57 protein-coding genes (2 of these 57 running past the window's edge) are annotated in these 57,671 nt (G+C 41.4%); 31 read left to right on the top strand and 26 right to left on the bottom strand.

From position 1 onward, the window contains the following. The 5 genes in view from GSQ84_RS17710 to GSQ84_RS17690 are tightly spaced (at most 10 nt apart) and all read left to right on the top strand, a layout consistent with a single transcriptional unit that may run on beyond the window. On the top strand, positions 1-376 hold the 3' portion of the coding sequence (locus tag GSQ84_RS17710) for an inorganic diphosphatase (protein WP_158798600.1). The gene continues 176 nt to the left of window position 1, outside the view; only the last 376 of its 552 coding nucleotides appear in the window; the start codon falls outside the window, past its left edge; it ends in the stop codon at positions 374-376. Then, positions 376-1,701, top strand: coding sequence for a hemolysin family protein (locus GSQ84_RS17705; RefSeq protein WP_158798599.1), 1,326 nt, complete (start codon positions 376-378; stop codon positions 1,699-1,701). The genes GSQ84_RS17710 and GSQ84_RS17705 overlap by 1 nt, the downstream gene beginning before the upstream one ends. Positions 1,702-1,711: 10 nt before the next feature. Then, positions 1,712-2,416: a 16S rRNA (uracil(1498)-N(3))-methyltransferase gene (locus tag GSQ84_RS17700; RefSeq protein ID WP_158798598.1), complete on the top strand. Its 705-nt coding sequence runs from the start codon at positions 1,712-1,714 to the stop codon at positions 2,414-2,416. Next, entirely contained in the window at positions 2,413-3,072 is a 660-nt protein-coding gene (locus GSQ84_RS17695; RefSeq protein ID WP_158798597.1) for a DUF4159 domain-containing protein, read from the top strand. Before GSQ84_RS17700 ends, GSQ84_RS17695 begins: the two co-directional genes overlap by 4 nt. A 3-nt stretch (positions 3,073-3,075) precedes the next feature. Further along, positions 3,076-3,576: a biotin/lipoyl-containing protein gene (locus GSQ84_RS17690; RefSeq protein WP_158798596.1), complete on the top strand. Its 501-nt coding sequence runs from the start codon at positions 3,076-3,078 to the stop codon at positions 3,574-3,576. Between the two features lie 35 nt (positions 3,577-3,611). Here the strand turns inward: GSQ84_RS17690 and GSQ84_RS17685 are convergent, their stop codons facing one another. After that, positions 3,612-5,201: an SUMF1/EgtB/PvdO family nonheme iron enzyme gene (locus GSQ84_RS17685; protein WP_158798595.1), complete on the bottom strand. Its 1,590-nt coding sequence runs from the start codon at positions 5,199-5,201 to the stop codon at positions 3,612-3,614. 194 nt (positions 5,202-5,395) lie between these two features. Between GSQ84_RS17685 and ispF the strand changes: the two genes are divergently transcribed. Beyond that, entirely contained in the window at positions 5,396-5,875 is a 480-nt protein-coding gene (gene ispF / locus GSQ84_RS17680; protein WP_158798594.1) for a 2-C-methyl-D-erythritol 2,4-cyclodiphosphate synthase, read from the top strand. A 44-nt stretch (positions 5,876-5,919) separates the two neighbouring features. After that, positions 5,920-6,138, top strand: coding sequence for a hypothetical protein (locus tag GSQ84_RS17675; protein WP_158798593.1), 219 nt, complete (start codon positions 5,920-5,922; stop codon positions 6,136-6,138). A 54-nt stretch (positions 6,139-6,192) separates the two neighbouring features. On the opposite strand, the gene GSQ84_RS17670 is transcribed toward GSQ84_RS17675, so the two are convergent. The 7 genes from GSQ84_RS17670 to GSQ84_RS17640 all read right to left on the bottom strand — a co-directional run bounded on the left by GSQ84_RS17670 (position 6,193) and on the right by GSQ84_RS17640 (position 12,401). Further along, positions 6,193-7,071, bottom strand: a complete 879-nt coding sequence (locus GSQ84_RS17670; protein WP_158798592.1) for a pirin family protein — start codon at positions 7,069-7,071, stop codon at positions 6,193-6,195. Between the two features lie 21 nt (positions 7,072-7,092). Further along, positions 7,093-7,620: a YceI family protein gene (locus GSQ84_RS17665; RefSeq protein ID WP_158798591.1), complete on the bottom strand. Its 528-nt coding sequence runs from the start codon at positions 7,618-7,620 to the stop codon at positions 7,093-7,095. 85 nt (positions 7,621-7,705) lie between these two features. Continuing rightward, positions 7,706-8,293, bottom strand: a complete 588-nt coding sequence (locus GSQ84_RS17660) for a Crp/Fnr family transcriptional regulator (RefSeq protein ID WP_158798590.1) — start codon at positions 8,291-8,293, stop codon at positions 7,706-7,708. A 214-nt stretch (positions 8,294-8,507) separates the two neighbouring features. Then, on the bottom strand, positions 8,508-9,713 hold the full coding sequence (locus tag GSQ84_RS17655) for a hypothetical protein (RefSeq protein ID WP_158798589.1): 1,206 nt from the start codon (positions 9,711-9,713) through the stop codon (positions 8,508-8,510). A 4-nt stretch (positions 9,714-9,717) separates the two neighbouring features. Further along, positions 9,718-10,614 (bottom strand): type 1 glutamine amidotransferase, encoded by an 897-nt coding sequence (locus tag GSQ84_RS17650; RefSeq protein ID WP_158798588.1) that lies wholly within the window; start codon positions 10,612-10,614, stop codon positions 9,718-9,720. 2 nt (positions 10,615-10,616) lie between these two features. Beyond that, positions 10,617-11,720 carry a carboxylate-amine ligase gene (locus GSQ84_RS17645; protein WP_158798587.1) on the bottom strand — a complete coding sequence of 368 codons (1,104 nt, stop codon included), beginning with the start codon at positions 11,718-11,720 and terminating at the stop codon, positions 10,617-10,619. A gap of 18 nt (positions 11,721-11,738) precedes the next feature. Then, positions 11,739-12,401, bottom strand: a complete 663-nt coding sequence (locus tag GSQ84_RS17640) for an oxidoreductase (RefSeq protein WP_158798586.1) — start codon at positions 12,399-12,401, stop codon at positions 11,739-11,741. 152 nt (positions 12,402-12,553) lie between these two features. Between GSQ84_RS17640 and typA the strand changes: the two genes are divergently transcribed. The 3 genes from typA (at position 12,554) to GSQ84_RS17625 (ending at position 16,638) form a co-directional block, all read left to right on the top strand. After that, a complete protein-coding gene (gene typA / locus GSQ84_RS17635) occupies positions 12,554-14,356 on the top strand; it encodes a translational GTPase TypA (RefSeq protein ID WP_158798585.1) in 1,803 nt (600 codons plus the stop codon). Between the two features lie 167 nt (positions 14,357-14,523). Further along, entirely contained in the window at positions 14,524-15,285 is a 762-nt protein-coding gene (locus tag GSQ84_RS17630) for a class I SAM-dependent methyltransferase (protein ID WP_158798584.1), read from the top strand. 165 nt (positions 15,286-15,450) lie between these two features. After that, positions 15,451-16,638 (top strand): serine hydrolase, encoded by a 1,188-nt coding sequence (locus GSQ84_RS17625; RefSeq protein ID WP_158798583.1) that lies wholly within the window; start codon positions 15,451-15,453, stop codon positions 16,636-16,638. A 71-nt stretch (positions 16,639-16,709) separates the two neighbouring features. Here the strand turns inward: GSQ84_RS17625 and GSQ84_RS17620 are convergent, their stop codons facing one another. From GSQ84_RS17620 to GSQ84_RS17610, 3 genes are all read right to left on the bottom strand, one after another. Continuing rightward, a complete protein-coding gene (locus GSQ84_RS17620) occupies positions 16,710-17,273 on the bottom strand; it encodes a type 1 glutamine amidotransferase domain-containing protein (RefSeq protein WP_158798582.1) in 564 nt (187 codons plus the stop codon). A gap of 94 nt (positions 17,274-17,367) precedes the next feature. Beyond that, positions 17,368-18,117, bottom strand: coding sequence for a glycosyltransferase family 2 protein (locus tag GSQ84_RS17615; RefSeq protein ID WP_158798581.1), 750 nt, complete (start codon positions 18,115-18,117; stop codon positions 17,368-17,370). 14 nt (positions 18,118-18,131) lie between these two features. Further along, positions 18,132-19,403: a glycosyltransferase family 4 protein gene (locus tag GSQ84_RS17610; RefSeq protein ID WP_158798580.1), complete on the bottom strand. Its 1,272-nt coding sequence runs from the start codon at positions 19,401-19,403 to the stop codon at positions 18,132-18,134. A 101-nt stretch (positions 19,404-19,504) separates the two neighbouring features. Here GSQ84_RS17610 and GSQ84_RS17605 point away from each other — a divergent pair, with 101 nt between their 5' ends. Next, positions 19,505-20,257: a bifunctional 2-polyprenyl-6-hydroxyphenol methylase/3-demethylubiquinol 3-O-methyltransferase UbiG gene (locus GSQ84_RS17605; RefSeq protein ID WP_158798579.1), complete on the top strand. Its 753-nt coding sequence runs from the start codon at positions 19,505-19,507 to the stop codon at positions 20,255-20,257. Here GSQ84_RS17605 and GSQ84_RS17600 read toward each other — a convergent pair whose 3' ends face one another. From GSQ84_RS17600 to GSQ84_RS17570, 7 genes are read right to left on the bottom strand one after another with little or no spacing between them, the layout of a single operon-like run. Then, on the bottom strand, positions 20,258-21,157 hold the full coding sequence (locus GSQ84_RS17600) for a glycosyltransferase (RefSeq protein WP_158798578.1): 900 nt from the start codon (positions 21,155-21,157) through the stop codon (positions 20,258-20,260). It lies immediately after the preceding gene. Between the two features lie 3 nt (positions 21,158-21,160). Continuing rightward, positions 21,161-21,934, bottom strand: coding sequence for a bifunctional 2-polyprenyl-6-hydroxyphenol methylase/3-demethylubiquinol 3-O-methyltransferase UbiG (locus GSQ84_RS17595; RefSeq protein ID WP_254070896.1), 774 nt, complete (start codon positions 21,932-21,934; stop codon positions 21,161-21,163). A gap of 1 nt (position 21,935) precedes the next feature. Next, on the bottom strand, positions 21,936-22,583 hold the full coding sequence (locus tag GSQ84_RS17590) for an FkbM family methyltransferase (RefSeq protein ID WP_158798577.1): 648 nt from the start codon (positions 22,581-22,583) through the stop codon (positions 21,936-21,938). Then, positions 22,580-23,899 (bottom strand): flippase, encoded by a 1,320-nt coding sequence (locus tag GSQ84_RS17585; RefSeq protein WP_158798576.1) that lies wholly within the window; start codon positions 23,897-23,899, stop codon positions 22,580-22,582. The genes GSQ84_RS17590 and GSQ84_RS17585 overlap by 4 nt, the downstream gene beginning before the upstream one ends. A 28-nt stretch (positions 23,900-23,927) precedes the next feature. After that, entirely contained in the window at positions 23,928-24,617 is a 690-nt protein-coding gene (locus GSQ84_RS17580) for a YjjG family noncanonical pyrimidine nucleotidase (protein ID WP_158798575.1), read from the bottom strand. Between the two features lie 18 nt (positions 24,618-24,635). Then, entirely contained in the window at positions 24,636-25,280 is a 645-nt protein-coding gene (upp, locus tag GSQ84_RS17575) for a uracil phosphoribosyltransferase (protein WP_158798574.1), read from the bottom strand. Then, positions 25,261-26,391 carry a hypothetical protein gene (locus GSQ84_RS17570; RefSeq protein ID WP_158798573.1) on the bottom strand — a complete coding sequence of 377 codons (1,131 nt, stop codon included), beginning with the start codon at positions 26,389-26,391 and terminating at the stop codon, positions 25,261-25,263. Before GSQ84_RS17570 ends, upp begins: the two co-directional genes overlap by 20 nt. Positions 26,392-26,558: 167 nt before the next feature. Here GSQ84_RS17570 and uvrB point away from each other — a divergent pair, with 167 nt between their 5' ends. From uvrB to GSQ84_RS17490, 16 genes are all read left to right on the top strand, one after another. Next, a complete protein-coding gene (uvrB, locus tag GSQ84_RS17565; protein ID WP_158798572.1) occupies positions 26,559-28,613 on the top strand; it encodes an excinuclease ABC subunit UvrB in 2,055 nt (684 codons plus the stop codon). Positions 28,614-28,619: 6 nt separating this feature from the next. Then, the gene (locus GSQ84_RS17560; RefSeq protein ID WP_158798571.1) at positions 28,620-28,817 is read left to right on the top strand and encodes a YwbE family protein; all 198 of its coding nucleotides are present in this window, start codon (positions 28,620-28,622) and stop codon (positions 28,815-28,817) included. Between the two features lie 188 nt (positions 28,818-29,005). After that, positions 29,006-29,263, top strand: a complete 258-nt coding sequence (locus GSQ84_RS17555) for a DUF4834 family protein (protein ID WP_158798570.1) — start codon at positions 29,006-29,008, stop codon at positions 29,261-29,263. An 85-nt stretch (positions 29,264-29,348) separates the two neighbouring features. After that, positions 29,349-31,811, top strand: a complete 2,463-nt coding sequence (locus GSQ84_RS17550) for a hypothetical protein (RefSeq protein WP_158798569.1) — start codon at positions 29,349-29,351, stop codon at positions 31,809-31,811. A gap of 345 nt (positions 31,812-32,156) precedes the next feature. Next, complete coding sequence (locus tag GSQ84_RS17545; protein ID WP_158798568.1) at positions 32,157-33,008, top strand: UDP-2,3-diacylglucosamine diphosphatase; 852 nt, start codon at positions 32,157-32,159, stop codon at positions 33,006-33,008. Between the two features lie 115 nt (positions 33,009-33,123). Beyond that, on the top strand, positions 33,124-34,110 hold the full coding sequence (locus GSQ84_RS17540) for a glycosyltransferase family protein (RefSeq protein WP_158798567.1): 987 nt from the start codon (positions 33,124-33,126) through the stop codon (positions 34,108-34,110). A gap of 75 nt (positions 34,111-34,185) precedes the next feature. After that, positions 34,186-35,121, top strand: coding sequence for a DUF6427 family protein (locus GSQ84_RS17535; protein WP_254070895.1), 936 nt, complete (start codon positions 34,186-34,188; stop codon positions 35,119-35,121). 91 nt (positions 35,122-35,212) lie between these two features. Then, complete coding sequence (locus tag GSQ84_RS17530) at positions 35,213-35,968, top strand: type III pantothenate kinase (RefSeq protein WP_158798565.1); 756 nt, start codon at positions 35,213-35,215, stop codon at positions 35,966-35,968. Then, entirely contained in the window at positions 35,952-37,283 is a 1,332-nt protein-coding gene (locus GSQ84_RS17525) for a hypothetical protein (protein ID WP_158798564.1), read from the top strand. The genes GSQ84_RS17530 and GSQ84_RS17525 overlap by 17 nt, the downstream gene beginning before the upstream one ends. Next, positions 37,283-37,852 (top strand): hypothetical protein, encoded by a 570-nt coding sequence (locus tag GSQ84_RS17520; RefSeq protein WP_158798563.1) that lies wholly within the window; start codon positions 37,283-37,285, stop codon positions 37,850-37,852. Before GSQ84_RS17525 ends, GSQ84_RS17520 begins: the two co-directional genes overlap by 1 nt. Before the next feature lie 125 nt (positions 37,853-37,977). After that, complete coding sequence (locus GSQ84_RS17515; protein WP_158798562.1) at positions 37,978-40,065, top strand: peptidylprolyl isomerase; 2,088 nt, start codon at positions 37,978-37,980, stop codon at positions 40,063-40,065. Between the two features lie 196 nt (positions 40,066-40,261). Further along, positions 40,262-40,777, top strand: coding sequence for a DUF2480 family protein (locus GSQ84_RS17510; RefSeq protein ID WP_158798561.1), 516 nt, complete (start codon positions 40,262-40,264; stop codon positions 40,775-40,777). Positions 40,778-40,806: 29 nt separating this feature from the next. Further along, positions 40,807-41,592 (top strand): DUF3108 domain-containing protein, encoded by a 786-nt coding sequence (locus GSQ84_RS17505; protein WP_158798560.1) that lies wholly within the window; start codon positions 40,807-40,809, stop codon positions 41,590-41,592. Continuing rightward, positions 41,589-42,155, top strand: a complete 567-nt coding sequence (locus GSQ84_RS17500; RefSeq protein WP_158798559.1) for a DUF3109 family protein — start codon at positions 41,589-41,591, stop codon at positions 42,153-42,155. Before GSQ84_RS17505 ends, GSQ84_RS17500 begins: the two co-directional genes overlap by 4 nt. A gap of 17 nt (positions 42,156-42,172) precedes the next feature. Then, a complete protein-coding gene (gene rfbA / locus GSQ84_RS17495) occupies positions 42,173-43,036 on the top strand; it encodes a glucose-1-phosphate thymidylyltransferase RfbA (protein ID WP_158798558.1) in 864 nt (287 codons plus the stop codon). Positions 43,037-43,065: 29 nt separating this feature from the next. Then, complete coding sequence (locus tag GSQ84_RS17490) at positions 43,066-43,938, top strand: ROK family protein (RefSeq protein ID WP_158798557.1); 873 nt, start codon at positions 43,066-43,068, stop codon at positions 43,936-43,938. A 54-nt stretch (positions 43,939-43,992) separates the two neighbouring features. Here GSQ84_RS17490 and GSQ84_RS17485 read toward each other — a convergent pair whose 3' ends face one another. Then, positions 43,993-45,768 carry an aminopeptidase P family protein gene (locus GSQ84_RS17485; RefSeq protein ID WP_158798556.1) on the bottom strand — a complete coding sequence of 592 codons (1,776 nt, stop codon included), beginning with the start codon at positions 45,766-45,768 and terminating at the stop codon, positions 43,993-43,995. Positions 45,769-46,197: 429 nt separating this feature from the next. Here GSQ84_RS17485 and GSQ84_RS17480 point away from each other — a divergent pair, with 429 nt between their 5' ends. Continuing rightward, positions 46,198-46,431, top strand: a complete 234-nt coding sequence (locus GSQ84_RS17480) for a hypothetical protein (protein WP_158798555.1) — start codon at positions 46,198-46,200, stop codon at positions 46,429-46,431. 127 nt (positions 46,432-46,558) lie between these two features. Continuing rightward, positions 46,559-47,665 (top strand): HesA/MoeB/ThiF family protein, encoded by a 1,107-nt coding sequence (locus GSQ84_RS17475; protein ID WP_158798554.1) that lies wholly within the window; start codon positions 46,559-46,561, stop codon positions 47,663-47,665. Between the two features lie 196 nt (positions 47,666-47,861). Here the strand turns inward: GSQ84_RS17475 and GSQ84_RS17470 are convergent, their stop codons facing one another. The 4 genes from GSQ84_RS17470 to GSQ84_RS17455 are packed head-to-tail and all read right to left on the bottom strand — an operon-like array spanning position 47,862 to position 52,469. Then, positions 47,862-49,082, bottom strand: coding sequence for an ABC transporter permease (locus GSQ84_RS17470; protein WP_158798553.1), 1,221 nt, complete (start codon positions 49,080-49,082; stop codon positions 47,862-47,864). Positions 49,083-49,092: 10 nt separating this feature from the next. After that, positions 49,093-49,839, bottom strand: a complete 747-nt coding sequence (locus tag GSQ84_RS17465) for an ABC transporter ATP-binding protein (RefSeq protein ID WP_158798552.1) — start codon at positions 49,837-49,839, stop codon at positions 49,093-49,095. Further along, a complete protein-coding gene (locus GSQ84_RS17460) occupies positions 49,836-51,131 on the bottom strand; it encodes an efflux RND transporter periplasmic adaptor subunit (RefSeq protein WP_158798551.1) in 1,296 nt (431 codons plus the stop codon). The genes GSQ84_RS17465 and GSQ84_RS17460 overlap by 4 nt, the downstream gene beginning before the upstream one ends. A gap of 3 nt (positions 51,132-51,134) precedes the next feature. Further along, positions 51,135-52,469: a TolC family protein gene (locus tag GSQ84_RS17455; RefSeq protein ID WP_158798550.1), complete on the bottom strand. Its 1,335-nt coding sequence runs from the start codon at positions 52,467-52,469 to the stop codon at positions 51,135-51,137. 185 nt (positions 52,470-52,654) lie between these two features. On the opposite strand from GSQ84_RS17455, the gene GSQ84_RS17450 reads away from it, so the two are divergent. Further along, positions 52,655-53,746, top strand: a complete 1,092-nt coding sequence (locus GSQ84_RS17450) for a sensor histidine kinase (protein WP_158798549.1) — start codon at positions 52,655-52,657, stop codon at positions 53,744-53,746. Further along, the gene (locus GSQ84_RS17445) at positions 53,721-54,461 is read left to right on the top strand and encodes a LytTR family DNA-binding domain-containing protein (RefSeq protein ID WP_158798548.1); all 741 of its coding nucleotides are present in this window, start codon (positions 53,721-53,723) and stop codon (positions 54,459-54,461) included. The genes GSQ84_RS17450 and GSQ84_RS17445 overlap by 26 nt, the downstream gene beginning before the upstream one ends. A 10-nt stretch (positions 54,462-54,471) precedes the next feature. Here GSQ84_RS17445 and GSQ84_RS17440 read toward each other — a convergent pair whose 3' ends face one another. The 3 genes from GSQ84_RS17440 to GSQ84_RS17430 all read right to left on the bottom strand — a co-directional run. Further along, the gene (locus GSQ84_RS17440) at positions 54,472-55,656 is read right to left on the bottom strand and encodes a cytochrome c3 family protein (RefSeq protein WP_158798547.1); all 1,185 of its coding nucleotides are present in this window, start codon (positions 55,654-55,656) and stop codon (positions 54,472-54,474) included. Positions 55,657-55,666: 10 nt separating this feature from the next. Further along, positions 55,667-57,418: a cellulase family glycosylhydrolase gene (locus GSQ84_RS17435; RefSeq protein WP_158798546.1), complete on the bottom strand. Its 1,752-nt coding sequence runs from the start codon at positions 57,416-57,418 to the stop codon at positions 55,667-55,669. A gap of 138 nt (positions 57,419-57,556) precedes the next feature. Further along, positions 57,557-57,671, bottom strand: partial view of a RagB/SusD family nutrient uptake outer membrane protein gene (locus tag GSQ84_RS17430; protein ID WP_158798545.1) — the 3' end only. 1,418 nt of this gene lie beyond the right edge of the window; 115 of the gene's 1,533 nt are visible here — the last part of the coding sequence; its start codon lies beyond the right edge, outside the window; the stop codon is at positions 57,557-57,559.

The raw sequence follows: 57,671 nt of genomic DNA, 5'->3' as shown, positions 1-57,671 counted from the left end.
AAACTATGGTTTCATTCCTCAGACTTACTGTGATGATAATGACCCATTAGATATTCTTGTTTTATGTTCAGTTGACGTTTACCCTTTGACTTTGCTGGAAGCAAAAGTTATCGGTGTAATGCACATGGTTGATAATGGCGAGCAGGACGATAAAATTATTGCTGTTGCAAAACATGATATGTCAGTAAATTATATCAATGACATCTCTGAGCTGCCTCCGCACCAAATGAAAGAAATCGTAAGATTCTTCCAGGACTATAAAGCTTTAGAGCTTAAAAACGTAACTATCGAAAAACTGATGGGCGTAACTTATGCTTATAAAGTGATACAGGAAAGTATCGAACTTTATAATAGTACATTTAGAAATAACTCTTAATGGGCTTTCAGATATTCTTAACCTTTTTCTTAGTCGTCTTAAACGGCTTTTTCGTTGCAGCAGAGTTTGCAATCGTTAAAGTCAGAGCGTCGCAAATAGAAATAAAAGCTAAATCTGGTAATAGAGTAGCTAATATTGCTAAGTATATTACACAACACCTTGATGGTTACCTGGCTGCAACGCAGCTGGGTGTTACCATCGCTTCACTGGGATTAGGCTGGGTTGGGGAATCAGTAATGGATCACATATTACATAGCCTTTTAACTTCCTTAGGACAAAGTCCTGCCTTCATTGATTCCTTCTCCAAAACCGCTTCTCCTATTATCGCTTTCAGTTGCATCACCATCATGCATATTGTATTTGGTGAACTGGCCCCAAAATCAATCGCTATACAGCGTCCCGTAGCTACTACATTATTTATCTCCCTGCCTTTACAGGTTTTTTATGTAGTTTTCAGGCCATTTATCTGGGTATTAAACAACCTGGCAAGTATTATTTTAAAAGTTTTTGGAATCTCTACGATAGGAGGTCATGAAGCTGTACACAGTACAGAAGAATTATATTACCTGCTTGACCAGGGAAAAGAGAGCGGTGCATTAGATAACAATGAGCATGAGCTGATCCGCAACGTTTTTGATTTCAATGAACGTGTGGTAAAAAATATTATGGTGCCCCGTACCAAAATTTCGGGTATAGAGCTGGCCACAGCCAAAGAAGATGTTATTCAGCTGATCATTGCTGAAGGGTATTCAAGAATGCCTGTTTTTGATGATGTCATAGATAAAATCATTGGTATCATCCACGCTAAGGATGTATTGCCTTTGCTGGCAGGGAATAAAGAATGGTCTTTAAAAGATATTATCAGGAAACCTTATTTTGTTCCTGAAACAAAGAAAATAAACGATCTGCTGAGTGAATTGCAGCAAAAGAGGATTCAGATCGCTATTGTGATCGATGAATTTGGTGGTACTGCCGGTATGGTTACCCTGGAAGATATAGTGGAAGAGATTGTTGGAGAGATCCAGGATGAATATGATGAAGAAAAACCTACGGTAGAAAAAATATCAGATACTGAATTTGTGATCAATGCCTATGCTACGGTTTATGATGTGAATGAACACCTTCCTCATGATTTGCCTGAGGACCTGGATTTCGATACCGTTGGCGGTCTGGTTTCACACGCTTTTGGAAAAATTCCTGATGTAGGCGATAGTGAAGAATGTTACGGTTACTTATTTACCATCCTAAAAAAGACTGAGCAAAATATTGAAACGATAAAGCTGGAATTGGTAATCCAGAAAAATGATATGGTAGATAACCATTAACACGCTGTAGATGCACGTTTTTTATACTCCTGATATTAATCATTCCGAATATATTTTAAATGAGGAAGAAAGCCGTCACTGTATGAAAGTACTTAGACTGGTAATTGGTGATGTTGTTCACCTGATTGATGGAAGAGGAGGCTTGTATGAAGCCGAGATCATCGGCGAAACCAAAAGAAATGTAACCCTTCATGTGCTGAAAACTACAGAAGGATACTCAAAAAGAAATCACCATTTACATATTGCTGTTGCACCTACAAAGAATATTGACAGGCTGGAATGGTTTTTAGAGAAAGCAACTGAAATTGGCATCGACCAGATCACCCCACTAATTTGTGAACGATCGGAGCGCAAGATTGTCAAAGAAGACAGGCTGAACAAAGTAATCACCTCAGCAGTCAAACAATCCCTTCAGGCCTACCATCCGCTCTTAAATGAAGCGGTTAACTTTAAAGATTTTATCGGCAGTCAGTCTGCGACATATAAAATGATTGCACATTGCATTGATGATGAACCCCGCAATTTCATCAGTCAGCTAACCGATCCCGGACAAAGCTACCTGGTATTGATAGGACCCGAAGGGGATTTTAGCCCTGCCGAAATTCTGCTGGCTTTGCAAAATGACTTTAAACCTGTAACTTTAGGTAATACACGTCTCAGAACAGAAACCGCCGCACTGGCAGCTTGTTTTGAAGTGAATTACTTAAATAGATGAAATGTAAATTACTGATTCTTTCCTGCTTGCTGCTGATCTTGTGCAGCAGTTACCGTAACCCTTCTTACCAGCTGGCGAGGCTGAAGTATAACGGAGGGGGCGACTGGTATGGCGACAGAACTGCATTGATTAACCTGATTGCTTTCTGCAACCAGAACCTGCATACTAACTTTGCCCCTGAAGAAGCTATCGCCGAAGTGGGCAGTCCCGATATTTTTAATTATCCTTTTATTTATATGACGGGGCATGGCAATGTGAGTTTTAGTCCGCAGGAAGCCCAGAACCTGCGTAAGTATCTTACCGGGGGCGGATTTCTTCATATAGATGACAATTACGGCCTGGATAAATTTGTCAGGGTACAGATGAAAAAAGTATTTCCTGAATTGTCTTTTGTAGAATTACCGGTTAATCATCCCGTTTATCAGCAGAAATTCAAGTTTCCGGGCGGCCTGCCAAAAATACACGAGCATAACGGAAAACCTGCACAGGGCTTTGCCCTGATCTGGCAGGGAAGGATGGTTTGTTATTATACTTATGAAAGCGATCTGGGGAATGGATGGGAAGACTTCGGCACCTATCCCGGGGATACTAACGAAAAGCGGATAGAGGCGCTTAAAATGGGCTCAAATTTAGTTGAATATGTCTTAACTCATTAATATATGTACAGGGTAAAAGTAAACGATCAGTATAATTATGAATTAACAGGTGACAATGGTGCTTTTCAGCTCAATGGAACTGAGCTTCCGGTGGATATCCGGGATCTTGGAAACGGGCACCTGCATTTCATTTATCAGCATAAATCTTATAATGCAGAAGTTGTTGCTGAAAATAAAGAAGAAAAGAGCGCCACGGTTAAAATCAATGGACACTTGTACGAAGTCTCTATAGAAGATCAGTTCGATAGTTTATTAAAAGCGCTGGGGATGAATGGTGCCGCGGGTAAAGCTGTAGCTGAAGTAAAAGCGCCTATGCCGGGATTGGTGCTAAGCGTAAACGTAACAGAAGGACAGGAGATTAAAAAAGGTGATAGCCTGCTGGTACTGGAAGCCATGAAAATGGAAAACATGCTGAAATCTGCAACCGATGGTACTGTTAAAAAGATAGTGGTAGCTAAAGGGGATAAAGTAGAAAAGAACCAGGTACTGATTACATTTGTATAAAAAAAGGAGCCTTATGGGCTCCTTTTTTTATTTCTTTATGACTTTTTAGCATTGAATGGTTTCTGCTGTTTAGGCTTAAACTGTGGTTTGCCGCCCGGGTGAATTTCTGAAGCACCCAGCATGGTCATTGCACAACGGAAGCCGATGTCTGCGGTAGACTCATCCTGTTGCAGGAAACGTCTGGTAGCAGGGTTTAACCATAAAGCCTGGTCATCCCATGAACCGCCTTTGTACACCCTTGATTTATTATTTACCAGGGTAATCTCACCATACAGCTTGTTTTCTTCATCACGGTATCCGCGCTGATCTGCATAGGTATTTACAGGCTGGTTTACTGCTGCCTGTTTCTCTGCCCAGGTTTGTTTTTTACCAGAAGTAGCTGGTGTCATTACAGGCCTGTTGTATTTATCTTTTTCCAGTCTTCCGGTATTCTGATCGGCTACTTTTTTATCCTGGTAATAGTTACCCCTGTATGGGTTTAAAGCATCTGCTGCTTCGAAAGTATTGGAACGATAAACATCCGCAACCCATTCGTTTACATTACCGGCCATATTATACAGTCCGAAATCATTAGGCACATAGGCACGTACGGGAACGGTAATACTTCCCTTATCGTTCAGGGAACCGCCTACACCCATATAATCACCTTTGGTTCTTTTAAAGTTGGCTAAAATTAAACCGCGTGTTTTGCTTTTTGCAGAACTGATACCCAGTCCGTCCCACGGATAGATCTTATTGTTATTGATGTTTTCATATTCTGTATTCCCTATCAGGCCTAAAGCTGCATATTCCCATTCAGCTTCTGTAGGCAGGCGATAAGGTTGTTTTAAAATACCATCTTCTAACCTTACGTTTCTTGTAGCGCCGCCTTTTGGTGCTTTGGCACCTGCTGCCGCTGCCGTCTGTGCACCCGGGCTTAAGTCTTTCATGGCATGGGTACCTTTGTCGTCATACTGGCCGTTTAAATAAAGATCAGTAGTAAAAGGGCCGGTAGGTTTAGCAGTGGCAGGTGTATTTGCTTTTGCTTTTTTACCATCACCATTTAAATCTTTATAGCTGGTCATGTAGTTTTGTTCCCTTAACAGGGATTCGTTCACGATATCTGTCCTCCATGCACAATATCTTTGTGCCTGTTCCCAGCTTACACCCACTACCGGATAATCCTGGTAAGCAGGGTGTCTTAAATAATTATCTACGTAAGGTTCGTTATAAGAAAGAGGCCTTCTCCATACCAGGGTATCAGGCAGCTCATTGTAATAATATTCGTAATTGGTAGGATCTGTTCTTCTGATCCAGTTCAGGTATTCCAGCCAGTTGGTATTGGAAACTTCGGTTTCATCCATATAAAAAGAAGAAACGGTAGTCTCTCTTTTAACATTGTAGTCTTTCAACTCCTGACCGGGAACATCTATTGCACTGCCACTCATTACAAACACTCCGCCTTCAATTTCCACTAAACCAGGTCCTGGTCCGCGTTTGAATTTGTTGTTTACCTGAAAGCCGCCATTCTCTTTCCTGTTGTATGCTAAACCCGTTTTTTCTGAAGTTGCGGTTTTGGATTTACAGGATACCAGGGAGGAAACAGTTAATAAAATAGCAAATGAATATAAGTAAGTTTTTTCCATGTGTGCAAATGATATATTCTGACTGTTAAAATTACACAAAAATAAATCTAAGCTCCAAAATAATTGTAGAATATCGTTTTAAATATCAACAAATTGCGGAAATAGTTACTCAGTTCTTTCGTGCAGAGGGTCAATAAGGTGGTTTTTTTAAATTATATTTGGGTAATAATAACCCCGTATTGGAATAGAAAGATATGAAGATTAAAGTAGGATTTGGTTTTGACGTACACCAATTAAAAGAAAACCATCCCTTTGTGATAGGTGGTGTAAACCTTGAACACCATAAAGGCGCCTTCGGCCATTCGGATGCTGATGTGCTGCTGCATGCCATATGTGATGCCCTGCTGGGCGCTGCCAATTTGAGGGATATAGGCTTCCATTTTAAAAACACAGATCCGCAATGGAAGGGGATCAGCAGTATGATCCTGCTGCAGGAAACCGTAAAGTTAATCTCAGAAAAAGGATGGACCATTGGTAACATTGATGCCATGCTTTGCCTGGAGGCACCAAAGATCAATCCTCATATTCCGCAGATGCAGGATAATATTTCCAAAGCCATTAATATTGATATGGAAGACATTTCTATCAAAGCCACCACCAATGAACTGATGGGTTTTATTGGCAGGGAAGAAGGAGTAGTGGCCTATGCGGTTTGCCTGATTCAAAAATTGTAAAACAATTGGCTGTATAAGCGGGTTTTAATTAAAAAATGCGTTTTATGAAACATATAGCCAGATATATACTAGTTGCCAGTCTTGGAATTGTTTCTTTATCGGCCTGTACCATGGGTGATAAAGGAAGCAGTAAAGTGCCTGACTCTGTAAAAATTGATACCACCAAAAAGGCTTCTACTTCTACTGTAGCACCTGCAAAACCTTCAGATACTACGCTGATTGATAGTTTGCAGACAGACACAGCTAAAAAAGCAAAGAAATAAAATAAAAAAACCGCTGAATGGTTCTTTTCAGCGGTTTTTCATAATGCCTTATTGTTACTCTTCATCCAGGTAACCAAAACGACCTTCGTTATAGTCGCTGATTGCCTGTTGCAATTCTTCCTGGTTATTCATTAAAAAAGGCCCGTATTGTGCAATGGGTTCATCAATAGGTTCACCGCTTAAAACGAGGACCACACTATTTTGTGAAGCTTTTACGCTAATCTGCTCTCCGTCGTTCTTAAAATAAACGAATTGATTTTCTATAGCCGCCTGGCTGCCATTGATAGTTACTTTGCCTTCTACAACTAAAAAACCGGTATTAAAATGTGCCGGAAAATTAAAAACAACTTCTCCTTCTTTCAATAAGCGCGCATTATAAACCTGTAGGGCTGTAAACGTAGAAACACTGCCACTTACACCTGCATAATCTCCGGCAATGATTTCTATCGTGCCCCCATTAGCCGGTAAATCATACTTTTTCAGATCAGCCTGTTTAACAGCCTGGTATTTAGGTGGGCTCATTTTGTCTTTTGCAGGCAGGTTAACCCACAATTGAACCATTTGAAAAACTCCACCTGTTTCATTGAATCGTTGCTCGAAGTACTCCTTATGCAGAATACCGCGCGCTGCTGTCATCCATTGTACATCTCCCGGATAAATTACACCGCTATTGCCTGCACTATCGTGATGGGCAATTACGCCATGATAGGCAATGGTTACAGTTTCGAAACCACGGTGCGGATGTACACCAACACCGCGGGGTTCGTTTGCACCTTTAATCTCTGTTCTGGCATTGAAGTCGAGCATGAAAAAAGGACTCATACAGATCTTATATCCTCTTGGAAAAAAATTGTTTACACGGAAACCGTTCCCCACCCTATTGGGTAGCGGGGCATCTAAAACAGCCGAAACGGATTTTACACAGGTTTCCATCAGGAGGATATCAGTCAATAATTATGCTTTTGCGAATTGTAATTCGCCTAATATCTTAACGTCTTCACCTAACATTACACCACCTGTTTCCAGCGCTGCATTGTAAGTTAAGCCGAAATCAGTTCTGTTGATTTTTCCGCTTAAAGTAAATCCTGCTTTGGTATTTCCCCATGGATCCTGAGCAGTACCACCAAATTCTACATCTAAAGTAACTGGTTTAGTTACACCTTTAAGGGTTAAGTCTCCAGTTAATTTGTAATCACTGCCATCTTTTTTGAAAGAAGTAGATTTAAAAGAAATAGAAGGAAACTCTTCGGCATTAAAGAAATCTCCGCTGATCAGGTGACCGTCTCTGTCTTTATTACCGGTATCTACTGAAGCTACTCCAGCCTGGAAAGATATTTCTGCATGTTCAAAATCGTCAGATTCAGTAGTTAGTTCTGCTGAAAACTCGTTGAAGCTACCTGTAACGGTGGTAATCATTAAGTGTTTTACTTTGAATTGAAGTTCGCTGTGTGCTGGATCTAGAACCCATTTAGTAGTTGCCATAATTTTTAATTTTAGATTGATTTATATGATAACGTAAAATTAAGAATAAAGTGCAGCGCGAACGTTGATTTATGATAAGAAATGGTTAAGCTTTGAAGTGTTTGTGTGCAAGGTCTTTACGCACACGGCTTAACGACTCTGGTGTGATGCCAAGGTAGGAGGCGATCATCCATTGTGGTACCCTCAGGGTGAGGTTTGGATAAAGTTTAATGAAGTCCAGATAACGCTCCTCTGCAGTAGCACTCAGCAACATATTGATCCTTTTCTGCATAAAACGGATAGAATTGTTTAACATGGTATTGTTAAGGTCATGTAAGCAGGGTACATGGACGGCAGCATCATTAAAGTAATTTCTCGGGAGAATGAGTGCTGTAGTTTTTTCTATGGCATCAATATAAAAATCTGATGGTTCATTAAAAAAGCTATTTCTTTCAGACAACCACCACAGTTCAGGAGCAAACTGAATGATGTTCACTTTTGCTTTGCTATCGATAGAATAACAGCGCATCAGGCCTTCGGTTACAAAATAAGTATGGGTACTGGTCTCGCCGGGAGAAAGAACAACCTGGTTTTTCTCGAGTGTTTTAACCTTGATATCTTTAGAGATCAGGTCAAACTGCTCGTCTGTCAGGGCTATTTTTTTTTGTAAATATTCTTTAAACTGATCAAACATGCAGCGTGCTTTAAAAACTATTTGTTTTTAATTTCGACGTTGGAGAAATCCACACCGCATTTACAATTAGAAGCGCATCCTCCACTTTTTGGGGATACAGCACGATAGATGATGCGGCCTATATAGAAGAGTGCCGCAATAAATAACAGTCCGACTAAAATAACTTGCACGTTCATAGAACAAAAATAGCTAATTTATCTGTCAGGGCAGTCTATTAATTGTAAATTTCCGCGTCCATTAAACCTACAGTACCGCCTACCCAATCTAAATCTGCATTATATTGCACGCCAATCATCTTTCCCTTACTTAACCTTACCAGGTTCATACATAGCTGAGGCTCTTCGCCATCAGGCCAGAGGTACAACAACCTGATTTCGGTTTTCACCAGGCCGTCGGGCGACCGGATTACAGGTTCATAAACTACTTTCTTCTGTAATATCCAATTGTGAGGATCTGTAATGTGATCGATGTCCGACTGTTCCACATCAATGATAACCCCATGTCCTGCAAAAGAGAAAAGGGGTTTAAGCACATAATTTTCCAGATCTTCCGGGATAGATTCCAGCGCATTTAAGAAATACGTATCCGGTACAAATTCATTTTTTAAAAAGGGAAGGATGAATTTGCTGATCCTGTAAAACCAGTTTGGATGAGTGATCCATTCTACATCCAGCGGTTCACGCGGATCAAAGCTGGATTGGAAAAGCTCCTGCCGGGTGTTTACTTCATCAAAGATGAGCCGGTTATAAATTCGTCTAATGCGTGTTTTCTTTCCCTCTTTTTGATAAAATAACTGGTCTTCTTCTTTAAAAATGTCGGTTAAACTTAAAACAGGAATGCCCAGTTGTTTTTCGGTCAGGAGAAAATCGATAGCTGTTTTTTGCTTCGGGGCATCTACATCCATTAAAACAACTTCTTCGGAAAGAAAATTTCCAACGATCACTCTTTTGAGCAAACTGAAATACTGCTGTTCAGTCATCCCCTGGAAATAGGGACTTAAAACTGCCAGCTGATCCAGTTCAAAAACTTTGTTGTAACAGTTGGACAGCTGCGCCTGGAAAGCAAACAAAGAAGGAAAGCCCTGCAGTTCTATTAATCTGGGTACTAAGCGCCCGGTTTCATCCTTGCAGATGCCAAAATCAAAAGCCAGGAAATGCGGATGTTCATTTTCATTGGGTACATACCACTCTGCTGGAATAGCTTTGGCCGTTAGTTCTTTGAAATCAGGACGACGGATGAGCTTGATGATTTCCTGACCAGCAGAGATGAGCTGTTCTTTTAAATCTTTGGGAATAAAAACAGGTGTTTCGGCTACGCGAAAAGGTAATGGTGTACCATCTCCCGTAATTTCTTTTAAAAATCTGACGTATTTAATTGTTGTAAAATTCCTGTTGAAATATTCCCTGTAAGGACCAATCATATGACTAACTGTTTAAAGATTGAATAGCCTCCCTCAAAAAATTAGGGAGGATGTGCTGTTGTGTGAGTATAACGCCATCCGGGTTATCCAGCTGCGAAAAAATCCCGGCATACTTTTCTTTTCCATGATCGGCAATGACAGCTTCTTTTTTATCTGCTTCCAGTAAATATATCCTGATGTCTGCGGGATTTGCCTCCGGGTGAAATTGTGTGCCTGTAAATTCTTTGGAAAAACGCACCGCCATCATACAGGGTTCAGGGCGGTCTTTTTCATGAGTATGTAGTTGATCTTTAGCGGTCATCAAGTTATCATCAGCAGATTTATTGGTTGCTAGTGGTATGCTGATGATAGTCTCTATGGCTAAAACCTGTACTTCCGGAATGGCGGATAGCTGTTGTTCCGGATCTGTTACCTGCCATTCCCTGCTGTCTACTGCATAAAAGGGGTTGGGTAATCCTTTAAAGATGATATCATTTTTTCCGTCCTCAGTCAGTGTAACGGGCAGTATCCCAAAAACACCTGATTTTCTCCTGCTGATCTTTCCTACGCCATATTTGCGGCAGGCCAGCTGAAAGGAGTAACAAATTAGAAAAACATGTTTTTTTTGATGGTGAGTAGAATTATAAGCTTCGATAGTATCCAGCAAAGCTGAAAAAGAACTTTCCCAGGATTGATGCGCTCCGTCAAGCGGGCTGCCGGGGCCACCGCTTGAAATGTAGATATCAAAGTTTATTCCCGGGATCTCATTCTTTGAGCGGAGATCAAATATTTCTGCAGACAGTTCGATGTTATGCGCAGCTTCGTAAGCTGATAAAATATCAATAATTCCCTTCATGCCCAGATTAGGAAATCCATCGTTCATGTCAATCACAGCTACTTTGAATTTCTTTTTATCCTTCATGATTACCTTTTTGCACCAATCAGCGTCTGACTGGTTATAAAATCTACTACGGCTTCAAAACTTCCGGTCTCGGCATATACAGCAAGCTGCTGGTCGGCACCTGTTCCTCTTTCCAATATCTGATGGATATAATTTAAATCTTCCCTGCAACCCAGTTCATCCACTACATCATCAACAAAATCAAGTAATTCCAGCACCAGGCTTCGGCAGCTTACTTCTATCTCCTTGCCAAAATCGATCAGGTTGCCATCAATTCCATAACGGGCAGCGCGCCATTTGTTTTCATTGATCAGTGCCCTGGAATAATTTATATAACTCATATTCTGTAACCTCAGTTTATACAATTTGGCACATAACGCCTGAAATAAGGCCACGAAAGCCATGGTTTCATCAATCAGGAGCGGGCAATCGCAGATCCTGAATTCTATCGTTTCAAAAAACGGATGTACGCGGATGTCCCACCAGATCTTCTTGGCGTTATCAATACTATTGGTTTTGATCAGTAGCTTGATGTAGTTATCATAATCTTCGATACTGTTAAAAACATCAGGAATACCGGTACGGGGAAATTTGTCGAATATTTTGGTGCGAAACGACTTGTAACCTGTATTCCTTCCTTCCCAGAAGGGTGAATTGGTAGATAAGGCAAATACATGGGGTAAGAAATAACGTACCTGGTTTGCAATGTGGATAGCCAGTTCCCGGGACTGAAAACCTACATGAACATGTAATCCAAAGATCAGGTTTGAACGGGCGGCCTCCTGGAACTCGTTGATGATTTCATTGTAGCGGGGGTGTTCGGTGATCAGCTGTTTTTCCCACCTGGAAAAAGGATGTGTTCCGGCGGCGCCGATCTGAAAGCCCAGGTCGCCCGCCAGCTGATGGACAGTGCTGCGAAGTTCGGAAATCTCCTTTCTTGCCTGTGTGGTGTTTTTACAGATACTGGTACCTACTTCTACCACTGCCTGGTGCATTTCTGCCTTAACCTGGTCTTTGTAGATCTTTTGGGCAGCTTCTACAATTTGCTGATCATGGGAGGTGAGTTCGCGGGTAACAGGGTCTATTACCATGTACTCTTCTTCTATGCCCAGTGTAAATCTATTCATAAAGGGTAAAACTATTGGTTAGTCAATGCTCAATTGCTGTATTTGGTCAGATTGATGGATAAATATACCCTTTTTATCTTCTAACGACTGTTTGAGCATTGCCCTGGCTACGTTCTCTACCTTAATACTTCTGTATTTTTTTAATCCCCCAGCCAGCAGGGGGTTGATCAGGTGCATCACTGCGTTTAACACACCTTCCAGAAAACGCTTGTTCTTTCTTTCTCCATCCAGTAACGAAGGCCTGTAGATATGGATATTTTGAAAAGGTATCAATTTAAGATCGCGTTCCACTTCTCCTTTAGTCTTGGTATAAAATATAGATGAATCTTTATCGGCACCCATAGCAGAAACCAGGTGGTAACTTGTTGCCCCATTGGCCAGTGCAATAGCAGCTACATCTAATGGATATTGATAATCAATTTTCCGGTACTGCTGCTGATCTGGGGTCTGACTTTTTGTGGTACCTAGGCAGCAGAAAACGGCGTCGCCTTTAATTTCAGCGGCATAATTGTTCAGCTGGTCAAAATTGATCACCAGTTGCTTGAGCTTGGGGTGCTGAAGGGGTAACGCTTTCCTTACCAGTACCAATACAGTTGAATAAGAACCGCTTTCTAACAGCTGGTTTAACAGGCTGCTTCCTATTGATCCGCTTGCGCCGACTAAAATTGCTTTTTTCTCCATTTGCTGTTAAAACAGTTAGTTGTAACTTAAAGTTTTTGGAAATCTTCGGGGCAGGCACAGGAAGAAAATATTAAATATGTGACATTGCCCTAGGTAATAGGCTGATATATCAATTATTTACGTTATCTTTGCGCCAAAATTAGGCGCATTTTATGCAAAAAATAAGAAATATAGCTATTATAGCACACGTTGACCACGGTAAAACTACATTGGTTGATAAGATTTTACACGCTTGTTCTATTTTTCGTGACAACGAACAAACAGGCGACTTGATACTTGATAATAACGATTTGGAAAGGGAACGTGGTATCACGATTGTTTCTAAAAACGTTTCGGTAATGTATAAAGATGTCAAAATCAATATTATTGATACTCCTGGTCACGCCGATTTCGGTGGTGAGGTAGAGCGTGTATTGAAAATGGCTGATGGTGTATTGTTGTTATGTGATGCTTTTGAAGGTGCAATGCCTCAAACTCGTTTCGTTACACAAAAAGCATTGGCTTTAGGTCTTAAACCTATCGTTGTTGTAAACAAAGTAGATAAAGAGAACTGTCGTCCGGAAGAAGTTTATGAGCAAATCTTTGAATTGTTCTTTAACCTTGAGGCTACAGAAGATCAATTAGACTTCCCTGTAATTTATGGTTCATCTAAACAAGGATGGATGAGTACAGACTGGAAAGTGCCTACTACTGATATCTTCCCTTTATTAGATGCAGTTGTAGCTAATATCCCTGCTCCACCGATGCTGGAAGGAACTTTACAAATGCAGATCACTTCATTAGATTATTCATCTTTTGTTGGCCGTATCGCAGTTGGACGTGTTCACCGTGGTGTGATTAAAGAAAATCAACCTGTTACGTTAATCAAACGTGATGGTAAAATGGTTAAATCAAGAGTAAAAGAATTATATACTTTTGAAGGCCTTGGAAAAATACGTACTACTGAAGTAAAATCAGGTGATATCTGCGCTGTTGTAGGTATTGAAGGATTTGATATCGGTGATACAATCTCTGATTTTGATGCTCCTGAGCAATTGCCTGTTATCAAAATTGATGAGCCTACAATGAACATGCTGTTCACCATCAATAACTCTCCATTTTTTGGTAAAGAAGGTAAATTTGTTACGTCTCAACGTATCAAAGAACGTTTGTACAAAGAAATGGAAAAAAATCTTGCCCTTAAAGTGGTTGAGACTCCATCTCCTGATGCATATTTAGTATACGGAAGGGGTATTCTCCATTTATCAGTATTGATCGAGACTATGCGTCGCGAAGGGTATGAAATCCAGGTTGGACAGCCACAGGTTATCATCAAAGAAATTGATGGTAAAAAATGTGAGCCGGTTGAAACTTTGATCGTTGACGTTCCGGGTGAAGTTGCTGGTAAAGTAATTGAACTGGTAACTCAGCGTAAAGGTGAATTACTGATCATGGAACCAAAAGGAGATCTTCAGCATTTAGAGTTTGAAATTCCTGCCCGTGGTATCATCGGATTAAGAAATAACGTATTAACAGCAACAGGTGGTGAAGCGATCATGGCTCACCGTTTCAAAGCTTACGAGCCTTGGAAAGGTACTATCCCTGGAAGGTTAAATGGTGTTCTTGTTTCAATGGAAAAAGGTAGTACAACTGCTTATTCAATTGATAAATTACAAGATCGCGGTCGTTTCTTCGTAGATCCGGGTGTTGAGGTTTATGAAGGTCAGATCATGGGTGAGCACATTCGTGATAATGATTTAGTAGTAAACATTGTAAAAGGAAAAGCTTTAACTAACATGCGTGCTTCTGGTACAGATGATAGTAATCGTATTGCTCCTGCAATTAAATTTTCATTAGAAGAAGCTATGGAATATATCCAGGCTGACGAGTATATTGAAATTACACCTTTAAGCATGCGTTTACGTAAAATCTTCTTAACAGAAAATGAACGTAAAATAAAAGGTAAAAACTTCTAATCCATTCGGATGAATCATATCAGAGCCTGTAAGCATTTGCTTACAGGCTTTTTTGCGTTTAAGGCTTTTTTATAACAGGGAAGCCTGCGCTGATAGCTGTTCCAAAATTAGAGTTGGATGACGCTTGCCAGAATGGCATAGCAGAACTTTTTACTTAATTTTGCGGCATGTTAGAAAACTCCACACAACGATTTACGGACAGGGTAACAAACTATATTAAATACAGGCCCGACTATCCAGCTCAGGTAATGGAATATCTCCGGAAAGAAGCTGAATTACCTGTAGGTGCTTCCATCGCAGACATCGGTTCTGGAACAGGTATCTTTACCAAACAGATACTCGATGCGGGGTATACGGTTTTTGCGGTAGAACCAAATGAACCAATGAGGGCAGCGGCAGATAACGCTTTAAGCCACTATTCAAACTACATTTCCGTTGATGGCAGTTCCAGTTTAACTACCTTAAAAGATCATGCTGTAGATCTCATCGTTTGTGCGCAGGCATTTCATTGGTTCAATCACGCTGAAACCAAAAAAGAGTTTCAAAGGATCTTAACTGCAAACGGAGAGGTAGCCTTGATATGGAATAAGCGGATTGTTGATGCAGACGATTTTTCAAAAGCCTACGATCAGCTGTTACAGCAAAACGGTACGGATTATAATGAGGTGAACCAACAGTACCTGAACCCTGAGGACTTTACTGCTTTTTTCCATGACGGAAAATATGAGCAGGCAAATTTTCCGAATTTACAGTTATTTGATGAAGAAGGACTCATCGGGCGCGCCGGGTCCTCATCTTATGTACCTGCGTTGGATACGCCTGAAGGAAAAGCTTTTTTGACTAAGCTGAAAGAAATATTTGCACATTATCAACAGAATGGGAAGGTAAGCTTCCAGTACCATACTGAAGTATACCTGGGTAAAGTTTAATAATTAAGCCGGTGCAAATCATAACTTATATGTTGATGAAATCTGCATGGGCTTATAGTTCACCTAACGAAATGAGTGCAGCCTCATGTAAATTTCATTACCTTCAAAACGCCGAAGACCATTAAAAAACTCTAAAATAATGCTTCTAAATCAATACGTATTCTAATGAAAAAAGCCCTTTATACCGTGGTGCTGCTTTGCTTACTTGTTGTATTGATCTTTGCAATGCTGTTTACCTGGCGCCCTGAGCTGATCAGGGTTGTCCGCTATCAGATTCCTGATGCAGCAACTTATAAAGCTTATCCTCAAACGGTAGTTCTTCCATCGGATACTGCTTTTCATTTTTCACAAGCCCCGCAAAACAGAAATGACCTGGATACCCTGCATGTTTTAGATGGGAAGAATCATCTGGTTCCATTTAAGGATTATTTGCTGGAAGGAAAGATCAATTTATTCATGGTCATCAGAAACGACAGTATTATCTATCAAAAATATGCACCCGGTTATAGCGATACTACGCTGACCACACTTTTCTCTGTGGCCAAAACAATGGTGTCAATTGTACTTGGACAGGCATTGGAAGAGGGTAAAATAAAAAGTCTCAATGATCATGTAACTCAATACGTGCCTGAATTAAAGGCTAATCCTGCATTTAAGGATATTACCCTGATGAACCTGTTGTCCATGAAATCCGGGCTTAAATTTGAAGACACTAACGGCAGTTACCTTCATGCTTTCTTATCTGATGAAGCCCGGTTTTATTATACCGATGATATCAAAAAACAATTGTTAAACGTAACCCTGGATAACAAACCGGGGACGGTCTATAAATATGAAAGTATAGATGCCTTTCTGCTCACCTGGGCGCTGGAAAATGCAACCGGGAAAAAGGTTTCCGCATATTTTCAGGACAAAGTATGGAAAAGAATAGGCACTGAGTATAAAGCGAGCTGGGGGCTGGACCATCAAAATGGGCTGGCGAATACAGCCAGCAGGTTTCAGTGTACGGCTATAGATTTGGCCAAGATCGGGCGTCTGTATTTGAACAATGGTAAATATAACGGGCAGCAGATCGTACCTCAGGAATGGGTTAACCGCTCCCTTCACCTGGATGGAGAAATTCCGGCTACTGCCAAAGGCTGGCAAAAAACTGCACATCATTATTTATGGTGGATACCTCAGCAGGGGGTGAACGGCGATTTTGCTGCGGAGGGCATGCTTGGTCAGCGTTTGTATATGGACCCACTAACCCACACCATCATTGTACAATTTGCGGATAAAGGAGCGGGTGATTATCCTTACCGGAAGATCAGCCGTTATCTATCGGGATTGCCTTTTGCCTATCCCAGATAAAAACAAAACAGGCTATATCGATTAATTATAGCCTGTTTTATTGATCACCTTAAGGTGAAACTTATCCTCAATTATACGTGCTGTCCGGCATGAACACCTTCGGCAAATTCTTCTACCATCTTATCGTTAAACGCTGGCAGATCTGCAGGACTACGGCTGGTAACCAGCCCCTGGTCTACTACAACTTCCGAATCTTCCCAGTTTGCACCGGCATTCACCAGATCAATTTTTATAGTTTTGGTGGATGTTAAGTTCCGCCCTTCCACTACCTCTGCTGAAATCAGCACCTGAGGGCCATGGCATATTGCGGCTACCGGTTTTCCTGCTTCAAAAAATGCTTTCACAAAATCTAATGCATCCTGGTTCTTCCTTAAAGCATCAGGGTTCAGCACACCACCCGGAATAACCAGACCCTGATAATCATCGGCATTGGCATCCGTTACCACTTTATCCACGTTTACTTCTACAGTCCATTCGCGGTCATGTTTCATACCTTTGATTTTACCTGCGTCTAAAGAAATGATATGTACTGTAGCACCTTCCTGTTTCAATCTTTCAACAGGGCTGGTTAATTCTGATTCTTCAAATCCATTTGCTGATAATACAGCTATGTTACGATTACTTAATTTTCCCATGATAGTAATGATTAAATGTAATATTACTACAAGCCGGGAAAAAGATTGTTTGTCAAAAAATGAATTGTTACGCTTTGAGTAGACTACAATGACATTAGTCGTTCGTTCTTCTGTGACGCAGATAATATTGGCCCAGGTTCATTGCAATCCAGAAATGATTGATCACATTGGGAATAAAACCATAATACTTGGTGAAAATGCGGAACCGTTCTTTTAAGCTTTCCAGGTTTTTTTGTTTGGATATACCGCCTACCAGATACTTGGCTACATAACTGTGCGTGTTCACAATGCTGGAAGCGTTTTTTGCCGCCCTGATGATCCAGTCGATATCAGAACTGTACTTATATTGCAGGTCGTAAGGTTTCGCCAGGCTTCTTTTTACGTAGATTGCCTGATGGCTAATGCTCATCCCATGTTTAAAGCTATGCCAGTCGAACGTTTCCGGTGCCTGATGCCTTCTTTGCCCAAGGCTCTCCCATTTGTCATTGTACATCTCGGTTTCACCATAATAAATATCAGCTCCGGGAGCGCTTCCAAACACTTCAGCAACAGTTTCAGGAGCATAGATCTCATCCCCGGAATTCATAAATAAGACATAATCCCCGGTAGCCAGGGCTAAGCCCTTATTCATGGCATCATAAATACCCTTGTCATTTTCAGATATGAACTGGCTGAGCCGCGATTTATATTTATAAATGATATCCCTGGTGCCATCTGTTGATGCGCCATCAATAATGATATATTCAATAGGGGAATAGGTTTGGTTCAATACAGAAAGCATAGTCCGCTCGATATCCTTTACATTATTATAAACGATGGTGATCACACTAAGCTTTGGCTGCATGGTTTAATATCTGGTTAACGGGGATGTAAATTGATCAGTGATTGATAGAGCAAGATATGCTTTTCGGCGATAACTTCCTCAGAAAAGTAAGTCAGTATGGTTAATCTTGCCTGTTTTTGAATCTCTGCTGCATTCTCTTCATGGTATAACCATTCTATTCCGGTGGCCAGATCTTCTGAAGATTCGTAATCTGCCAGGTAACCGTTCACGAGGTGATCTACCATATCCGGAATGCCACCCGTTTTAAAGGCCACTACAGGAGTTGCACAGGCCAGGCTTTCCATTACCGTATTCGGAAGATTATCTTCCAGGGAAGCAGTAATAAAGGCATCCGCGGCAGAATAACATTTCGCCAGGTGTGCATCATTGTTTATCGTACCCAAAAAGATGGTTTTAAAAGGGAAGTCAGGCATCTCGGCCGCTTCCTTATTACCAAAAATAAGCAGTTCTATATTTTCTTTGATCACCCCGGGGCGTCCTGCCAGGTCGTTCAGGGCATCGATCAGATAAGAAGTTCCTTTGTGTTTGTCGTTTTTTGAAGGCATAAAACCACTCATCAGCACAAACTTTTCGGGGGAAATCTTTAATAACTTTTTAGCTTCGGCTTTCACATAGGGTTTAAAGACTGCCGTCTCTATGGTGTTGGGGATCACGGCTGTTTCCCTGGCACCCATTAAACTGCTGAATTTAACAGACCTGGCCATCCATTGGCTAGGGGCTACAATATGAAAACCCAGGTTGGCATAACCTTTCTTTTTGCTTTGCCAGTTTTTATGGGAAATATCATTTTTGCCGCTGATCTTTAACAAGGGGCAATTGCCGCACTGCTGATGATAGTTTTCGCAGGAATAACGTACATGGCAGCCACCGGTAAAGGCATTACTATCGTGAAAGGTCCATACAATAGGTTTATCCAGCAGTTCCAGTTCGGCGAGGTCTTTAGGCCGTAAAAAACCATGGTTAATCCAGTGGATATGGATCAGGTCGGCCTCTTTTAGCGCTGGATGTTTAGCTATTGACCTGCCAAACCATTGCAGTGAAAAGGGTGTTTTAAGGGCTTTTACCAATCCTTTGGCCAGGTACCTTTCAGAAAGGATATTAAAAATAGCACCAGCTTTTTGCAAAGCGGTTTTACTGAAAGCTTCGGCCTTGTCGCTTTCCTTAAACTGGTAATATACCATTACGCGGGATTCAACACCGCTTGCCTGAAGCGCGTTACTTAAACGGAGACATGCTCTTCCGGCACCTCCGTTCCCTTCATATGTATTTAAGTGGACTATTTTCAATGTATCAAAATTACATATTATTGTTATCGTTTAGGTGTTTTCATAACTTAAATATTAACTTTATCGGCCGTGAAGCTGATTAAAGCGCTGGAAAAACAATTATGGACAACCTTTTAACCGACAGACAATTTTGGGTAAATTATTGGGAGAGTAAAACAGGCCTGTCGGTCAATATTCCTGCAAATTACCTGTTTCATAAAGAGTTGGGTTCCATTATTCAAACCCGGCAGGTAAAAACGGCGATAGAACTCGGAGGATTTCCCGGTTATTACGCGGTGTTCCTGAAGAAATATTTTAAGCTCGATGTTACGCTGCTTGACTATTTTGTCCATCAGCCGGTTACCAATGCTTTGCTCGAAGCCAATGAGCTGAAAGAAAGCGATATCCACATTATTGAAACGGACCTGTTTAACCATAAAGAAGTTCAGCGATATGATCTGGTCTTGTCCTGCGGATTGATTGAACATTTCAATGATACGGATGATATCATTCAGCGGCATATCCATTTCTTAAAACCAGGAGGAACCCTGCTGATCACGCTGCCCAACTTTAAAGCGCTGAATGGATGGTTCCAGAAGGTATTTGATAAAGCCAATTACGATAAACACAATATCCATTGTATGGACCCTGAATTGCTGGCTTCCATCAGTCGTAAAGCGGGGCTGGAAGTAGTGCAGTCAAAATATTTCGGTCATTTCAGCCTTTGGCTGGAAGATGAAAAAAATAAACCTGCAGGGGTGAGGTTATTCAAAAAATCAGTATGGCTGTTGGGCAAAGTATTTACGAAAGTCTTCCCTTTTAACTCCAGACAGCTGTCGCCTTATATCATCTTAGAAGCAAGAAAAGCGCAGTAATTAACTCAGGCGCTCGGTCAGATATCTTTTCAGGCGCTGCCATAAACTGCCTTTTCTGGTGCTCAGGAACTGTTTAATGGCCTGATAAGCCTGTGGATGCTCTTTGATCTCATCAGGGAACCTGGTGATCTGTTTAGGATTAATGATCACATTGTAGATATCATTGATCCCGGAATGTACACCGCTGCCATCGTGGCCAATATTATTCACCAAAGATTGAGCAGGGTTGAGGGTAAGCCCATTTTTAAGAAAGATGGAAGCATACCAGCGGATTGCCCATGAATTATTTTTGCCACGCTTAAAATCCTGCATTTGTTTCCAGAAGTTCATGTTGTGGTCAATGGAAAACGCAGCTCTTTTTTTTGCATCGAACTGAGCCATTAAGGTGTCAATATTAGGCTCAAAATGCTGCCAGGCCCTTTCCCAGGTGGCCCATCCCCAGCTGGTTGCGGCACGGTAAAAAAAAGATTCGGGTAATTCCGTATCCTGAAGATGGTACATATAAGCACCGATATGCATCACACGGTCTTCCTGCCGGTAACGGTTTAAAGCATCATTGAAATAATTAAGCGTATAAGGGGAAGTGATCAGGTCATCTTCAAAAACAATTACCTGTCCATAAGCAGCGGATAATCTGCTTACCCCGGCAATAACCGAATTGGCCAGGCCCATGTTCTCTTTCCTTTCAATGATCTCTACCGATTTAAACCCATCGATATTTTTTAACAGTTCACGCACTTCATTCACCAGATCCTCATCCGCTGCGGTTTTTGGCCCGTCAGAAAACACAAATAAACGGCTGTCTTCGGCCAATTCATTCTGTTTTAAAAACTTAAGCGTACGTTCTGTATGCTTAGGCCTGTTATATACAAATAAGGCAATAGGAGCAAAGTTTTGCATGAACTAGAATATTTGCAGTGTCTGATTAGATTTTTTTGTTAAAACGGTATATGCATTAGCAAATTGTTCCTGTTTTTTTAAACCCAATAACTGACCAATTGTTTTTTTAATCCGGTATTCCAGTTCAATCCGTAGTGTTTTGGACAAGCTTTTAGGTGCTTTCCTGTTCACAAACTCATTAAATTTAGTTGTGGCCGGAGGGGTCATTGAAACCTGTCCGGAAATAATTTCCAGTCCTTCGCTCTGTAAAAGAAAACGCAGGGAGGTTGGGGTATACATATTAATATGTCCGTAATCCAGGAAGTGTTTCATCCGCTGGTCTACTCCAAAACGATAATCAAGAGGTACCTCAATAACGATATGTTTAGCAATACGTTTCAGCTCACGGATTAAGATGCGTTCATGTTCTACATGTTCCAGTACGTGCGCCAGGATCACCAGGTCAAAGCTGTCATCAGCATAGGGGATTTCATAACCGTCAAAGCTTTTCACCTCTTTTAGCCGGCTTAAACCACGTTCCTGTATTAAAGAAACGCCGGTTTCTGCAATTTCCAGTGCATAGAGTTCTTCACCAAAATTCCATTCATTTAAAAAATGAAGGATACTGCCGTCGCCAGCGCCAACTTCCAGTACCTTTACGGGATGGAGGTCTTTGCAGACAGCAACTATATTTGCAGCTTTTGCCGATGCCCCCAGCATACGCCATGCGGTATCTTTCTGGGTATAAAAGTTATTGTAGGCTGATTTTACTTCATCACTTAACATTTCTGAACTCATTTTATATCCCTAAACAATTTTCTGTTTTATAAAATACTGATGTGGCTTTCAAATAAAATAATCCCGGTGAAATACCTGAGAAAGACAGTTCTTTAAAACCGGCATCCTTCAAAAATACACCTGCTTTTTCATAATCCTTACGCTCAGAATCATCCAAGACAATTACGCCGGTGGGAGTAAGGGCTTTAATACTGTTCATACAGCAGTTTACCCTATCCCTGCCATCCACAATAATGATGTCAAACTTTTCGCCGATAGTAGCCGCCTTCTTTGAATATTCTCCGTCACGTTCCAGTTTGCTGAAAATCATTTCTGCATTGGCAGGTTTACTGTTGATAATCTTATTGTACCAGGCTTCATCGTGTTCTACAGACACTACTTTTTTAACACGTTTGGCATAAAACAGGGTAGAGCTGCCAGATCCATATTCAAAAATAGTCAGGTCTTTAGTCAGCCTGGTTTTGATAAAATCAATAAAGGAATAAGTTACCCAGGGCAGTGCTTCTCCATCACGGTCTAAGGCCTGCTGATTGTCAAAAGAGGTGAACCATCCAATATTGGCCAGGTAACCTTTATGTCCGTAAGATAGCAATGCCTTTAGTCTATCCGGTTTTCTTAATAATGTTGCGAATGCTTTGAGTTTATTCAACGTTTAAATATTTTTTGAAATAGCTTGAACAAAAATAACGATTTTAACATCATAATGCCCTGCTGTCTGGTTTTAGGAATGAGTAATAGGTAAAAAGCACTAACAAAACAAGCGATCAATGTGGCTATAGAGGCACCAATACCCCCATATTTAGGGATCAGCCAGAAGTTAAGTAAAATATTCACTACAGCGCCCAATGCGGTGCGCTGAAAGGCGGTCATAGTATATCCTTCGGCCAGCAGGTATTGCGAGCTGGCACTGCCCAGGAAAACAAAAATGCCCGACCAGATATGAATGGATAACATTTCTCCAGCGCCGGGAAACGCATCTTTGTAAATGAGGTGAATAAGATCAGGCCCCAGAAAGCTAACCATAATGGCAACAGGCAGGCTAATGAATACTAAAAGATCATAAAGATTTCCCAATCTTTTGAGGTAACGCTCAGAATCTGTTTTTTGAGCGTGAATAATAGCCGGGAAAACTGAGGTAACAATGGCGACAGGTATAAAATACCAGGCTTCGCTGATATTTGCCGCTACGTTATAGATCCCTACTTCAGCACTGCCTACATCTTTTAACATGACCGTGTCTATTTTCATATAAATAGAAACCATCACCGCAGAAAGGATGAGCGGGAAGGATTGTTTTAAAAGTGTTGAGGCCCGTTTCCGGCTAAAAGTCCAGTTAAGTATACTTTCCCCCCTTTTGTGGTACATATAAACCAGGCCTATAGCCAGTGAAAGACTATCAAAACTCAATGCTGCGGCAAAGTAGATCACAGACATATGAAACCAAACCAGCAACACTTTTACAGCTACAGAAAGCATCACACATACATTCTGGATCTTTACTACATATTTGGAGGCTACCTGTGATTGAAAATAAGAATCAATTACATTAAAGGATTTAAAGAACGAGGCAAAAGCAAGGATAAGAATTACCCAGGTCAGTGAATCTCCTGGTTTGCTTGAATAATGGTGAAACAGCAGGTAGATTCCTACTGTTAAGGGGATCAGCAATAGATTTACACTGAGCCTCATCAGTAAAGAGGTACCCAGGATCTCCTCTTTTTTATGCGGTTCATTAATGATTTCCCTGATAATGAAGGTATCCAATCCCAAAGCACCAACAGCGGCAATAATCATGGTAAAGGCACTGGCAAAGCTCAGGTCGCCAAAGGAAACGGCACCCAGGTATTTGGCAATCAGAAAACCGACTACCATACTGAGGATCTTTCCAAACATCAGCCAGCCTGTATTTTTAAAATACTTGCTGAATGCCTCTTCATCAAAACCTTTTAAACCTGGTAATCTCATCCGCGCAAAGATGTGAAATTAAAAACGATTAGAAATGATCCATTAATTCTTCCAGGTGGCTGATCTGCCAGGTCACATCGGCAGGTTTTTCCAGATTCATGGGATTAAAGTAGATGGCCTTCATTCCATAATCCTGCGCTCCGCGGACATCGGCCTCCAGGCTGTCGCCAATCATGATGCTTTCCTCTAATTTTGCGCCCGCCTTTTGCAGTGCATAATCAAAAATTGCAGGATCTGGTTTGTTTACGCCCGCATCTTCAGAAATGATGACCTGCGAAAAATAGGGGTTTAAATTACAGCGGTCCATTTTGATCAGCGTTGTTTCCTTAAACCCATTGGAGATGATATGAAGGGTATATTTCTTTTGCAGATAAGCCAGTACTTTCTCCGATCCTTCAAACAGGTTCGTTTTCTCCGGACTCCGGTTTACATAATCGTCTTCAAACTGATGGGGAACGTTTTCAGGGGCAATGCCCAGCTGAATAAATGTTTTATGGAACCTTTCTGCCCGTAACACATCTTTGGTAATTTTGCCCATATGGTAATCTGCCCAGAGCAGCTGGTTATTTGCGGTATAGGTATCGATAAACTCATCGCAGGAATGCAAGCCTAAATTATTTAGCTGGTACTCATGGTATAATTCCGTTAAGGTTTCCTGTGCGTTTTTATCAAAATCCCAGATGGTATGGTCCAGGTCAAAAAATATATGCTTAATCATGTTTAGTTAAGATGGTATTTATAATTTGGTTCCGTAGGCCAGATCGCCTGCATCCCCCAGTCCGGGTACAATGTACGATTTGGAGGTCATCTCCTCATCTATGGCCCCTAACCATATTTTTGCTTCAGGAAAAAAAGCACGTACATGTTTTACGCCCTCAGTGCTGGCAATGGCAGCAACGATATGTAATTCCTTTATTTTATAGGCTGCCAGCAATTCTTTACAGCATAAAACCATACTTAAACCGGTGGCCAGCATAGGGTCGGCTAAAATGATCACCTTATTTGTCAGGTCGGGCGCGGAGATATAATCTATCTGTATTTCCAGAGGTGCACTTTTGTGGGGTTTCCTATAAGCGGTAATAAATGCCGATTCGGCCTGGTCAAATACGTTGAGCATTCCCTGTTGCATAGGCAGTCCCGCACGCAGGATCGTAGCCAGTACCGGCTGCTGCTGTAATTTTTTAGTTTGTGCAATCCCTAAAGGAGTTTGTGTCTGCGTATCCTCGTATTCCAGCGTTTTACTGATCTCCCAGGCAAAAAACTCACCGAGCCTTTCCAGGTTTTTACGGAAGCGCATGGCATCCTGCTGAATTTTTTCATCACGTAACTCTGCAATGAAAACGTTGGCGATAGAAGTTGTCTTACTGAGGTCGAATATCATGAGGTACAGATAAAAAATCAGCTAATAATTGTTTGTAAAGTCTTCTTCCGATCTTTCCTTTGCCATAATCGGGAAGTGTATCCTTATGCCACAATATGTAAAACTTACCGTTGAATAACTTTACATTTTCAATCAGCCTTCCCCAATTTCCCAGCACATCGTCAATATTAAACGTTCTGTTGCGTTTTAAGATCAAATCGTTCACCGGTACAGGGTGTACCAGCAGATGGGTTGTTTTTTCCAGCTGAAGGTCGTACCAGAAAAAAGGCGTACAGGTTCCCGCCCTGAAGCCTATCGTATTCTGATAACCCATGCGATAATCTTTATTGATCCCGCTTTTTAACAGCTGGAGATAACTTTTTGGAAATGAAATCTGATGATCACAGATGGTTTCAACTTCCTTTGCCGGTTTAAAAAAGTATACCGGGCTAAGCTGATACTTTTCATGCTGTTCATTCAGAAAAAGTTTTAGCCCGCTTATTTTTGCCTGTGCAGCCGGATTGGGTTTATTCAGAAAAGGTAATTTCCTGATAAGCTTGATGGTCTTGCGCAGTAAAAAAGCCGTGTTTAACCCGTCAGTAGGATACAGGCAGATCAAGGGAATCAGCTCAAAATCTTTCTTGCCAAAGTACAGGCCGGGATAAGTTTTGAGCAGCATATTTTTCAATACCATCGCCCATGCATCTATCACCGGAAATTCCAGTAACTTCAGTTTACTTTGCAGGCTGTGTTCCGGAGGGAAATTTCCTTCATCATTGGGCTGATAAGGAAGATATTCTTCATACCGGCTTACAAAATAAAAGGACGCTGCAAAAACATCAAAGGGTAAACTGCTGTTATCTACTGCAAAGGGAACAATCATGTCCCCAAAAGTAGTGGTCCTTATGGTTGGGGCAGAAATGGTATGGGCATGCAGAAAATCTGAATGTTTAAAGAAGGGTTCATCTGCTACGGGCTGATTAGCATAACTGATTTTAGGCAGCTTAGAGCTCTTAAATTCGGCCACGTTAGAGCTGAATCCGACTTGTGTTTGAAGGATTTCGTTGAAAATAAAGTTAAAAATATACTTTATTCTTGGTGTAAGTAGCGGAACATATACCAGTAGCTTCATGCGCTATAAATTTAGGATATAATCACGACAATTCATTATGCCATTAATTCTTATCTTTGATTATCTATGAACCCGACATAGTTAAAATAATAATTAAGCTCGCAAGGCCAATAATTATTTTAATTATCAAGGCTCCATCTACCAATTGAAAACAATAAATCTACCAGATGAAATTTCAACTTGTTTCAGATTACAAACCTACGGGTGATCAGCCTAATGCTATTGAGCAACTGGTTTCAGGTGTCAACAATGATGAACACTATCAGACACTGCTGGGGGTAACAGGTTCCGGTAAAACATTTACCGTGGCCAATGTGATCCAGCAAACGCAAAAACCTACACTGATCCTGAGCCATAACAAAACGCTGGCGGCGCAGCTGTATGGTGAATTTAAGAATTTTTTCCCGGAGAACCAGGTGAACTATTTTGTTTCTTACTATGATTACTATCAGCCTGAGGCTTATATGCCCAGCAGTAATACTTATATAGAGAAGGATCTGAGTATCAATGAGGAAATAGAAAAACTGAGGTTAAGGACTACCTCTGCACTGATGTCAGGAAGAAGGGATGTGATTGTAGTTTCTTCCATTTCCTGCATCTATGGTATGGGGAACCCGGAAGATTTCTCCCGTTCGGTATTCCGCTTTTCGGTGGGTACCAGGATTTCGAGAAATACATTTTTACATAGTCTGGTGGAGATCTTATATGCCAGAACGATCAACGATTTTAAAAGGGGTACTTTCCGTGTTAAAGGAGATACCGTAGATATATTTCCTGCTTATCTGGATACGGCTTATCGCGTGTCTTTCTTTGGGGACGATATTGAGGAACTTAGTGTGATTGACCCGGTAACGGGCAAAACATTGGAAAAACTCGAAGATATGGCGGTATATCCTGCAAACCTGTTTGTTACACCAAAAGATAGGTTTCAGTCGTCTATCTGGAGTATCCAGGAAGAACTGGAGCTACGGAAGAACCAGCTGATCGGCGACAGGCAATTGCTGGAAGCGAAGCGACTGGAAGAAAGGGTGAATTTTGACATCGAAATGATGAAAGAACTGGGCTATTGCTCGGGAATTGAGAACTATTCGAGGTTTTTTGATGGCCGTTCTCCGGGTATGCGTCCTTTCTGTCTTCTGGATTACTTTCCTGACGACTATCTGATGGTGATCGATGAGAGTCACGTTACCGTTCCCCAGATCAGGGCAATGTATGGTGGTGACCGGTCAAGAAAGATGTCACTGGTTGAATATGGTTTCCGTTTGCCTTCGGCACTGGATAACAGGCCCCTCAATTTTGAGGAATTTGAGCGCCTGGCACCGCAAACAATCTATGTGAGTGCAACGCCGGCAGACTATGAACTGCAAAAATCGGATGGAATTGTGGTAGAACAGGTAATACGTCCTACAGGATTACTCGATCCGCTGATTGAAGTAAGACCGGCAGTAAACCAGGTGGATGACCTGCTGGATGAAATCGATAAAACGATCAAAATGGGCGATCGTGTATTGGTGACCACGCTGACCAAACGGATGGCTGAGGAACTGACCAAATATATGGACAGGCTGAATATCAAATGCCGCTACATCCACTCGGAAGTGAAAACCCTGGAAAGGGTAGAGATCCTGCGGGGACTGCGTTTGGGTGAGTTTGACGTGCTGATAGGAATTAACTTACTTAGGGAAGGACTGGATTTGCCTGAAGTTTCTTTCGTTGCGATACTGGATGCAGATAAAGAAGGGTTTTTGAGATCTGAACGGTCGCTGATCCAAACCATCGGACGTGCAGCACGTAATGACAGGGGTCGCGTGATTCTCTATGCCGATAAGATTACCGATTCTATGGCCAAAACTATGGATGAAACCAATCGCAGACGTGAGAGACAGATCCTCTACAATACCGAGCACGGTATTGTCCCTAAAACAGTGGGTAAAAGCAGGGAGGCTATCCTGGAACAGACATCGGTATTGGATTTCTCTGCCAATTCTGATCGCAAAAAAGCGTATGTGGAAATTGACCAGGTCAGCATCGCTGCAGATCCTATTGTACAGTATATGACCAAGCCCGAAATGCAGAAATCAATTGATAAAACACGTAAGGATATGGCCAAAGCGGCAAAAGATATGGACTTCCTGATGGCTGCCAGACTACGGGATGAAATGTTTGCCATGGAAAAAGTATTTGAAGAAAGGTTTGGGAAACCAAGTTTAAAAGGAGCATAAATTTTAATGGACGGAAAAAACAGAGCGGATATTTATCCGGGATTAGAGGTTGATATTATTTTGAAAAAAGATCAGCGGAGCGGGAAACTAACAAGGGGAATTATAGCAAATCTGCTTACTTCCTCTCCATTTCACTCCAGGGGGATAAAAGTGCGTTTGGAAGATGGCCAGATTGGCCGCGTGGCAGAAATTGTTGAAGATTAATCGTTTTAAACAGAACATAACTGGTATTTATTGGTTATTAAGTTGTTAGATATTATATTGCAGGCATTTTACGCCCCACTATTCAAGGGCAGCTTTAGCAATTGTAAACCTTTTTTAACAAACTGACGGTTTTTGTAATAAGCAAGATTGAATTCTGTCTATATTTGCGAATTAATTGAATAAATCAAATGGGAATTATCAAATTTCTTTTTATTGCTATTATGGTCCTTTGGATTATCCGCGTTTTATTGAGGCTGGTTTTCCCGATGGTTCTTAAAAGCATGTTTGGAAAAATGCAGCAACAGTCGGGTTATGCCGGACAGCAGCAAAAACAACAGTCGCGTAAACCAGAAGGATCAATATCTATTGATTATGTTCCACCACAGCCAAAGCATGGAAATGCAGATAAACTGGGCGATTTTGTGGAATATGAGGATGTCAAATAAACTATTTTAGTCTAATCAATAAATTTACTTCTTAATCTGTATCAATTTTATATTTTTGGGGTTAGTTTAATCTAAACAATCCTTAATGAATAATTGGTTCAAGAAGAATGGCATACATCTCGCCATCTGTGCATTTTTTGTAATTATCTGTTTCGCCTATTTTAGTCCTGTGATGCAGGGTAAAGTTCCGTATCAGGGTGATATTTTGCAGGCGAAGGCCATGCAGAAGGAAGTTATGGATTACAAAGCCAAAGATGGCAAAGGTCCGCTGTGGACCAATCAGATGTTCGGCGGGATGCCTGCTTACCAGATCTGGGTTCAGTATCCGCTCAATTTAACTACCTACGGCATATCGCTGATTAAAGATACCTTTCCTGATCCGGTTGGAACAGTACTCCTGTATCTTTTAGGTGCTTACCTGTTATTCAGCGTGCTAAGGTTCAATCCCTGGCTTGCTGCCGCGGGGGCCATTGCTTTCTCCTTCAGCTCCTACAATTTTATTATCATATCCGCAGGGCACAGCAATCAGGCGCTGGCCATTGGCTTTTTCGCCCCTATACTTGCGGGGATTATCTTAACCCTTCGTGGCAGATACTGGATCGGCGCTGCGTTAACGGCTCTTTTCCTATCTATGGACATCAGGGCCAACCACGTGCAGATGACCTATTATTTCCTGCTGGCCTTACTCATCTATATTGGCATTGAAATCTACCATGGCTTTAAAGCCGGCCGTACCAAAGAACTGACCAGAGCGCTGGCTTTCTTAGCCGGGGCGATAGTTTTATCGGTTATGGTCAATACCAGTAATTTATGGACTACCTATGAATATGGAAAAGAAACGATAAGGGGTAAATCAAATTTAAAAACTGATGCTGCAGAGCCTGACAGTGGATTACCTAAAGAATATGCTTATCAATGGAGCCAGGGCGTAGGCGAGTCATTTACCTTTTTAATTCCAAACCTTTATGGGGGGGGGGATACCCGTCTGGATGATAAATCCAACGTAGCTAAAGCTATACAGGCAGTAGGTGCTACGCCAGAACAGGCTGCCGATTTTGCGCAGCGCTTACCTGTTTACTGGGGAGATAAACCATTTACCGCAGGGCCGTTTTACTTTGGGGCGATCATCTGCCTGCTATTTGTATTTGGCCTTTTCATTGTTAAAAACAGGATGAAGTGGTGGATCTTATCAACCACGATCCTTTTCCTGCTGCTGTCATTTGGCAGGAACCTGCCTTTTGTATCAGATCTTTTCTTCGATTATGTACCTTTATATAATAAGTTCAGGGCGGTAGAATCCATTATTGCTGTAGTTGGGCTCTTGTTCCCAATATTGGCTTTACTGGCTATTAAAGAAGCACAGGAGGGAAAATATGAGCAGAAATACCTGGTTAAAAAACTAAGCTGGTCGGCCGGAATCACCGGAGGTTTTGCTTTGCTGATTGCCTTAGCGCCTACTTTGTTCTTTAGTTTCAGGACTTCAGATCATGAACAATTTGTGCAATCGTTAATGCGCGCTTTAAATAACGACAGAAATATTGCTACCTCTATTGCCAATGCGCTGGTACAGGACAGGGTAGATCTGGCCCGTACAGATGCCTTAAGAACATTATTCTTTGTGGCAATCGGATTCGGATTGATGTGGGCTTTCATCACCAAAAAAATGAAAGCCGAAACTGCATTTATCTTGTTAACATTAGCTATACTGGTAGACATGTGGCAGATTGACCGCCGTTACCTGAACAACAAGAACTTTGTTCCTAAAACTGAATTAGCTAACCATTACCAGCCAAGAGATGTAGATACTTTCATCATGGCTGATAAAGATCCTGACTATAGGGTATATGATTCCACTATTGCCACTTTCAAAAGTTCAGAAGCATCTTATTTTCATAAGACTGTAGGAGGATTTCACTCTGCCAGGTTAAAACGCATTCAGGAACTGGTAGATCATCAGTTTACAAAAAGTGTAAATCAAGATGTACTGGATATGTTAAATGCAAAATATGTAATTACACAGGATCCTCAAAATGGTTCTTATAAAATGCAGCGTAATGCAACAGCTGCAGGTAACGCATGGATCATTGACCGTGTGCAGTTCGTTAAAAATGGTGATGAGGAAATGGAAGCGCTGAATAGTTTTGATCCTAAAAAAGAAGTGATCGTAGACAATCAGTACAAAAGTTTAATCGACACTACCCGCGCAGGTACTGGTGGGCCAACGTCGTTTATCAAATTAGACAGCTATCATCCTGATCATATGATCTACTCTTATAGTGCTCCAAAAGATGTGATTGCTGTATTCTCCGAGATCTATTATAAAGCAGGCTGGAAGATGTACATTGATGGCGTTGAAAAACCATACTTCAGGGCAGATTATGTACTTCGTGCAGCGCAGCTGGAAGCAGGAAATCATAAAGTTGACTTTATTTTCCATCCGGTATCTTATTATACGGGAGAAAAGATCTCCCTTGCAGGTTCAATCCTTTTACTTGCAGGTCTTGGATTTGCTTTTTATACAGAGAATAAAAAAAATAAAAAAGCCTAAACAGCTTTAATAAAGTAACAAAATGGCCTGATTGTGATCTGTTGTTCGGATCATGACCAGGCCATTTTGTTTTCAAAGAATGACGGGCCGGAGCTGCCCGGATGAAAGCACAAATTTAACACAGACAAAACCCGTCTCTCATCCCGGGGTGAACTGATCGTGATCCCTTCTCTTTTCCTGGATATAGGTATGCATCGTAATATTAACTTAATAACTTGTTAACCTGAGTTTTGCACATTTGTGTATATAAACTGAATGTTATGGAAGAAGTAACTATGGTAGTCTGTGTTATTGCGCTGGTCTTCTTTTTTTTCAGTTCTTATGATCTGACAATCGATGAAGACGATGTGTAAAAGAGATGTAGATATCGCTGTTATTTCTGATGTTCATTTGGGCACTTACGGCTGCCATGCCAAAGAACTCCTTAAATATTTAAAAAGCATTAAACCCAAAATGCTGATCCTTAACGGAGATATTATAGATATCTGGCAGTTTAGTAAACGCTACTGGCCGGAAACCCACATGAAGATTGTAAGAAAACTGATGAAATTTGTTGTGGAAGGCGTCCCCGTATATTACTTAACCGGTAACCATGATGAATTGCTGCGGAAATTTGCAGATATGGATATGGGTACCTTTCATTTGCAGAATAAACTGGTTTTAGAACTGAACGGTAAAAAAGCCTGGTTTTTTCACGGGGATATTTTTGATGTGACCATGCAGCATTCCAAATGGCTGGCTAAACTAGGGGCGGTAGGTTATGATAGCCTGATCCTGATCAACAGTATGGTAAACTGGGGGCTAAAATTATTTGGCAAAGAAAAAATGAGCTTTTCCAAAAAGGTTAAGGCCCAGTTTAAAGATGCCGTTAAGTTTATCAATAGTTTTGAAGATACCGCTGCAGAGCTGGCTGCTGAAAATGGTTACGAATACGTAGTCTGCGGACATATCCATCAGCCTGAAATGAAAACTATAACTACGCCGTCCGGAAATGTGACGTATTTAAATAGTGGCGACTGGGTAGAGAACCTTACCGCGCTGGAATACTCCAATGACGTGTGGACTGTCTTTAAATATGATCCTAAAGATTTTCAGACCGATGAAATAGAAGAAGGCGACCTTTCAGATAGTGAAGATTTGCGCAGCAAACTCGATATCACTACTTTATTGCAAAAGATAAAATTAGAAATTGTCTAGCGGATAAAAATTACAGATCTTCGGCGGTAATGAATCCATCATAGGCATTCAGCCTACAAACCGTAAGGGTATGCTGATGATAACTTCATTACCAAGGAAGACATTATATATATCAATGAAAATACTTTATGCTATTCAGGGTACAGGAAACGGTCACATAAGCCGTGCAAGAGAGATTGTGCCCTTACTGCAGCAGCATGGAGAAGTAGAACTGCTGATCAGCGGAACACAGGCAGATGTAAAATTGAGCCAGGCCGTAAAATATCAGCTTCATGGCTTTAGCTTTATCTTTGGCAAAAAAGGGGGGGTAGATCATTACGGAACCTGGAAATCGATGAACCTTCCGCGGTTTGTGGGCGATATGCGTAAATTACCGCTCAAAGATTATAACCTGATCCTGAATGATTTTGAGCCGGTAACGGCTTGGGCATGCAGGTTAAAGGGGATAGAGAGTGTGGGGCTGAGTCACCAGGCATCTTTTCAGTCCAATCTGGTACCTAAGCCAAAAAGTATAGACTGGGCGCAGCTGGTCATGAAATATTATGCGCCATCCACCCACTATGTAGGTTTCCATTTTAAAGCATACGATAATTTTATCCATACCCCTGTTATCCGTTCGGAGATCAGGGCATTAAAAACCAGTAACCTGGGACATTATACCGTTTATTTACCGGCTGTAGATGACCAGCTGCTGGTACCTATCCTTAAACAGGTTCCGGGGGTACAGTGGCAGGTTTTTTCAAAACATACCCAACTGAGTTTTACCGATGCCAACGTCAGTGTGCGCCCGATAAACAATGAACAGTTTAATGAGAGTTTAGCCAGCTGTACCGGTCTGTTTACCGGTGGCGGATTTGAAGGCCCCTCTGAAGCGCTTTTCCTGGGAAAAAAATTATTGGTTGCCCCCATGAAATTCCAGTACGAACAGCAATGTAATGCCTTTGCGCTGAAAGAAATGGGCTTGCCTGTGATCTGGGCATCTGATAAAAACTGGCTGCCCATCCTTCGGAAATGGGTGCTTGATCCGCAGGAACATCAATTTAACTTTCCTGATGAAACTGCTGCGGTGATAGAAAAAGTTGTAAAAGCTTTTGCCAGATAAATTTCTTTACTTTGCCCTTCTATTCAAGGCATGATCAATCAATTCAAAAATTTAAATCCTGTTAACCTGCTTTTGTTGTTCGCATATACTTTTTTTATGCGGATTGCCATTTTTTTAAGACCACCGGAGCAGCTGAATTTTGAATTTCTGGAGCCTTACACAAAATTCATGATCCAGATCCCGATAGGGAATAGTTTTTCTATCACAGCCAATCTGTTCTGTGCAGGGATTTTAATCTATATACAGGCCATTGTCTTTAACAGGGTGGTAAATAACCACGCTTTACTGGCTAAACCAAGCTTTTTGCCGGCATTGCTCTACATCACAGGGGCAAGTTTATTTGAACCTTTCCTTATTCTTAGTCCCACGCTGATCTGTAATTTCCTGCTCATCATGATCATGGATAAATTACTGAAGATCGGTAAATCGCCCAATGCCATTATGATCATGTTCGATGTAGGCATGCTGATCGCTTTGGGAACGTTGATCTACTTTCCCTTTGTGGTGATGCTGCTGCTCATCTGGCTGAGTTTGTTATTGTACAGGTCGTTTAGCTGGCGCGAATGGGTTTCCGGTCTGATCGGCTTTCTAAGCATTATATTTTTTCTTGCTGTTTTTTATTACTGGAATGATAACCTGGGCATGTTCTACAAAATATGGCTTCCGTTAAAGAACAAATTTCCTTCAGCTTTTAAAATTCAATACAACGATTACCTGGTACTGGTACCTGTAGCGGTGATGATGGTGCTGGCCATGATCCAGTTAAGGGAGAATTTTTTCAGGAGTTTCATCAGCACAAGAAAGGCCTTCCAGATGCTGTTTTTTATGTTCCTGCTGGCTATTTTAAGTTTTTATACCAAACCGAACTTCAAATTGTACCACTTTTTACTGTGCGTGCCTCCAGGGGCGGTTTTATTGGCCTATTATTTTTCTAACGCTACTAAACGCTGGTTCTATGAAAGTTTGTTTCTTATTTTGGTAGTGGCTATCCAATTCTTTTTATTCGTTTAACTTTTTTTAACAAATTGGCGCCTTGAAACTTGGTAAAGATTAATAGCTTTGTGACATGAAGTTTCCGGGTTCTAGTTCTTGGCGGGTTTAAATGCATAATTTAGTTATAGATATTGGCAATACGAACAGTAAAATTGCTGTTTTTAACGAGACGGTGCTGGTACTATTCGAAAGCCTGGATCAAATTGATCAGGATGCACTGATAGAGCTCTTAGAGAAATACAGCATTGTAAACTCTACTGTTTCAAGTGTTAAACAGGATGTTTCAGCTATTATCGCTGTTCTGGAAGCCAAAACTAAATACATACCCTTCTCTACACAGGTGAATACTGGTGTAAAGAACTATTACCAGTCGGTTGTTACGCTGGGGCAGGACAGATGGGCTAAGGTAATCGCTGTTCACCATGCTTATCCGCATCAGAATTGCCTGATCGTAGATGCCGGCACATGCATTACATATGATTTGTTGAATAGTACCGGGGAGTACTATGGCGGAAGCATAAGTTTGGGGATCCACATGCGATTCGAAGCTTTAAACCATTATACAGGTAAGCTGCCATTGGTAAAATGGGATAGGGAATTACAAAGTATCCCTAAGGGAACAGATACGGATACCGCGATAATAAATGGTGTTTTACAGGGGGTAATTAATGAAGTTGAGGGCTTCATTACCCTCCAAAATAAAGAAAATACAGACCTGAAGGTAGTTATAACAGGGGGAGATGCTACATTTTTGTTAGAACAACTAAAAAACAGCATCTTTGCGCCTCAGATTATACACGATCCCTATTTGGTATTAAAAGGGTTAAACGAAGTCATTGCATTTGAATATGTACAAAAAGATTAATTATATTACTGCAGTTTTAGTTCTGCTAGCCAGCATTTCCGTAAACGCACAAGTTACTACACAGTCGCCTTATTCAAAATACGGCGTTGGTACAATTCCTGGTAGCCTTCTTCCACAGCTGCGTGCTATGGGAGGTATTTCCGCTGCCGTAAGCAGGATTCCAGGTTCCAACGTGATCAATATGGCCAATCCATCTTCTTATGCCAATATCGGGTTAACCACTATTGATGTGGGTATCTCCGTTGAAGCTACTACGCTGAGCAATGGCTCAACTACTGATCACAGTTTTAACGGTACTTTAAGTCATATTGCACTGGCTTTCCCGGTAACCAGCCATTCTGCATTGAGTTTTGGTATTCTTCCTTATTCTAATCTGGGTTACCGTTTCAGTGAAGCTGGTACATTAACCAGTACTTCCGGTACAGGGAATCCTGCAAGTGCAAACATCAATAGTGTTTATTCTGGTGAAGGAGGTTTAACCAAGGCATATATCGGTTATGGTTACCGTATCGGAGACAATTTTAGAATAGGGGCTAACATTGAATATATCTTTGGAGACCAGGTTGAGAACAGGGCTGTTGAATATCCTGATTCCGGTGCCAATGCTTTAGGTGCACAGCTTCAAACTAAAAACAGCGTAGGCGGTATCTCTTTCTCTTACGGTGCTCAGTATGACATCCATTTGAACTCCAAAACTTTTATCACTTTAGGTTACTCAGGTTCATCTGCTTCAACGCTTAATTCTACAAAAACGATGCTCGCTACTTCCTATTTTTATTCGGGAACGACAGGAGAGAACAACGTAACTGTGCAAACTATTGATTCTGCAGGAAGTGGAAAACAAAATTTAAAACTTCCCTTAACGCATGACTTCGGGATTTCCTTTAACCGCTTAAATCAGTTTATTTTCGGTGCTGACTTTAGGATGGGACAATGGGCAAAATATTCGATCGGTGGTGTAAACCAGGGTCTGACAAATAGCTGGGGTGCATCTGTGGGTGGACAGTTTACGCCTGATATTACTTCGATCAACAGTTACTGGAGCAGGGTAGATTACCGTTTCGGGTTAAGTTATGATAAAACCTATATCCAGGTGAATGGTAATGATGTGAAGGAAGAATCGATAAGCTTTGGCCTCGGATTACCATTGGCAAGGGCACAACAAAGCAGAAACGCATTCTATAAAATGAACCTTGGTGCAGAATATGGAAAGATTGGTACCATGGTTGCCGGCGACCTGAAACAGAGTTATGTGAATATTCACCTTGGCTTTACCATCAATGACAGATGGTTCCAAAGATTTAAATTCGACTAATGAACTTTGCTGGTATATTTTACCGTATTGTTATCATTTGCTTTATTCCGCTTTTTGTAAGTTCATGCACGGATGATGACTTACAAAAAGCGGCTACTATATCTTCAAAAAAAATCCTCACTAAGGACAGGTCTTATAAAGTAGATATCGTTTTCAGTGATTCTGCTGTGGTTAAAGCCAAAGGATTTGCACCCATTCTGGATCAAATCACCTCTTCTACAGGAAAATCTTTACAGGAAATGCCCAGCGGTGTGAAGATCACCTTCTATAATCCTCTTGGTGTTATTACAGGAACCATTACTTCAAAATATGCACTCCGCAAAGAGACAGAAGAAGTTACCATTTTCAAAAAAAATGTGGTGGTGGTAAAAGAGGGACTGAAGTTTAATACCGAAGAACTGACCTGGGACCAGCGAAAAAAAATGTTCTTTTCTCCCAAAGGACTAGTGACCAAACCTGATGGTACGGTCTTAAATGCGATTCACTTTAGTGCGCCGGAAAATTTCAGTACTGTCGATTTTGAACAGGGATCCGGAGAGACTTATATGAACAGTGGCGTAATGCCATAATCACCCGCTTTTTTCATCCTTATTTCCTTAATTTTTAAATACTTATTCAAATAAATTTTATTGTTTTCTTTTTTTAGCAAAAGTTGTATCTTGCGCCCTCTAAAAAATTATAAATAATAGATATTATGGGTTTAATGACATTTTTGCGGAATCGCGCAGGCTTTATCTTGGTAGGAGCCATCGGTTTTGCAATTGTTGCATTTTTAGTTGGTGATGCAATTAACGTAGGTAAGCCTTTCTGGGCTGCATCTCAAAAAGTTGTCGGAACCGTAGATGGTGAAGAAATCAACATCGATGAATTTGGCACAAAGGTAGATCAGAATTTACAGCAGTTCAAACAACAATACGGTGGCAGTGCCAATCCTCAGATGACAGCAATGGCTGTTGACAATGCATGGAATGGTGAACTGGCTACAATATTATTAGCTAAAGAATACAAACGTTTAGGCCTGGATATTTCCAGCGAAGAGTTGTTTGATCTTTATCAGGGTAAAAAACCCAGCCCGCTGATTGTACAATACTTCGGTAACCCTCAAACAGGAGAAGTAAACCGTGCTGCGGTAATTGGTTCCCTGAAACAACAGGCTACAAACCCTCAGTTGAAACAACAATGGGATATGCTGCAGGCTGAAATTGAAAAACAAGCTTTACAGCAGAAATATTCTAACCTGATAAAAAATTCTGTATACGTGACTTCCCTGGAAGCTTCAGACGAATATACAAACAGAAACAAACTGGCTAATTTCGATTATATCAGTTTAGATTATGCAAGCATTCCTGATGCTAGCGTTAAACCATCTGATTCAGACTATTCAGATTATTATAACGATAACAAAAAGAAATTTGATAACCCTTCTGAAACCCGTTCATTCGAATATGTTTCATTTAGCGTAAGCCCAACAGCAGCAGATTCTGCAGCGGTTAAATCTCAGATTGCAAAACTGGCTACAGACTTTAAAGCTTCTAAAAGCGATTCATTGTTCTCTGCCATCAATTCTGATGTGAAAGTTCCTTATGCCTATATCACTAAAGGTAAATTAGATCCTAAAATTGATTCTACAGTTTTTGCTTTACCTGCAGGAAGTTTCTACGGACCTGTGTTTACCGGTAATTCTTATAAACTGATCAAGGTGATTGACACACGCATGTCTCCTGACTCAGTGAGAGCAAGTCACATTTTATTAGACCCAACCAAAATGGGCGGGGTAGATAAAGCAGAGAAATTTGCAGATTCATTGAAAACACTGGTTCAAAAAGGTGCCGACTTTGCGGCGCTGGCAAAAATGTACAGCATTGACGGATCAAAAGATAAAGGCGGTGAGCTGGGTAGTTTTACAAGGGGACAAATGGTTCCTGAGTTTGAGAACGCAGCTTTTAATGGCCAGGCGGGAGATCTTAAGGTGATACATTCACAATTTGGTGTACACTTAATTAAGATCGAAAAACAAATGGGTTCTTCTAAAGTAGCTAAATTGGCTTACATAGAGAAAAACCTTGTTCCAAGCAGCAAAACTAAAGATCAGGCATACAAGAAAGCTTCCAGCTTCCTGAATAGCGTTAAAGGTGATAACTTCGCCGCTGAAGCTAAAAAAGCAGGTTATACCTTAGCTGTAGCCGATCGTATCACAGGTAGCCAGGGTTATGCTCCGGGATTAGATAATCCTCGTCAGCTGATCCGCGATGCATTTGGTGCTTCAAAAGGAGATGTGCTTACAGAAGTATATCAAATGGACAACGCTTTTGTTGTTGCACATTTAACAGATATTAAACCTAAAGGCGTTTTGCCACTGGAATCAGTGAAGAAAGATATTGAGCCAATGGTAATCAATGCGGTTAAAGCTAAAATGCTTACCGAGAAAATGAGTCAGGCTGGTGGTAGTCTTGCCCAGGCAGCACAAAAATTAGGAAAAACGGTTACTCCGGTTCAGAATATTGTTTTCTCAAACCCAATCGTTCCAGGTGCAGCACAGGAAAACAAACTGATCGGAACTGTATTTGGTTCGTCAGTTGGAAAATTATCTAAACCTGTAAATGGTGAACGCGCTGTATATCTATTCACAGTGAACGGATTTACTAATCCTGCACCAATAGGAAATACCTACAAATTAAAAGAAAGCATGTTGCAGACGGTAAGTCAAAAAGCTTTAGGAGCAGCATTCCAGGCTTTACAGGATAAAAGTGATATAAAAGACAATAGGGTGAAATTCTATTAATCTTATTTTACGTAATTTTGAAGCCGGAAGTATTTACTTCCGGCTTTTTTTATGTAATGCCTGTTTTTATTATCATATAACCTGGTTTAACTGATGCAGGTTTTATTCTTTTGCCATTTATCGGTAATGAAGCGATCATGAGCTTCTTCATTACCGCAAGGAACGATAAGCTCATGCGGTTTTTATTTTTAAAGAAATGGATATTCAGGAAAATATTGTCAATAAAGTTGCTGCCAGTGGTTTAATCACGCTAAACCTGGAGAATTATTACAATCAGGGAGAAAGGGTAGTATATGATATCAAAGTGAACCTTTTTCATGGGCTGATGCTGCGTGAAAAGGATTTCAGGGAATTTGTCAAAGAACATGACTGGACTGCCTATACAGGTAAAAACATAGCGATTATCTGCAGTGCAGATGCTATCGTTCCTACCTGGGCTTACATGCTGCTGGCCAATAAAATGAAACCCTATGCCAATGAGGTGGTTTTCGGCAGTGTCGAAGCTCTTGAAGCTGTTTTATTCAGCAAGGCACTGGCTAAGATCGATCTTGCTCAGTATCAGGATGAGCGTGTGGTGATCAAGGGATGTGCAGATATTGATGTACCTGTGTCTGCTTATGTAGAAATTACTAACTTACTCACGCCTATTGTTAAAAGTATCATGTACGGAGAACCCTGTTCTACTGTTCCGATCTTTAAGCGAAAGGATTAATCAGGACCATTTTTTGTTTAACCAGGGATATGAGAAAATTATTTTTGTTTGCTGTCTTTCTGATTTCCCTGATTAATGCCGGTGCGCAGGAATTGCCTATAAAAAAAGAACCCGTTTTTCAGGCTGGTGAAGTTTTAGAATATAAGCTGAAATATGGTTTTATCACTGCGGCAGAAGGCACGCTAAAAGTACTAAATTCGGATCTTAAATTTGATGACGCCCAAACTTACAGGCTGTCTGTCGATTCCCGGACCGCTGGTACATTTGATGTTTTCTATAAGATCAGGGACCATTATGATTCTTACATTGATAAAACTACGCTGACACCTTATTTTTATCAGGAGGATATCAAAGAGTCCAGTTACAAAAGAAATGATAAAGCCCGGTTTAACCAGGAGACAAAAAAAGTAGTTTCCAACAGGGGGACTTTTACCGCCCCCACCAACCAGACCTTTGATTTGGTTTCTGCCTATTATTTTTCCCGCAGCCTGGATATTGCCAGGCTAAAACCGGGAGAGAAGTTTAAACTCAATTATTTCCTGGGACATGAAATTCATCAGCTCGAAATCAAATTTATTGGAAGGGAAGTGATCGATACTAAACTAGGGAAAATACGATGTCTGAAATTCAGTCCTTCTATTGAGCCAGGCAGAATCTTTAGAAAAGATAGTAGTTTGTATCTTTGGATCACTGATGATGACAACAGGGTGCCTGTAAAGGCCCAGGTGGAAATCATAGTAGGCTCTGTGACGATGGAAATAAAATCTGCCAAGGGATTAAGGTACGCCCTGGCAAAAGAAACAAAAGAAAAATGATAGAAGTACAAAACACACTCATACACGAAGATGTCATACGCGAAAGTTTTGTATGCAATTTAAATAAATGTAAAGGGATCTGTTGTGTTGAAGGCGATTCAGGGGCACCGCTGGAAGTCGCGGAAACTGCGATCCTGGCTGAAATATATCCTAAAATTAAACATATGCTGGCCCCTAAGGGGATCGCGGCAATTGAACAGTATGGCACTTCGGTAGTTGATTCTGATGGTGACCTTACCACCCCATGTGTAGATGGCAATAAGGAATGTGCTTACGTGACTTTTGAAAACGGCATCACTAAATGCGCCATTGAAAAAGCCCATGAACAGGGGATTGTAGATTGGCAAAAACCAATTTCCTGCCATTTATATCCAATTAGAATTACAAAATATCCTGAATTTGATGTCCTTAATTACGACCGCTGGCATATCTGTTCTGATGCCTGTTCTTTTGGTCGCGAGTTGAAAGTTCCTGTCTATACTTTCCTAAAAGGGCCACTGATTAGAAAATATGGTGAAGAATGGTATGCGGAATTAGAAAATAGTGTATCTTCAAACTTATAATTAAAAAACAAAGTATTTTGAAAGGAATAATTTTAGCAGGAGGGAGCGGCACACGGTTGCATCCTTTAACACTGGTGATGAGCAAGCAGATGATGCCTGTTTACGATAAACCGATGATTTATTATCCATTGTCCACTTTAATGCTGGCCGGGATAAAGGAAATACTAATCATTTCCACCCCTCATGACCTTCCTAATTTTGAAAAATTGCTTGGCGACGGTAGCCGTTTAGGCTGTAAATTTACCTATGCAGTACAGCATGAACCCAATGGATTAGCGCAGGCTTTTGTAATTGGTGCAGATTTTATTGGAAACGATAAAGTTGCTTTGGTTCTTGGCGACAATATTTTTCACGGTGACGGAATGGCTAAATTATTACAGGCAAGTGCTGATCCCGAAGGAGGAGTAGTTTTTGCTTACCGTGTTTCTGATCCTGAACGTTATGGCGTAGTGGAGTTTGATGACGACAATAAAGCGATTTCTATCGAAGAAAAACCTGTCTCTCCTAAATCTGATTATGCTGTTCCCGGTCTTTATTTCTATGACAACAGCGTAGTAGAAATTGCAAAGAATATCAAGAAATCTCCAAGAGGCGAGTATGAAATTACCGATGTCAACAAAGAATACCTGGAGCAGGGCAAATTAAAAGTTGGTGTGTTAAGCCGTGGCACTGCCTGGTTAGATACAGGAACTTTTGCTTCACTGATGCAGGCAGGGCAATTTGTTCAGGTAATTGAAGAGCGTCAGGGCTTAAAAATTGGCTGTATTGAAGAAGTAGCTTACAGGATGGGCTTTATTGATAAAGAACAACTGAAAAATATTGCAACACCACTGGTTAAAAGCGGTTATGGGGCGTATTTATTAAAATTGACTAAAGAATAAAACTTAAACCACTATATTTTAACTAGCATATGAATTATAAATCGCCCAGTCTACCATACATAGGGGTAGATATTGGAGGCTCTCATATCACAGCAGCGCATATTGACGCTGCTGATTTCACGATAGTAAAGAGTTCGATGGTCAGAGAACGTGTAGCTTCTATGGAAGGTGCAGATGTAATTATCAAAGCGTGGGTGGATGCATTAGCACCGCTCATCATGACTTTAGAAGGAGAAACTGTCCATATCGGCATTGCCATGCCAGGGCCTTTTGATTACCAGAAAGGTATTTCTTTAATGAAAGGTACAAAGAAATATGATTCTTTGTATGAACTGAATGTGCTGGAGATTTTATCCCAAAAATTAGGGATCCCGCAAGACCATATTCTTTTTCGTAATGATGCTGAATCGTTTTTGCACGGTGAATTGGCATCTGGCGCAGTTGCCGGAGAGAAACGTGCACTAGGGATTACACTAGGTACAGGCTTAGGCTCAGCAAGTAATTGCCAGGGTAAAACAGTTGATTCTGACCGTGCTTTTATTCCTTTCAAAGACAGTATTGCTGAAGAGTATATTTCTACGAGATGGTTTTCAAAAAGATACGAAGAGCTGACAGGCATTGAGATCAAAAATGTTGAATCTATGCTGGCGAGTAACAACGAAGCCATCATCAATCAGATATTTGGAGAATTTGGTGAAAACCTGGCTTCTTTCCTGAATGATTTTATTGAGGAAGAGCAGCCTGAGGTCATCGTAATCGGCGGAAATATCGCTAAAACATGGGATCATTTTATTCCTGTAGTTTTAAAACATCTTAAAAATAAGAATGTCGTTTTAAAACAGAGTACCATGTGGGAAGATGCAGCCCTTGTTGGCGCAGCTTTCAGCTGGAAACAATCCTAAAAAAGAACCAATAAAAGGCGCATTCGGGTGTTTATCCGGATGCGCCTTTTTATTTTATATGGCCTTCGTCGCTGCTGCAAGCCAGGCTGTTTCTTCCGCATTTAATCGCGGACTTAGTTTTTCAAAAACAGAGCGGTTGTAGGCATTCAGCCATGCTATCTGCGAGGATTCCAGTAATTCTTTTTTCACAATAGTAGTACTGATCGGCGCAATGGTTAGCGTTTCGAAAGCATAAAAATCGTTAAACTCACTCACCTCTGCTGCAATCGTATGAACCAGGTTTTCTATACGGATACCATGTCTGCCCGGGCGGTATACCCCGGGTTCAACTGAAGTGATCATCCCCAGTTCTACTGCTACAGGAGTATTGGTAGGGTTAAATACCTGTGGGCCTTCATGCACATTCAGGAAATAACCTACCCCATGGCCGGTTCCGTGGCCATAGTTGATGGCATGGTCCCATAATGGCTTTCTGGTAATGGCGTCTATCTGGTAACCGCAGGTTCCTTTTGGAAATTTAGCTTTGCAGCCATCTATCATTCCTTTTAATACGAGTGTATAATCTGCTGCTTCCTGTTCAGTATTGTTTCCCATAGGAATAGTACGGGTAATATCTGTAGTTCCATAAAAATACTGACCCCCAGAGTCTACCAGGAAAAGACTTTCCGCTTTCACTTCCAGTTCAGTTTCGGGAGCGGCAGCGTAATGAGGTAATGCACCATTTGCCCTATAGGCACTGATGGTGTTAAAGCTATCTCCAATAAAACCTTCCTGTTCAGCTCTGTATTTCCGTAGCTGCGCAGCTGCAGATAATTCTGTGATCTTTATTTTCCCAATGTTCTCTTCCAGCCATTTTAAAAAACGTGTAATGGCAACACCATCTTTAAGCATGGCTTCCCGCGTATTTTTCAACTCAGTATCGTTTTTTACAGCCTTAAGCAGGGTAGAGGGATTAGTACCTGCAATAATATTCACTGACGCCGGGATGAGTTTGGCATAAGCATAACAATTACGTTTGGGATCAATAAATATAGAATTGTTTTCAGGCAGGTGGCTCAGTATCCTTTCTATTTCTTCATAAGCCAATACTTCAGTTCCGCTTTTCAGCAGGGTTACTTTTTCTTCTTCGGTCAGTTTTCCCGGATGAATAAACAGAGTAGCGTGATCATGACTGATCAGGGCAAAACCCAATACCACAGGATTGAAATTCACATCCTTACCCCTGATGTTAAATAACCAGGCAATATCATCAAGAGACGAGATCAGGTGGTAGGCGGCTCCCTGTTTTTTTAGTTCGGCTCTTACTGCGGCAAGTTTACTGCTCACCGACTGGCCTATATGTTCCTCTGCAACTAAAAAGGCGCTCTCTACAGGTAATTCCGGGCGGTTTTCCCAGATCGGGCTTAAATAATCTTTACTGACCAATTGAATATCCCTGGCCGAGAACTGCTGTTTAATGAGTTCTCCTGATAATATAGAGAGCAATTTCTCATCTGCAGCAACTACTGCATTTTTATCCAGCTTTTCATTTAACCATTGTATATATTCCGGGGCCTGCTGCACCTTCAACTTCATCAGCTCAAAGCCGCTGTCTTTCAATTGCGCTTCAGCTTGTTCGAAATATCTCGAATCTGTCCAGAGTCCGGCAGCGTCCTGCGTGATCACTAGGGTGCCTGCAGAGCCTCTAAAGCCCGAGACAAAAGGAATGCATTTATAATGTTTAGGCATGTATTCACTGATATGCGGATCAGCAGAAGGAATGATATAGGCATCTACCTTATCATTACTCATTTGTTTACGTATTTCACTCAGTTTTTCCTGGTATGTCATATGCAAATGTTCGTTTTATGAATTTGAGGAGCAAATCTACAGAATTAATTTACACCTCATGGACAAAGGTAGGTTTAGGATCTCTTTCGGGCACATTTAGACAGTGTTCAGTTAATACCCTATAAATAATCAGGATAAAACAATAATTTATTAAGAAAAAGACGACTATTTACAAATGAATAATGAAATTTATTTCGTAAAGTATATCCTAAAAACTATCTTACATGTATTATTTTAATATAACCGTTGCTGATCCTGAGCGTTGTTTGCCCTGCTCAGGAAAAGCAAAGGTTTATCCTTCCGCCTGTATTCCCCGGTTTATTGGTGCAAATTTTTAAAAAATCACCCTTCAATATTGATATAGCGCAATAAAAACAAAAACTCCTTGTTATAGGAGTTTTAAATTATCTTTGGAGTCAAGAGAAGATTATGGGATTGAAGATGCGTGTAACGTATAATGACACAGATTATGTGTATGAAATTATCAATGGGGCTGCAATTACTAAGGATACTACTGAATTGAAGATCGTTTTAAACGGGCAGCCAATTACGTTAATAAAAGACACCAATAAAGTATGGATATTACAGGATAGTGAAATCGCCATTGAGCCGGATTTAGTACAAGCCTTAGGCAGATCTGTATCCCTTCGCTACCGTTTGTAACAAAGAATATAAATCCTGATGTTTGATCGGTACTAAAACATTTAAATATCCCGCCTGTTTTTAAACTTCAAGGTTTGTTATATGCCAACAGCGGTGGTTTTTAAACCGCCCTTTTCAAGAGGATACAATGGATATTAAAGGTAAAGCACGTTATCAGCGACAAATATTGCTGAAAGAATTTGGACTTTCAGGTCAGGAAAAGTTATATAAAGCAAAAGTACTGGTAATTGGCGCAGGAGGATTAGGCTGTCCTATCCTTCAGTATCTGGCAGCTGCTGGCATCGGTACATTGGGTATTGTTGACCATGATGTGGTTGAACTCAGTAACCTGCACCGGCAGATCTTGTATACAGTTGCCGATGTAGGCCGCTTAAAGGCCGATTGTGCAGCAGAGCGGTTAAGCCAGTTTAATCCCGATATTGAAATTATCCCCTATCCTCTTCAGCTCACCAATCAGAATGCTGCATTAATATTGAGTAAGTTCGATCTGGTTATCGATGGCTCTGATAATTTCCCTACGCGCTATATGGTTAATGATGCCTGCGTATTGTTACATCTTCCCCTGATTTACGGTGCACTTTCTGAATACGAAGGACAAGTCGCTATTTTTAATGTTGCAGGTGCTGATGGTAACAGGGTGAACTACAGGGATATCTTTCCCAACCCTCCAAAACCGGGTGAAGTTTTAAATTGTGCTGAAGCAGGAGTGCTTGGGGTATTGCCGGGGATCATTGGTACCCTACAGGCCAGTGAAGCAATTAAGCTGATCTCAGGAACAGGAGAACCACTGGTCAATCAAATGCTGATTTATAATCTGCACAATAACCAAACCTATAAAATAAACCTTAAGCCAGCCGGCGATGAAGAAAAAAGCGGCCCTTCAGATCTGGATAGTTTTCTGCAGACAGATTATGATTGGTTTTGCGGATTTAAATCCGGCGGGTCGGAAGTAAAAGAAATAAGTTCAGTAGCATTCAGGGAAATGATGCACAATAACGACTATACGGTTATTGATGTCCGTGAACCTGAAGAACTTCCTGTAGCTTCGGGTTTTGAGCATATCCGCCTGCCTTTATCTGTTTTAAGGAAACAGGTACCCCTGATTGATAAGGATAAGGTGATCTTATTTTGCCATTCCGGCGTTCGGAGTGTGATTGCCGGAGAGCTGCTGATGGAAGCTTACCCCGGTAAAGAGTTTTATAGTCTTAAAGGCGGTATTTTGCGGTTTCAGTAGACAAGCGTTGAAATACTACATCCCCGGGTTATTGTACAGAATTCCAGATTTAAAGTCATCGTTTTAGATTTGTTGATGTGCAGGATTTCGTTTTTGATACAAGAATCAAAAATTAATAAGACCCGGATAAATCCTCATGAACTTTAACGGCCCGGAATAGTTAAACCCCAGGCCGTAGATATAGAAATGAGAATCTTTATTCGTAGCGTAATGCTTCGATAGGGTCAAGCCCTGATGCTTTTAATGCCGGGTAATAACCGAAAAATATCCCCGTTACCGCACAGACTAAAAAGGAGATCACGATAGATGACTCTGAGATCACCGTAGGCCAGTTGAGCATATTGGGAATGATGATCGCAGCAGAAATACCCAGCACTACACCAATTACCCCTCCGGTAATACTGATCATCACGGCCTCAATCAGGAATTGCAGCAGGATATCCACACCCCTTGCTCCGATAGACATCCTTAAACCGATTTCACGGGTTCTTTCCGTAACGGAAACATACATGATATTCATAATCCCGATTCCTCCAATAACCAGTGAAATGCTGGCTACTGCGGTTAACAGGGCGGTCATCATGCTGCTGGTAGAATTTAGCATCGTCATCAATTCTGCCTGTGTTCTTACCTGGAAGTCGTTATCCTGGTTATCCCTTAAGCGGTGGGTTATCCGTAAAGCAGTATTCACCTCTTTAACGGCATCATCTGAAGCGCTCTCTGTGACAGCGGAAGCATAGATCTGGTTAAAATAAATAGTAGAAAGCACTCTCTTCTGAATAGTAGTATAAGGTGCAATAATCACATCATCCTGATCCTGACCAAAATTACTGGTACCTTTTGGCACCAGTACACCAATCACCTGCATCGGGATACCTCCAAAGCGAATTACCTTTCCCAAAGGGCTTTCCCCGTTGGGAAATAGGTTATCCACTACTGTTTTTCCTAATAAACAAACCTTTGCGGAACCCCTTACATCCTGATCAGAAAACACAATGCCATCTTTTACAACTAACTTTCTGATCTCCAGGTAGTCCGGGTTTACCCCTTGTATGGTTGTAGGCCAGTTGTTGGCACCATTGATCGACTGACCACTGGAAGAAGCTAATGGTGAAATCAATGCAATATGTGGTGCGTCCTTTTGCAGTGCATTCACATCTTTAATAGTCAGCGTTTTAAAACTGCTCCCGGCAAGCCTTGCGCCTCCCGGTTCATTACTGAAAGGCATAATTGTGATCATGTTGGATCCCATGCTCGACAGGGAGGCATTGATGCTCTGCTTGGAACCTTCTCCAATAGACATCATGGTAATTACAGAGGCTACCCCTATAATAATCCCAAGCATGGTAAGCAGTGCACGTAGTTTATTACGCTGCAGGGCTTTCATGGCTAACAGAACGAGATTAATTATTTTCATATATTATCTTTTAATAATCGTCGCTTACCGGAAGGGAGTCTAAAGCTTCCCTTGCAGAACGTCGGTTAACATTCATCGTGTCTTTTTGAACCTTGCCATCCCTCAACATTACTGTTCTGGTACTAAATGCAGCAATATCAGGTTCGTGGGTAACAAAAACTATGGTTTTACCCTTATCGTTCAATTCCTGCATCAGCGCCATGATCTCATAAGAGGTACGTGTATCCAGATTTCCTGTCGCCTCATCGGCAAGGATCATCACCGGCTCGTTTACCAGTGCCCTGGCAATGGCTACCCGCTGCTGCTGGCCGCCTGATAATTGATTTGGGGTGTGATCAAACCTTCCGTCAAGTTTAACGGCTTGTAACGCTGCAATGGCCCTGTCCTTTCTTTCCTGTGTACCAATCAGTGGATTATACAGCAGGGGCAGTTCTACATTCTCCAGGGCCGATGTTCTGGGTAATAAATTATAAGCCTGAAATACAAAGCCTATTTTGGTATTTCTCAGTTTTGCCAGTTCATCCCGGGTCAGGTTTTTCACGTTTACATTATCCAGCATATAAGTGCCTTCCGTAGGTTTATCCAGGCAGCCCAGCATATTCAGCAAGGTGGTTTTTCCTGAGCCGCTGCTTCCCATAATGGTCACAAATTCTCCGGAGTTGACATCAAAGGATACGCCCTTTAAAGCCCTCACGGTTTCAGTACCCATTTTAAACTCGCGTTTTACGTTCTGTATTTCTAGGATTTTGGTGCTCATCGTCTTTTTCCTCCTCCACCTGGTCTTTTTGGCATGAAAGGGCTGGAAGCTGCTGCCTGTGTTTGTACTGCTGCGGTTTCTGTACCGGTTGCAACCACGTCATTCTCATTCAGGCCGTTTAGCACCTGTACATGTGTATTGTCATTCAAACCTACAGTGATCTTTTTCTGTACCAGTTTTTTATCCTGTATAAGCCATACGTAAGTATCAGGGGTTGCTACCGTTTCGGTTTCGCCTTTTTCTGCTGTTGCTTTCACTTTTACATCAGGCTTGCTTCCTGTTTTAGCCATCTGCCCGCCTTTACCTTTTTTACCGTGTTTACCAGACCCGCCTTCTTTTAATCCTTTAATTGGTATAATCTGGTACTGGTTGCTCAGACTCGAATCCGGACTAAATTTCAATGCTTTTGCAGAGATCAGCATCGCATCTTTGATCTCTTTGGTGTAGATGATAATATTGGCTGTCATGCCGGGTTTTAACTTCTTGTCATCATTTGGTGCATCTATCAATGTGGTATAGGTAACCACATTCGCTGATATCTTTGGCTGCAGGCGAATTTCGGTTACTGTACCGTTGAAAGTATCATCCAGGAAAGCATCTACGGTAAAAGAGGCACGCTGTCCTTTAACCACGTTACCTATATCGGCTTCATCTACTTTTGCTTCTACCTGCATTTTGGTAATATCCTTGGCAATGGTAAATATCGTAGGCGTGCTAAAACTCGCTGCTACGGTTTGTCCTATACTTACACTTCTGCCCATCACAACACCATCAATTGGAGAATAGATCTGCGTAAATGAAAGGTTACGTTCTGCTGCCCGTAATTGCGCCTTCACGTTGTTTACATTCGCTACAGCCACCTGCTGGCTGTTTACCGCCAGATCATAGTCAGCTTTACTGATCGCACCGGTAGCAAACAATTCTTTCTGACGTTTAAAATTTGCTGCCTGATAAATCTGTGTACTGATAGCCTGTGCTACACTGGCCTTATTTTGATCTACAGTAGCTTGTAACAATGTTTTATCCAGTTCGGCCAGCAGCTGGCCTTTTTTTACTACTGAATTGAAATCTGCATAAATTGCAGATAAAGTTCCTGATACCTGTGTACCCACAATTACAGTATCTACGGGTTCAATGGTTCCTGTAGCAGTAACACTGGTAGAAATAGCACCTGTAGTTGGTGATTCACTCATCAGGACAACTGGTTTTTCCTTTTTCCTAATAAAGAAGTACCATACCAGGCCGAGTACAACAACGGAGACAATAATTAAAATGATTCTTTTCGGCTTCATGATTTATAATTTAATAGGTATTCCCAGGTAAAACTCATAGATTCTCGCGGCTAATGCGGCGTTATATTTTGCTTGTATATAGGTTTGCAAGGCCTGCACATACAAATTCCTTTGCTGGTAGAAGTCAAAAATATTGACAGATCCTATTCTCAGCTCCTCATTTGAAATACGGTAAAGTTCCTGGTTGTACTTTAACTGCTCTGTGGCCGATGCATATTGTTGCTTGGCATTAGAAACAGTGATAAAAGCACTCTCTGTGGTCAGCGCTAAGGTAGTTTTTGCATTTTCCAGCAGATTTTTGGATTCCTCTATCGCTATCCTTGCTTTGGCGACAGCAGTTTTGTTCACCCTTTTGGTGAAAATCGGAACGGTCAGCGTTAACCCTACCTGCTGATAAAAATTGTTATCAAACTGTCTGAAGGTTCCGTAAAGTGGGGTAGTGGCAAAACTGGTTCCTAATCCCGCGCCTAAGGATAAGGTTGGCAGATAACCTGACTTCGCTTCTCTCAGTGCAAGGTCTGATATGTTCACAGATAATTCGGCATTTTTAATCTCCGGACGGTTACTCAGTGCATAAGATTGCACAGTAGCCAGGGCTGGAATGGCTTCGTCAGTCAATACCGTATCTGGTCGCACAATGTCGAAATCATGTTGTGCAGGCAGCTGAAGCAATTGTTTTAGGGTAATCTTATCCGCACGCTCAGCATTTTCTGAGGTTGTTAAATTATAATTGTCTGTAGCCAGCTGCGCTTCAAACTGAACCACATCTTTCCTGGCTACTGAACCAGCCTTAAACCTGCTTTGCTCCTGTGTAAGCTGGGCGGTAGAAGTTTTAACCAGATCCTTGTTGTAAACAATACTTTCCTTATCTACCAGTATACTGAGGTAAGCCTGGGTAATTTGCAGGGTGATATCATTTTCACTTTGCAATACCGTGTAGTTGGCGGCCTGTACAGACAAGTCCTTCTTCTGAATGTCTGTTTTCAGGTATCCACCCTGGTATAAGGTCCAGTTAGAGCCAAGGCCAAGGGAACCGGAATTGGTGATCGCTGCGGTTTCGCCTGTTGTATTCAGGTTATAGTGGCTGTAAGTCAGGGATCCTGTACCATTCAGATCTGGTAGTACTGCGGCTTTGGCCAGCAATTTATCCTGTTCAGCACTTTTTGTATCCAGCCTTAAATTCTTCAGCGTGATATTGTTGCTCTTGGCATATTGTAAACAGCTGGCCAGGTCCCATACCTTTGGGATACTTTTAGCTGTTGTATCCTGACTATAACCCCTGATCCCGGAGCAGCCAAGCAATAACAAGAGCAGAGTTTTGATGGTTAATTTTGACATATGCTGCTTTGATAATCTTCGTTTGTTTAACAAATCAATGTCTAATAATGTTAGAAAAAAATTACAATAGACAAACAATAAAACTTTGCCGACCGAAAGAGGTTTACAACCGACGGAAAGATTTGGACAATTGAAGGCAGGTTGCCTACCTTGCCCATCTCAATATCCCGATAAATTTTTACCCGATGAATGCATTAAAAAGCCGTAGTTATATTACCGTATTGCTCCATGTGCTGTTATGGATGCTGTTTGCGTTTATCCTGCTCTTTTATCAGCCACTTTCCTGGAATATCATTATTCCTAACCAGTTCTGGGTAAAACAGGGCTGTGTATTGGTTCTGCTGGTGGTGATCTTTTATCTGAACAGTGAACTTCTTGTTCCCCGGTTGCTGCTAAAAAACAGGAACCTGGCTTATGTATTTGTGATTCTGTTTATCTCTCAGATGACAGGGCCCATGGTAAATGGGGTAGACCGGGTTTTACACCTTCCGGAATTAATGGAGAATGCTTTTAAAACTACAGGCATGATGAGGCCCCCTAAGCGGAAAGACAGGCTGGATATTTTTACCTTTATGATGACCCTGCTGATTGTGGGGATCAGTACCAGTGTTACCCTGATCCAAAAGTGGCAGGAAGATAAACAGCTGCGGGAATCCATGGAAAAAGAAAAAATAGGATCGGAACTTTCTTTTTTGAAAGCCCAGATCAATCCGCATTTCTTTTTCAACACGCTGAACAATATTTATGCGCTTACCCATGTGGATGTAGAAAACTCCCGCAGGGCGCTTCATAAATTATCCAGGATGATGCGTTACTTACTATATGATACACAGGCTGGGATTACTCCTCTAAGTAAAGAGGTCTCATTTATTGTAGATTATATAGAACTGATGAAACTGCGTTTAAACGATACCACTAAAGTATCCTTCGAAGGGCCATTGCTGCAGGGGGATATTCAGATTGCCCCGATGTTGTTTTTACCCTATGTAGAAAATGCATTTAAACATGGTGTTAGTGCGGTAGATCCTTCAGTAATTTCCATCGTGCTTAGCATGGAAGATAAAACACTCGAAATGACCGTCAAAAATACCATCTTTCAGGAGAATGCCGAAATTGCAGATACCTATGGCGGTATAGGCCTCAGCAATACCAAGAGAAGATTAGACCTGCTTTACCCCGGGAAACATACTTTTTCGGCCGGCAGGGCAGAAGACACCAATGAGTTTATTGTTCACTTAACCCTGGTACTGGATGATACTGAATTGCATCGCAGTTGACGACGAACCTCTGGCCCTGGGCCTGGTTTGCAACTTTATAGAACAAACACCGTTTCTGCATCTCGCCGGAAGATTCTCCAGTGGTGTAAAAGCGCTGGAAATGATACATGAACAACAGATAGACCTGCTTTTCCTGGATATACAAATGCCTGATCTTACCGGTATCCAGATGGCCAGGATGCTGGACCGTCAGCCGGGAAATAATGCCCCAAGGGTGATCTTTACCACGGCCTTTAATAATTTCGCTATTGAAGGATATAAAGTAGATGCACTGGATTATTTACTGAAACCCTTCAATTATGAAGAATTTCTTACCGCTGCAAATAAAGCAATGGCTTACGCTGAACTATTAAAACCAGCACTGGCGGCTGCCGGCCAGCCTGCAGAACATGACGAAGAATATATATTTTTAAAAGTTGAGTACCAGCTGGTGCGGATAGCTACCCGCGACATTGTATATATAGAAGGACTGAAGGATTATGCAAAAGTATATCTGGAAGGCAATCCAAAACCAATCCTTACGCTGATCACCTTAAAAGCGCTGGAACAAAAGCTGTCGGCCAAAATGTTCATGCGTGTGCATCGTTCTTATATTGTGTCACTGGATAAAGTTAATTCTGTAACCAAGAGCAGTTTAAATTTAGGGGGATTGAGTATTACCGTGGGCGAGCAATATAAAGAAGCTTTCGGTGCCTATTTAAGCAAGTGGATGTAAATCCATCACATCAATAGACCGCTATTCGATGTGTCCTTAGCAGATACGTTGAAACCTGGTTTTTTCCGGCAAGCTGAAAACTGATCATTTTAGAAGCCTGTTTGGGCATATGACAATCGATACAGTTTGTTTTCACCATAGCATTGGCCAATGTAGCCTGACTATGCTTAATGGTGGTATGACAACTCATACAACGCTGTGAATAGATGGTCAGGTTTCCTTTTAAGTTCTCATGTGTACGGTGGCAGGAAGAGCAGTCAATGGTATTACTTTTCATAAAACACTTACTTTTTTCCAGTAACTGGCTTTGGGTACCGTGCACATCGTATTCCGGTTCTTTACTGGAATTGAGGCTAACCTTAGCCGAGCGGTATCTTTTGATATCATCTCCGGGTTTAAAAGAGAAAGTGGATTGTTGTACTTCCCAGTTGTTTCCGGAATGGCAAACGGCACAGGCATCAATCTTTTGCTGGCGGGTAAGGGTTTTGTAAATGGCGATATACTTTGCTGCCTTAGCCTCAGGGTGGCTGAGGTGGAACTCAACATGTTTACCTGCGGGTCCGTGACAGCGCTCACAATCTATTCCGTAAACCAGGGATTTTCCGTCTAATTCTTCTTTAACAGTCAATGGCCCGTCCTGAACCATTTTTCGGTTAACGAATGAGCTGTGGCATTCCAGGCAGCGCAGGCCAATGGGCCGGTCAAAATAAACCCTGTCGGATGGAAAACCGGGGCTATTTGCCCAGCTCTGAATGGTTTTGAAGTAGGAGAGCGGCAATTGTTTGAGCTCATTTCCTTGCCATGAACCATAAGTATAGGCTTTTACACCAGCCCCAAAAGCAATGTCAAAGCGTCGGGCTATGGTTTCTTTGCCGTCCAGATAAGCCACCTGGTACATTCCGCTATCGCGCTTTTCTACCACTACTTTTAAATGCTGATCAAAGGCAAAAACGGAAGAATGTGGCAAAGGGCCGTTTAACAGTTCATCTCCCTCTATAGGATGAGAGGTGTGCTGATGAGGGTTTTCCAGATAACTGTCGGTTATAGCCGCATGGCACTGTTTGCAGGTAGCAGCACCGGCTATGGTATTTTCAGTAGCCGGTGCCGCTTTTTTGTTGTTCATGCATTGGGCAAACAGCACCACCAGAATGGCGATGGACCCAAAAATCAGGAATAAGCGTTTTTTTCCTTTCAATTGTACCTGGTTATTTAATAAATTGTATACTGCTGAAATTGAAACCTCCCGTGTCGGCGTATACCCGCAGCACTTGTTTTCCTTTATTCAGTTTGATGTTTTTGATCACTGTTGGCTGAAAGTTAGTTAAACTTCCGCTAGCTTCAATAGCATTATTTTTTGCTACCATTATGCCGTTAACCGAGAGCGAAATTTTACCGTTCGCCTGATCGGTTGCGAGATCTAGTTTTAGGGTGTAAATACCGCTGTCCTCCACGTTAATCGTATATTGCAGCCACTCGCCGCTTTCAATGCTGCTCACATAGTAAGCTTCCTGTTTAGTGGAGTCCCTGTTGATATCTACCCCGTCGTTTCGGTATTGGCGGCCTTTATTGCCCGGAGTGGTTTTTCCCGTAACTACATGGTAATCTGCGGTATCTTTATCACTATAAGCGGCCCCACTTATGCCCAGGTCATAATCTACGGCTTTAATCGTACTCTGGTTAGTGACCCTGTTGTTTTTAAAGGGTTTGGTTTTTTTACTAAAGGGCTGGCGCATCATCGCATCAATTACATCTTTGTGGATGGTGGTATTTTCTGCTTTAGCCGCCGTGGCCAGTTCCATCAACCCATTATATGCTTCGCTTGCTACAGGTTTTTTGCCGGTGCCATTAAAGTAATCCACTACGCTGTTATAATTTGGATTGGATTTAATCTCCATCGGGTTATTGATACCAATTTTCTTTAAAGGCCACCACGACCAGCCGATATTGTTTTCAGTGAACAACCTGATGGCATCGGTAAACCATACATTGGAATTTTCACCGGTTTCGCCCAGCCATGCGGGTACGTTGTACTGGTCTCTCATTTTGATGATATGCGCTATGGAAGCCTGGTCGTTTAAGTTCCAGTACTTGTGGAAACTTAAAGCCATATTATGATCCCATGTTGGTAGAATACCATTGTAGTTATTGCCCCACGCGTTGCCTTCAATAATGATCAGGTGGTTGTTATCAACCGAACGGATTGCATTGGTGATCTCCACCATCAGTTTTCTCAGCGGAACATTTTTTTGTTCCTTTATTCCATGCGGGTCCGCAGCAGGGTTTTCAAATCCATAATTGGGCTCATTGATAATGTCGTAACCTGCAATCCAGGGTTCATTTTTATAGCGCTCCGCTAACTTTTTCCAGAGGGCAATTGTTTTTTGCTGATTGGCTTCACTATCCCATAAAGAAGGTTTTGATGGATCTCTGTCGGCTATATTGAAGTCATTCCCCTGTCCGCCGGGTGTAGCATGTAAATCCAGGATCAGGTATAGATGGTTAGCCTTACACCAGGCCAGCAGGTTATCTGTAAGCGCAAAACCTTTGTCCAGCCAGGTGTTTTTTCCGGGTACCGGCTCCTGGTCTGCGGGAAGGGTATATAAATTATAGTGCATCGGCAGGCGCACAGAATTAAAGCCCCAGGCTTTCAGGGAATCAATATCACTTTTACTGGTATGGTTTTTTAACCAGAGGTCATAAAATTCCTGGGTCTGCTGCGGGCCTATCAACTCTTCTAAACGCTCGCGGATTCGGTGCTGCTGACTTTCTTTATTGATCTTGAGCATATAACCTTCCTGCAGCATCCACCCGCCAAGGCCTATTCCCTTAAGCAGTACATTATCGCCTTTTCCGTCTACGATCTTTATTCCGTCAGCATGTAAATAACCCTGCGCGCTGGATTGGGCAACCGCGACACATAGAAGCAGTGTGAGCAGGATCAATTGTTTCTTTATCATCTTTATTTATTCAAATATTAAATTGCCGGACATCAGCTTCAAAAGATCATTATCTTTTTATAGCGGGATTAAAAAACAGAAAGGCGGGTGTAAAACACCCACCTTCTGTTATTAAAATCGCGTCAATAAAAATTAATACTATTTAGTGCCACCCCACTCTTTACTTTGAACAAGTTTGGTGTTATTTAATTCTGTTTGCGGAATAGGAAGAATTTCATCCCGTCCGGCTACAAATCCTTTAAAGGCAAGCACG

It is taken from the genome of Pedobacter sp. L105 (genome assembly GCF_009765875.1).
Lineage (GTDB): Bacteria > Bacteroidota > Bacteroidia > Sphingobacteriales > Sphingobacteriaceae > Pedobacter.
This window is presented reverse-complemented; position numbering and strand designations above follow the sequence as displayed.

Bases quoted from the DNA above. Each gene is read 5' to 3' on its own strand.
- GSQ84_RS17700 (WP_158798598.1), top strand. From the start codon at position 1,712: ATGCACGTTTTTTATACTCCTGATATTAATCATTCCGAATATATTTTA.
- GSQ84_RS17630 (WP_158798584.1), top strand. From the start codon at position 14,524: ATGTTAGAAAACTCCACACAACGATTTACGGACAGGGTAACAAACTAT.
- GSQ84_RS17460 (WP_158798551.1), bottom strand. From the start codon at position 51,131: ATGAAGCCGAAAAGAATCATTTTAATTATTGTCTCCGTTGTTGTACTC.
- GSQ84_RS17570 (WP_158798573.1), bottom strand. From the start codon at position 26,391: ATGAAGCTACTGGTATATGTTCCGCTACTTACACCAAGAATAAAGTAT.
- GSQ84_RS17595 (WP_254070896.1), bottom strand. From the start codon at position 21,934: ATGAGTTCAGAAATGTTAAGTGATGAAGTAAAATCAGCCTACAATAAC.
- GSQ84_RS17435 (WP_158798546.1), bottom strand. From the start codon at position 57,418: ATGATAAAGAAACAATTGATCCTGCTCACACTGCTTCTATGTGTCGCG.
- GSQ84_RS17670 (WP_158798592.1), bottom strand. From the start codon at position 7,071: ATGGAAACCTGTGTAAAATCCGTTTCGGCTGTTTTAGATGCCCCGCTA.
- GSQ84_RS17560 (WP_158798571.1), top strand. From the start codon at position 28,620: ATGGACGGAAAAAACAGAGCGGATATTTATCCGGGATTAGAGGTTGAT.
- ispF (WP_158798594.1), top strand. From the start codon at position 5,396: ATGAAGATTAAAGTAGGATTTGGTTTTGACGTACACCAATTAAAAGAA.
- GSQ84_RS17640 (WP_158798586.1), bottom strand. From the start codon at position 12,401: ATGGAGAAAAAAGCAATTTTAGTCGGCGCAAGCGGATCAATAGGAAGC.
- GSQ84_RS17485 (WP_158798556.1), bottom strand. From the start codon at position 45,768: ATGACATACCAGGAAAAACTGAGTGAAATACGTAAACAAATGAGTAAT.
- GSQ84_RS17455 (WP_158798550.1), bottom strand. From the start codon at position 52,469: ATGTCAAAATTAACCATCAAAACTCTGCTCTTGTTATTGCTTGGCTGC.
- GSQ84_RS17605 (WP_158798579.1), top strand. From the start codon at position 19,505: ATGGACAACCTTTTAACCGACAGACAATTTTGGGTAAATTATTGGGAG.
- GSQ84_RS17555 (WP_158798570.1), top strand. From the start codon at position 29,006: ATGGGAATTATCAAATTTCTTTTTATTGCTATTATGGTCCTTTGGATT.
- GSQ84_RS17650 (WP_158798588.1), bottom strand. From the start codon at position 10,614: ATGAAGGATAAAAAGAAATTCAAAGTAGCTGTGATTGACATGAACGAT.
- GSQ84_RS17675 (WP_158798593.1), top strand. From the start codon at position 5,920: ATGAAACATATAGCCAGATATATACTAGTTGCCAGTCTTGGAATTGTT.
- upp (WP_158798574.1), bottom strand. From the start codon at position 25,280: ATGATATTCGACCTCAGTAAGACAACTTCTATCGCCAACGTTTTCATT.
- typA (WP_158798585.1), top strand. From the start codon at position 12,554: ATGCAAAAAATAAGAAATATAGCTATTATAGCACACGTTGACCACGGT.
- GSQ84_RS17480 (WP_158798555.1), top strand. From the start codon at position 46,198: ATGGGATTGAAGATGCGTGTAACGTATAATGACACAGATTATGTGTAT.
- GSQ84_RS17705 (WP_158798599.1), top strand. From the start codon at position 376: ATGGGCTTTCAGATATTCTTAACCTTTTTCTTAGTCGTCTTAAACGGC.
- GSQ84_RS17530 (WP_158798565.1), top strand. From the start codon at position 35,213: ATGCATAATTTAGTTATAGATATTGGCAATACGAACAGTAAAATTGCT.
- GSQ84_RS17505 (WP_158798560.1), top strand. From the start codon at position 40,807: ATGAGAAAATTATTTTTGTTTGCTGTCTTTCTGATTTCCCTGATTAAT.
- GSQ84_RS17520 (WP_158798563.1), top strand. From the start codon at position 37,283: ATGAACTTTGCTGGTATATTTTACCGTATTGTTATCATTTGCTTTATT.
- uvrB (WP_158798572.1), top strand. From the start codon at position 26,559: ATGAAATTTCAACTTGTTTCAGATTACAAACCTACGGGTGATCAGCCT.
- GSQ84_RS17550 (WP_158798569.1), top strand. From the start codon at position 29,349: ATGAATAATTGGTTCAAGAAGAATGGCATACATCTCGCCATCTGTGCA.
- GSQ84_RS17500 (WP_158798559.1), top strand. From the start codon at position 41,589: ATGATAGAAGTACAAAACACACTCATACACGAAGATGTCATACGCGAA.
- GSQ84_RS17600 (WP_158798578.1), bottom strand. From the start codon at position 21,157: ATGCAAAACTTTGCTCCTATTGCCTTATTTGTATATAACAGGCCTAAG.
- GSQ84_RS17615 (WP_158798581.1), bottom strand. From the start codon at position 18,117: ATGCAGCCAAAGCTTAGTGTGATCACCATCGTTTATAATAATGTAAAG.
- GSQ84_RS17620 (WP_158798582.1), bottom strand. From the start codon at position 17,273: ATGGGAAAATTAAGTAATCGTAACATAGCTGTATTATCAGCAAATGGA.
- GSQ84_RS17660 (WP_158798590.1), bottom strand. From the start codon at position 8,293: ATGTTTGATCAGTTTAAAGAATATTTACAAAAAAAAATAGCCCTGACA.
- GSQ84_RS17685 (WP_158798595.1), bottom strand. From the start codon at position 5,201: ATGGAAAAAACTTACTTATATTCATTTGCTATTTTATTAACTGTTTCC.
- GSQ84_RS17690 (WP_158798596.1), top strand. From the start codon at position 3,076: ATGTACAGGGTAAAAGTAAACGATCAGTATAATTATGAATTAACAGGT.
- GSQ84_RS17450 (WP_158798549.1), top strand. From the start codon at position 52,655: ATGAATGCATTAAAAAGCCGTAGTTATATTACCGTATTGCTCCATGTG.
- GSQ84_RS17510 (WP_158798561.1), top strand. From the start codon at position 40,262: ATGGATATTCAGGAAAATATTGTCAATAAAGTTGCTGCCAGTGGTTTA.
- GSQ84_RS17445 (WP_158798548.1), top strand. From the start codon at position 53,721: ATGATACTGAATTGCATCGCAGTTGACGACGAACCTCTGGCCCTGGGC.
- GSQ84_RS17475 (WP_158798554.1), top strand. From the start codon at position 46,559: ATGGATATTAAAGGTAAAGCACGTTATCAGCGACAAATATTGCTGAAA.
- GSQ84_RS17665 (WP_158798591.1), bottom strand. From the start codon at position 7,620: ATGGCAACTACTAAATGGGTTCTAGATCCAGCACACAGCGAACTTCAA.
- GSQ84_RS17625 (WP_158798583.1), top strand. From the start codon at position 15,451: ATGAAAAAAGCCCTTTATACCGTGGTGCTGCTTTGCTTACTTGTTGTA.
- GSQ84_RS17585 (WP_158798576.1), bottom strand. From the start codon at position 23,899: ATGAGATTACCAGGTTTAAAAGGTTTTGATGAAGAGGCATTCAGCAAG.
- GSQ84_RS17465 (WP_158798552.1), bottom strand. From the start codon at position 49,839: ATGAGCACCAAAATCCTAGAAATACAGAACGTAAAACGCGAGTTTAAA.
- GSQ84_RS17545 (WP_158798568.1), top strand. From the start codon at position 32,157: ATGTGTAAAAGAGATGTAGATATCGCTGTTATTTCTGATGTTCATTTG.
- GSQ84_RS17695 (WP_158798597.1), top strand. From the start codon at position 2,413: ATGAAATGTAAATTACTGATTCTTTCCTGCTTGCTGCTGATCTTGTGC.
- GSQ84_RS17515 (WP_158798562.1), top strand. From the start codon at position 37,978: ATGGGTTTAATGACATTTTTGCGGAATCGCGCAGGCTTTATCTTGGTA.
- GSQ84_RS17525 (WP_158798564.1), top strand. From the start codon at position 35,952: ATGTACAAAAAGATTAATTATATTACTGCAGTTTTAGTTCTGCTAGCC.
- GSQ84_RS17470 (WP_158798553.1), bottom strand. From the start codon at position 49,082: ATGAAAATAATTAATCTCGTTCTGTTAGCCATGAAAGCCCTGCAGCGT.
- GSQ84_RS17645 (WP_158798587.1), bottom strand. From the start codon at position 11,720: ATGAATAGATTTACACTGGGCATAGAAGAAGAGTACATGGTAATAGAC.
- GSQ84_RS17580 (WP_158798575.1), bottom strand. From the start codon at position 24,617: ATGATTAAGCATATATTTTTTGACCTGGACCATACCATCTGGGATTTT.
- GSQ84_RS17490 (WP_158798557.1), top strand. From the start codon at position 43,066: ATGAATTATAAATCGCCCAGTCTACCATACATAGGGGTAGATATTGGA.
- GSQ84_RS17540 (WP_158798567.1), top strand. From the start codon at position 33,124: ATGAAAATACTTTATGCTATTCAGGGTACAGGAAACGGTCACATAAGC.
- GSQ84_RS17655 (WP_158798589.1), bottom strand. From the start codon at position 9,713: ATGATTGGTCCTTACAGGGAATATTTCAACAGGAATTTTACAACAATT.